The organism is Kitasatospora sp. NPDC001225, from assembly GCF_053597855.1.
In genome coordinates, this window is record NZ_JBSFJC010000048.1 from 1 (window position 1) to 54,420 (window position 54,420).

Below are 54,420 nucleotides of genomic sequence, written 5' to 3' on the forward strand. Positions count from 1 at the left end.
CTACCTCGCAGGCCTCCACCTCCGCGCCTCAATGATCTGGATAGACGACCTCGTGCGACCACCCAACTGATCACAACATCACACAGGCCCTAGATCGAATACTTCGCCAGCAGAGTCGCTTGGCCGACTTCCCATGTCCTGCTCCAGTGATCCTGCTCGCCAGGCGGCGTATTGCCAGGGCTTGCTTCGCTTGTGCCGCGCTATCTGTTGGCCTCGGCGCGAGCGTCCGGAAGCAGCCCACCTCGGCTGCGCGCAGGAAGTCGACCGCGCCGACTTCCTGCACCCCATTCCCAGGTGTTGTCCATGGCGGTGTGGCCTTCACTGCCGCGACGGATCGGTGGGTTGCGCGCGGAAAGTCGATCCAGCCGACTTTCCGTGCTTCCTGCCCGAGCGCAGTTCCTGTCGTTCCGGCCTCCGCCAGGGCCCCGAGCCGGTGTATGCGCGAGAAGTCGGCCCGGTCGACTTCGTGCGCCTCGCCCAGTGACGCTATTCAGTACGGGGCGTTTGGTCGGGGTGCCCGCTTCGCCGGTGTCCGGCTCGCACTTCAGGCGGGCGAGCCCCGGTTGATGTCGGCGGAGCCGGGGAGGGTCCTTCCGCCTGGGTGTGCGTGGGAAGTCGATTGAGCCGACTTCTTGTGCGCTTGGAGGGTGGGATTTCCGTGTGTGGGCTCCCGGTCTGCTCGCGAATTGTCCGTTGGCCTCGGCGCGGTCGTCCGGAGGCCTTCCGCGTATGCCTTGGGGTGGTGGTTCGGGCGGACCGGTTGCGCGGTGCTGGCGCCTGAACTGGCCCCGGCGGCTCCGGGGTTCGCTGCTTCAGGCCACGTGTTGCGGCAAATGGCATCGGCAGCGGCTCAATTTGGGTTCTGGGTCACGGAAAGTCGTCCAGAACCTCAACCGTTGCCGACAAAACCGGTGCCTGTGTTGCCGCAGGTGGGGAGGCGTTTCAGCTGCCGCGGCGGAAGTCGGATGGGTCGACTTCTGGTGTCTCGCGGGGGTGGGAGGGGGTCCCGGTGGCTCACGGGACGGGGGTGGGGTGGGTGGTGCGGGATTCGGTGGTGTGGGCGGCGAGGGCGAGGAGGGCGCCGAGGAGGCAGAGGGCGGCGGCGGTGAGGGTGGCCCGGTCGGTGCCTGCGGCGAGGGTGTGGGCGGTGGGGTGGGGGGAGCCGGCGACGGTGACGGTGAGGGCCACGCCGAGGGCCGAACCCAGGTAGCGGGAGGTGTTGTTGGCACCGGAGCCCATGGCGGCCCGGTGTGCGGGGACGCCGCTGACCGCGAGCCGGGCGAGCGCCGCGTTGAGGATGCCGCTGCCGATGCCCGCGACGGCGAGTCCCGGGGCCAGTCGCAGCCAGGACGAGCCGGGGGTGAGCCCGTACAGCGCGGCCTCGCCGGTGCCGCAGACGAGCAGGCCGAGGGCGACCTGGGCGGTGGCGGGCAGGCGGGTGGCCAGGTGGCGGGCCTGGAGCGCGGAGACCACCGAGAGGCCCGACCACAGGGCCAGCACGCCGGCCGCGGCCGGGCCGGACAGGCCGAGCACGCCCTGGAGCAGGGTGGGCAGGTAGCTCATGAAGCCGACCAGGGCCAGCCCGGTGAACAGCGCCCCGCCGGTGGCCGCGATGAAGCCGGGGCTGCGGAACAGGGCGAGGTCCAGCATCGGCTCCCGGACCTTCGCCTCGACCACGGCGAACGCCGCCAGCAGCAGCACCCCGCCCGCCAGCAGTGCCACCACGGCGGGCTGTCCCCAGCCGCCGCGGCCTTCGGCCAGTCCGGCGATCAGGCAGGAGGTGCCGGCGGCGAGGGTGAGCACCCCGTACGGGTCGAGGGCACGCGGGCGTTCGGCCCGTGACTCGGTGAGGACCCCGGCGGCGCAGCCGGCCACCACGGCCGCGGCCACCGCGATCCCGCCGCTGACCGCGCGCCATCCGGCCCACTGCTGGACCAGGGCGCCGTACACCGGCCCGATCGCGATGCCCAGCCCGACCGCCGCGCCCCAGACGCCGAGCGCCCGGATCCGGCCGGGCCCGGGCGGGTGGGCGTGGCTGATCAGGCCGAGCGCGGGGGCCAGGACGGCGGCCGAGGCGGCGCCGAGGAGCACCCGGGAGGCCAGGTAGACGGCGCCGCCGGGGGCGAGGGCGGCCAGCGCCTCGGCGGCGGCGAACAGCAGCACGCCGAAGGTGAAGACCCGCTTGCGGCCGTGGTCGTCGGCGGCGCTCCCGGCGGTGAGCAGCAGCGCCGAGATGCCGACCAGGGTGCCGGTGAGGATCCAGGTGCGGCCGGAGGCGCCCAGGTGGGCGGCCTGGGCGGTGGCGGCGAGCGAGGCGGTGGGGGCGGTGTACGCGACGGTGGTCAGGGCGGTCGCCGCCGCGGTGGTCGCCAGCGTGGCCCCGGGCCGGACGCGCGGGCCCGGGGCGGGGGAGGAGGCGGGTGAGGAGCCAGGTGGTGCGGGGGGCATGGGTGTTCCCTCCGAGGGCCGGACCTTCACGGTCTGGTGAATGAACCTTCGTCTCGAATGGCACGCTACCACCGCTGGTCTGTTCATTGAACCCACTAGAGGGGTGGACTAGGCTGACGCCCATGGCCCTGGGAACCGACTACGAACTGCAGGAGTGCGCGCTGGCCCGCGCCCTGGAGGTGGTCGGCGAGCGCTGGAGCCTGCTGATCGTGCGCGACGCGTTCTACGGTGTGCAGCGCTTCAACGACTTCCTCACCCACCTCGGCATCCCGCGCGCCGTCCTCACCTCGCGCCTCAACGCCCTGGTCGCGGCCGGGGTGCTGCGAAAGGAGCCGTACCAGCGGGCGCCGCTGCGCCACGGCTACCTGCTGACCAGTACCGGCCTCGAACTCTGGGGCCCGCTCTACCAGTTGAGTCGCTGGGGCGGCCGGCACGCCACCGAGGGGGGCCCGTACCACCTCTTCGCGCACGCCGTCTGCGGCACCGACCTCGACCTCGTCGGCGTCTGCCCGGCCTGCGGCGGCGGGCCCGTCCCGCCGACCGCGGTCGTCATGCGCCCCAACCCCGCCCGGGCCGGCGGCCACCGCGAGGACCCGGTCTCCCGCGCCCTGGTCCGCCCCCACCCGCTGCTCGAACCGATCGCCTCGGCGGCAGTGCTGCCCGGCTGACCGTCGGCAGAGCGCCCGTACGCCGACGGGGCCGCCGGCGCGCTGCCGACGGCCCCGCCCGGGAACCGCTGTCACTCGGAAATCGCTGCCCCGGGGACGGCCGTCAGGAGGTGAACCGCACCTCCGGGTTGGCGGCGCTCGGCCCGTCGAGCAGCGGCTGGGGGACGCCCTTCAGCTGGAGGTCGAAGAACGCCCCGACGTACTGCCGGGTGAGGGCGACGGCCCGCTGGCTGCCGATGGTGGTGTCCGGGCCCTTGGGGAGGCCGAGCCCGTCGAAGAAGAGCGGGAAGTCGGTGAAGCTGCCGTGGTCGGTGCCGTCGACGGTCAGCCAGCGCTTCCAGCCGTCCAGCCGGGGCCAGCTCCTGAGCCAGCTCTCGTCCTCGCCGCCGCCGGGCAGCGGGTGGCCGATCATCAGGTACGGCTTGCCCTTGATGCCGGACTCGGGCACCAGGTAGTCCATGGTGCCGTCCAGGTCGACCCCGGCCCGGATCCGGTCGTCGGTGAGCAGGGCCGGGACGGTGGCGGCGCCACCGGCGGAGTGTCCGGCCATGGCGATCCGGTCGCGGTCGATCAGCCGGGCGTAGCGCCAGGCCGGGTGCGGGCGGTCGGTCAACTGGTCGATGACGAAGGAGACGTCCTTCGCCCGGCTCGCGTCCAGGGCCTCCCAGGCCTCCTGGGTCCTCAGCGTCCCGCACACCTCGCAGGGGAGCGTCCGGCCGTCGGGGAAGGTGGTCCCGGTGTTCTCGTAGGTGTGGTCGACCAGCGCGACGACGTAGCCGCGGCTGGTCAGGTCCTCGGCGAGGCTGCTGAGCGTGGCGCGCGGCATGGTGAAGCCGGGCGAGAGGACCACCAGCGGGTAGTGGCCGCCCTGGGGGCGGGCCCCGGACTCCGCCCACGTCCGGGTGCCGGACACCGCCTCGGTCGGGATGGTGTTGCCCGGCAGCTTCCCGTCCAGCAGCGCGCGGGCCGCGGCGGGCGTCATGTACGGGGCGGGGGTGCCCGTCCCGGCGTGCGCGGGGTAGTACATCGAGACCATCAGCTGGCGCGGACCGGCGGCGGGCACCCACGGGTCCGGACGGTTCTGGTCCACGAGGTGCAGGACCTCCTGCCCGACCGCGTACGGCCCGGTCGGGCGGGGGAGTTCGACCTGGGCGGCGGCCCGGGTGGTCGGGTTCGCGGGAGCGGTGGCGGAGTTGGCGGGCGCGGCCGCCAGGGCCGGCGCGGCGGCGGCGACGGACAGCGGCAGCGCGAGCAGCAGGGCCGCAGCGGCGGCGGTCGTACGGAGTCGGCTCATGTCAGCGACCGTAGGCCGCCCGCCACGGAACTGACGTCCACTCAGCGGCGTACTGATCCCTTCCGGAAGGCACTGTGGCGCCCCCTAGGGGGCGGGCCCGGGCGGGCCTGCGCGAACCTGCGGGAACCTGCACCGGGGCTGCTCGGCTCGGGCGGGCCGTCAGCCGGTGGAGGCCGTCCGGAGGTCCTCCAGGAAGCCTGCGGCCGCACGGGCGTTGGGCACCGGGAAGGTGAGCGGGAGACCGGCCGAGTGCGTCCGGACCTCCAGCTCGCCGAGGGCGGAGGCCCGGGCCGAGTGCACCTCCGGCCACCGGTAGGCCTCCGTCGCGGCGAGCGGGTGCGGCGGCCGGTGCACCAGCCCGCCGGCCGTCACCGTCAGTCGCCCCCGGACGAAGCGGACGCTCCCCTCCGCGCGCAGCGTCTCGTGCAGGGCGGCCCGGAGCCCGGGGGAGAGGCGCTCCTCCAGCTCCCGGAACAGCCTGCCCAGCCCGCCCAGGTGCGCCAGCACCAGCGGCTCGTCCGCGCCCGCCGGCCATATTCGCCCGTGCTCGTACTCCCCGTGCGGACCTCCCGGGGAGTACTCGGTGGCCTCCATCGCGCGCCAGGGCAGCGGCTCCTCGCCGCCGCCGGCCGAGACCAGCACCAGCCCGCCCTCGTGGACCCGTACGGAGCGCAGCCCGGGTGTGGGCCGCAGCCGTTCGTACCCGCTCACCGCCACCACCGCGGCGGCGGCCAGTACGGGCGCGGGCCACCACTCGCCGAGCGCCAGACAGACCACCACGGAGACGGCCACCCCGCAGGAGTGCAACCACACCCGCGCCGGCCAGGACAGCGGCCGGAACCGTCTGTGCACCCGCAGCACCGGGCCCAGTCGACCGGCAGCGCCGGCCGCACCAGCCACGCCGGCTGCACCGGCAGAAGCGGCCAGGTCGGCAGAACCGGTCGCACCCGCCGACCGCACCCGCGTCGGCGACCACGTCACCGCCACGTCGGCCCCCTTTCACTCGGCTCAGTCGGAGGGCTCCCCCAACGGAACCGCGACTTCCAGAACCCCAGCATCGACCGCGCGCCGCCCCCGGCGACAGTGCCAATCAGCACCTTTTGGCCTGGTTAGACCCCGCCATCATCGCGCCCCGGCCGCAGCCGCCCGCCACGGGGGTGGGGACGAACGGCCCAGGTGCCCCTGGGCGGGGCCGCAACGCCCGCCCGGGCGCCCGCACCACCGTCATACCGAGCTCCCTCCGCTCCGCGGCAACCCCTCAGGAGGGCCGCAACCATCGGATGCCCAGGATCGACTCCTCACCGCGCCCGCCGACAGTGCCGATCGGCACATTCCGACGGAAATCCCCGCCGCGGGCGAGCGGCAGCCCCGCCGTCACCCGTCACCGCCGGAACCCCCGCCACCGCCCTCACCCCGTCGTCGCGAACCCGATCTGCAGCCCGCGCAGCAGCGCCGTGCCCGCCGGATCGACCGACCGGCGGGTGTTGGCCAGCACCGCGGCGCCGACCCGCTTCTCCGGGTCGAAGGCCACGAACGAACGGAACCCGCCGGTGCCCCCGTTGTGCCAGATCTGGAGGTGCCCGCCCTGCTGGGTGTGCAGCCGGTGCCCGAGCCAGCCCAGGTGCGTCCAGGCGAAGGGGTTGACCCGGTGGCGGGTCTCCCGGGTGAGGGCGATCGCGGCCGACAGCGGCGCCTCCGGCTCGCGCCCGGCGGCGAGTTGGGCCCGCAGGAACACCACCAGGTCGGCGGCGGTCGACCGGAGCCCGCCCATGCCGGGCACGGCCCCGAAGCTCCAGTGCGGCACCGGCCGGCCGCCCGGCGTGTGCCCGTGCGCCAGCCGCGCGGACTGCTCCTCGTCCGACCGCACGCAGGTGTCCACCAGGCCCAGCGGTGCGCAGACCTCGCGCGCCACCAACTCCTCGTACCCGACGCCGGACCGCTGCGCGAGGGCCAGGCCGAGCAGCCCCGCGCCGAGGTTGGAGTAGCGGAAGCCGCGCCCGGGCGCGGTCCGCAGCCGCGTCCGCGCGAGCCCGTCGAGCACCCGCTCGGTGGTGCAACCGGCGTACGGATCGGGCTTGTTGGGGGACAGCAGTGACTGCGCCAGCATGCCCCGGGGCAGCCGGGGGAGCCCAGAGGTGTGGGTGGCGAGGTGCCGCAGGGTGATCGGCTGCGGGCCCCTGGTCGGGACGACGGCCCGACCGCCCGAGGCCCCCGTGAGCACCTCGGCGAGCGGTTCGTCCAGCCGGACGGCTCCGTCGAGCGCCAGCCGTGCGAGCACGAGCGAGGTGAACACCTTGGTGACGGAGCCTATGTCGAACAGCGTGTGCGGCCCGGGTATCCCACCGCCCGGACCGGTCCGCCCGGCACCCCGGATCTCCACGTCGTCGCCGGCCAGCCCGGCGACCACCGCGCCGACGTGTCGGCCCGCGAGCCGGTCGGCCGTCTGCTGCACGAGACAGGCGAGTTCGTTCATGCTCGCGAGCCTAGGCGCCCGGTTCGGCCGGATCGTCCGCCCGGAAAACGATATCGACCCCGCCGATGCTCCTGCGGAGGTACGACCCAACCGGCCCCCAGCCGACCTCCGCCGACCCCCAACCGACCCCCCGCGCGATCCCCACGGCAGGGCACGGAGCCGGAGCCCCGCCCCCGTCACTCCTCCAGCGCCTCCCGCAGCCGGGCCGCGACCTCCGCCGCCCCCGCCTCGTCCGGATACCGCCGCCGGGGCCAGAAGAACCCGCGCAGCCCGTCCTTCGGATTGCGCGGCACCACGTGGACGTGCAGGTGCGGCACCGACTGGCTGATCCGGTTGTTCGCCGCCACGAAACTGCCCGCCGCGCCCAGCCCGCGCTCGACGGCCCCCGCCACCCGCTGCACCCGCAGGAAGAACGGCCCGACCTCGGCGGCGGGCAGGTCGGCCAGCGTCGGGTGGTGGGCGCGCGGCACGACCAGGACGTGCCCGGGGAACAGCGGCCGGCGGTCCAGGAAGGCCACCGCCACCTCGTCGTCCAGCACCCGGTGCGCCGGCTCCTCGCCCGCCACCACCGCACAGAAGACGCAGTCCATCCGTCCATTCAAACCACCGGCCGGCCGCCCCGGCACCTCCGCAAACCCCGGTGGGCCCGGCATCACCCGTCCGGCCGCCGCCCGGGTGCGGCCTGGGCGGTGCCGGGCGCACGGTGGCGCCGGGGGCCGGACAGCGGGCGCATCGAGCGCTCCACGAGGAGGCCCCGCGAGGAGGTGGCCCCGATGTCGGGCAAGTTCGAGGTCTATCAGGACGCCGGTGGCAAGTACCGGTTCCGGCTCAAGGCGGGCAACGGCGAGATCGTCGCCACCGGCCAGGGCTACGCCAGCAAGGACGCGGCCCACAAGGGCGTCGAGGCGGTCCAGCGGGCCGCCGACGGCGCGCCCGTGGTGGACCTTCCCAAGGCGGCCTGAGCCCACCGCCGCCTGAACCCAAGGCGGCCTGAGCCCACCGCCGCCTGAACCCAAGGCGGCCTGAGCCCACCGCCGCCTGAACCCGAGGCGGCCTGAGCCCGGGGCGGCCGGAGCCCCGAGGCTCAGGCCGGGCGCGCGGCCCGGCGCCCGACCCACCCGGGCCGGCCGCCGGGCACCTTGCCGAGCACCTCGCCGAGCACCCGCCAAACCGACCGCCGGCCACTCACGGCGAGACGGGGACCCCGAGCGGAGAAGTCCCCGCTACCTCACTCGTACCGGTACAGCAGCGCCTCCCGCTCGATTTGCTCGATCATCTCCACGGTCAGCGACTCGTCCCGCAGGTGCGAGAGCGTGACCTCCGCCGAACTCGGCTGCTCGTCCTTGGCGAGCCAGTTCTCCGGCTTCCACGCCGAGGAGCGCAGGAAGGCCTTCGGGCAGTGCCCGTACACCTCCTCGACGGCGACCACGATGGCGCTGCGCGGCGGCTTGCCGACGGCGGTCAGCTGCCGCAGCAGCTCCGGGTCGGTCGAGACGCAGGCCCGCCCGTTGACCCGCAGGGTGGCGTCCCGGCCGGGGACGACGAAGAGCAGCCCGACCCGGCCGGTCTCCAGGATGTTGTGCAGGGTGTCCAAGCGCTTGTTGCCGGTGGCGTCCGGAATGGCCAGGGTGTACTCGTCGAGCACCGAGACCAGCCCGGCCGGCCCGCCGCGCGGGGAGACGTCGCAGCGCCCGGCGGCGTCCGCGCTGGCCACGAAGACCAGCGGGGAGCAGGCGATCAGGCGCTGGGCGACCTCGTGCAGGTGGTCGACCTGCTTGCGGCGCGCCTGGTCGCCGGGCTGCTCGTAGATCTCGCGCAGCTGGGCGGGATCGCTGAGCGCGCCCGCGTGGAGGGCGTCGAACAGGCTGCCCGGCCGGTTCGGCGCGGTGGTTGCGGTGGTTGACGAAACGACAGATTCCGGTGTGGTCGTCATACCGGGAATGTAGCCGAGGCCGCTCGGCGCACCCCGTTCCCCGGGCCCTGGCAACCCTCCGTGAAATTCCGGCTCCACCCCTCCCCACCAGCGGTTTTCCGCTCATAATGGGGGCCAGGGACCACTGGCTCGGGGCTCGCCGGGCGGGGACCGCCGGGTCAGTGGTCAGCGCGCCCGGGCGAGGGATGCCCGGGCGCGGGACGCCAGCCGCAGCCGGAGGTGGTGGTCGTGATCGTCAGGATCTGGGCCGGGCAGGTCTCGGCCGGTCGCATCGAGGAGTTCTGCGCGCACCTGGCCGCCCAGGTGATCCCGCAGCTCGGGCGGACCGACGGCTGCCTCGGCGGCGAGCTGCTGCGCTCGGTGTCCGAGGACGGGCACCGGGTGCTGGTGCTGAGCCGCTGGCGCGACGAGGAGGCGCTGCGCGGGTACGCGGGGCCGATGTGGCGGATCCGGCCGGTCTGGTCGGAGGGCGAGCTGAGCTACCTCGCCCACCCGCCGGAGGTCACCCACTTCACGTCGATCACCGCCCCCGCGGCCCTCTGAGCCGCGGCCCTCCGAGCGCATGGCCCGCCGAACACGCGCACCCCCGCGCACATGGCCCTCCAACGTACGCTCGCCCCCCGGCGGAGCCGCGGTAGCACCCCGCCGCGCATTCCCCGCAAGCCCGTGAAACAGACCACAGCCGGAGGCCCTCCCTGCCCTTGCGCCGACCGTGGCACAATGACGGCATCAAGCAGTGACGTTCAGCGCACTCCGGGGTCGGTGAAAATCCGAACCGGCGGTTACAGTCCGCGACCCGTCCGCAGCCAGCGGCCGGTTGACCAGGTGAAATTCCTGGACCGACGGTTAAAGTCCGGATGGGAGGCGTGCGCGGGCGGACGAAGAGCAGTACCCGTGGGTCCACTGGCAGGAGACTGCCTCCCGGGCCCCGGTCAGGTGAACGACGGGAGCGGTGTCTCCCGTGCCGGGCGAGCGATCTCCCGGTGGCTTTGGCATCCCCGGCGACGGGTGTGTCCCGGGTCCGTGCGCCGGTGCCCGTCCGTGTCATCTCCCATGCCGCCCCGGAGTCCGCGCCCCAAGCGCGAGGAGAACCCGGGTGTTCACCGGCATCATCGAAGAGCTCGGCGAGGTCGTGTCGATCGAGGAGATCGGCGACTCCTCGCGGATCCGCCTGCGCGGCCCGGTGGTCTGTACGGGTGCCCGGCACGGCGACTCCATCGCGGTCAACGGCGTGTGCCTGACCGTCGTCGACAGCCCGGCGGAACTGGCCGCCGGCACCGGTGAGTTCAGCGCCGACGTGATGGCCGAGACGCTGCACCGCTCCAGCCTCGGCGAGCTGGCGCCCGGCTCGCGGGTCAATCTGGAGCGCGCCATGGCGCTCGGCGCCCGGCTGGGCGGCCACCTCGTCCAGGGCCATGTCGACGCCACCGGGCGGCTGTTGAGCCGCGAGCCGGGCGAGCGCGACGCGGCGGGCGAGCTGCGCTGGGAGGTGCTGCGGTTCTCGCTGCCCGGCACGATCTCCCGCTACCTGGTGGAGAAGGGCTCGATCACGGTCGACGGTGTCAGCCTGACCGTGGTGGAGGCGGCCGCGGACAGCTTCACCGTCAGCCTCATCCCGACCACCCTCGCGCTGACCACGCTCGGCGCCAAGACCGTCGGGGAGGGCGTCAACCTGGAGGTGGACGTGCTCGCGAAGTACGTCGAGCGCCTCCTGGAGTCCCGCACCCTGCCCGACTTCCCGAACCTGCCGAACCTTTCCAACCCGCCCCACCCGTCCGACCTTTCCAGCCTGTCCACCCCGTCCGGCCTGCCGGTCGACGGAACCCCGGGGGAGTCCGAGTGAGCTGGCTCAGCGGCGAGGCGTTCACCGTCCTCGGCGAACACGTCAAGTGGGCCGACATGTTCGGCAACATCCTCGGCCTCGGCGGGCTCGCGCTCGGCTGGCGCCGCTCGGTCTGGAGCTGGCCGGTCCAGCTGCTGTCCGGCGCGGTGCTGATCGCGGCCTACCTCGGCGGCCACGTCCCCGGCCTGATCGGCAAGCAGCTGATCGTGATCGTCACCGCCGCCTGGGGCTGGGCGCAGTGGCAGCGGGGCCGCCGCGAGGGCGGCACGATCGCCGTACGGTTCGCGAGTTGGCGCGAGCGGATCGCGCTGGCGGCGGGTACGGCGGCCGGCACGGTCGCGCTCGCCCTGCTCTTCACGTCCTACCCCAGCCTGTCCTGGAGCCCCTGGTCGGACGCCTACGTCTTCGTCGGCACGCTGGCCGCGATGGTCGCCCAGGCCCGCGGCTGGGTGGAGTTCTGGTTCGCCTGGATCGCGGTCGACGCGGTCGGCGTGCCGTTCGCCTTCAACAGCGGCTACACCTTCTCCGGCCTCACCTACTCCGTCTACTTCGTCCTGGTGCTGCTCGGCCTGCGGTCCTGGTGGCTGAGCACCCGTGAGCCGCGCGCCAAGTCCGCCACCGTCCCGCAGGGAGCCACGGTATGACCGAGATGACCGAGAACCAGTCCAGCAACGGGGCCACCGGGCCCGACTCCGACCCCGAGCTCGTCCTCGACCCGGTCGAGCGGGCGATCGCCGACATCGCGCTCGGCCGCGCCGTGGTCGTGGTCGACGACGAGGACCGCGAGAACGAGGGCGACATCGTCTTCGCCGCGTCCGCCGCGACCGCCGAGCTGATGGCCTTCACCGTCCGCTACAGCTCCGGCGTGATCTGCGCCCCGATGACCGGCGAGGAGCTGGACCGCCTCAAGCTCCCGCCGATGACCCAGGTCAACGAGGACCGCAAGGGCACCGCGTACACCGTCTCGGTGGACGCCCGGGAGGGGGTCGACACCGGCATCTCCGCCGCCGACCGCGCCCGCACCGTACGGCTGCTGTCCTCGCCCGGCACCGAGCCCGGCGACCTCACCCGCCCCGGGCACGTCTTCCCGCTGCGCGCCGTCGAGGGCGGCGTGCTGGTCCGCCCCGGCCATACCGAGGCCGCCGTCGACCTGGCCCGGCTCGCCGGGCTGCCGCCGGCCGGCGCGATCGCCGAGGTGGTCAACGACGACGGCACCATGGCCCGGCTGCCCGAGCTGGTCGCCTTCGCCCGCGAGCACGGCCTGGCGATCATCTCCATCGAGGACCTGATCGCCTACCGCCGCCGTACCGAGCTGCACGTCGACCGGGCCGCCGCCACCGGCCTGCCCACCGTGCACGGGGAGTTCACCGCCGTCGGCTACCGGGGGACCATCGACGGCGTCGAGCACCTCGCGCTGGTGGCCGGCGGCCTGGACGCGGAGGGGCGGCTGCCGGACGGCGAGGATGTCCTGGTGCGGGTCCACTCCGAGTGCCTGACCGGTGACGTCTTCGGCTCGCTGCGCTGCGACTGCGGCCCGCAGCTGGAGGCCTCGCTGCGGCGGGTCGCCGAGGCCGGGCGCGGCGTGGTGCTGTACCTGCGCGGCCACGAGGGGCGGGGGATCGGCCTGGCCCACAAGCTGCGCGCGTACGAGCTGCAGGAGCGGGGGCGGGACACCGTCGACGCCAACCTGGACCTCGGCCTGCCCGCCGACGCCCGCGACTACAGCATCGCGGCCCAGATGCTGGTGGACCTCGGCGTCCGCTCGCTCACCCTGCTCACCAACAACCCGCAGAAGCTGACCGCGCTCACCGAGCACGGGCTCAAGGTCAAGGGGCGCGAAGCGGTCGAGATCGCGCCCGGCGAGCACAACCTGCGCTACCTGCGCACCAAGCGCGACCGGATGGGCCACGACCTGCCCGGCCTCGGCTCCTGAAGCCGCACACCTCAGAACCAGCGACGACACCAGAGAACGGAAGAGAACATGAGCGGTCACGGAGCCCCCGAGCTGACCATCGACGGCGCCGCCGGCCTCAAGGTCGCCGTCGTCGCCGCCCAGTGGCACGACACGGTGATGAACGGCCTGCTGGACGGCGCGCACCGCGCGCTCAAGGAGCTGGGCGTCGCCGAGCCGACCGTGCTGCGGGTGCCCGGCACCTTCGAGCTGCCGGTCGCCGCCAAGCGCCTCGCCGAGCGCGGCTACGACGCCGTGGTCGCCCTCGGCGTGGTGATCCGCGGCGGGACCCCGCACTTCGACTACGTCTGCCAGGCGGCCACCAGCGGCCTCACCCAGGTCAGCGTGGACACCGGCGTCCCGGTCGGCTTCGGCGTGCTGACCTGCGACAACGAGGAGCAGGCGATCGACCGCGCCGGCCTGCCCGGCTCCGCCGAGGACAAGGGCCACGAGGCCGTCACCGCCGCCGTCGCCACCGTCGTGGCGCTGCGCGCCGCGCTCTGACACGGGGCCGCACCCGGTCCGTCCGGTCCCGGAGCGCGGACGTCCACCCGACTGTCCACGCTCCGGGACCGTTTACCGTCCGTCCGCCCGCACGCCGTAAGGTGGCCCCATCATGGCTTCGAAGACATTCGAGGAGCTCTACGCCGAGCTCCAGCAGAAGGCCGCCACCGGCGACCCCTCGTCCTCCCGTACCGCGCAGCTCGTCCAGCAGGGCGTCCATGCGATCGGCAAGAAGGTCGTCGAGGAGGCCGCCGAGGTCTGGATGGCCGCCGAGTTCCAGACGGACGAGCAGACGGCGGAGGAGATCTCGCAGCTCCTCTACCACCTCCAGGTGATGATGATCGCCCGCGGACTGACGCTCGACGACGTCTACAAGTACCTCTAGACACCCCCGCTCTCCCGAGCACCCCCATCCTCCGAACAGGTAAGGAAGCAACCTCCCATGCTGCGCATCGCCGTCCCCAACAAGGGTTCGCTCTCGGGTCCCGCGGCGGAGATGCTCCATGAGGCCGGCTACCGCCAGCGGAAGGACCCCAAGGAGCTCGTCCTCGTCGACCCGAACAACGAGGTGGAGTTCTTCTTCCTGCGCCCGCGCGACATCGCGGTGTACGTGGGCTCCGGCCGCCTCGACGTCGGCATCACCGGCCGCGACCTGCTGCTGGACTCGCACTCCAACGCCGAGGAGGTACTCGCCCTCGGCTTCGCCGGGTCGACCTTCCGCTTCGCGCGCCCCGAGGGCGTGGACGTCGAGGACGTCAAGGGCCTGGAGGGCCTGCGGATCGCCACCTCGTACACCGGCCTGGTCGAGCAGCACCTGGCCGACCACGGCGTGAAGGCGACGGTCACCAAGCTGGACGGCGCGGTCGAGACCGCGGTGCAGCTGGGCGTCGCCGACGTGATCGCCGACGTGGTGGAGACCGGCACCAGCCTGCGCAACGCCGGCCTGGAGGTGTTCGGCGAGCCGATCCTGGTCTCCGACTCCGTGGTGATCCGGCCCAAGGGCGCGGGCGAGGACACCCGGGTGGAGCAGTTCCTGCGCCGCCTCCAGGGCGTGCTGGTGGCCCGCCGCTACGTGCTGATGGACTACGACATCCGCGCCGAGAAGGTCGGCGCGGCCGTCGCGCTCACCCCGGGCCTGGAGTCGCCGACCGTCTCGCCGCTGCACACCGAGGGCTGGGTCGCGGTGCGGTCGATGGTGCTCCGCAAGGAGGCCCAGCAGATCATGGACGACCTCTGGGGCATCGGCGCCCGGGCCATCCTGGTCACCAACATCCACGCCTGCCGCCTCTGACCCGCCCGCCCGAGCGCGGGTAAAGAACGGTTCAATGGGGCGGGGACGCCGGTCGGCGTCCCCGCCCCGCCGTGCTGCCGCCCCCAGAACCACCCCCGGAGAACCCACGTGTCCACGCCGTCCGTCCAGTTCCCCGTCACCTGGGCTCCGCGCCGCACCCGCGCCGTACTGCTGCCGGTCTGCGTGCTGATGGTGGTGCTGTTCTCCGCGATGGCCGTGCTGCTCCCGGAGAACTGGCAGCTCAACGACCGGATCATGATGATGGCCAGCGGCCTGCTGTTCGCCGGCGTCGGCCTGATGCTGGCCCGCCCCAAGGTGAGCGCCGACGCGGAGGGCGTGACGGTGGTCAACTTCGTCCGCCGGCGCCGGCTGGCCTGGGCCGAGATCGTCCGGGTCAACTTCCGCCAGGGCGACCCGTGGGCCACCCTCGACCTCGCCGACGGCACCTCGCTCGCCGCGGTCGGCATCCAGTCCGGCGTCGGCAAGGACCAGGCGATCGCGGACGCCCGGGCGCTGCGCGACCTGGTCGAGCACCACGCCCAGGCCTGAGCCCGCTCCCGGGCCCGAAGGCCTGCACCGGGCCTGAGCCCGCTCCCGGGCCCGAAGGCCTGCACCAGGCCTGAGCCCGCGCCCCGGCCCGCACCCGGGCGGACGTCCCCCCACCTGGGGTTCCCCGCCCCCGGCGGGCCGAACGGGCTTCCTACGCCCATCCGGGTATGGTCTACGCTGGTAAAAGCAGGGCAAAGTTCGCCCTGCCCGAAAATCGAGTGCCCGAACCCGACCAGAGGAGTGACACTCCCCCTCGATGGACGATCCGTCCGGTAGTACCTGCGCCGCCTCGCTTCCGCTCCCCGGAAGGCAGGCGGCACTGTGATCACCGCCTGGCTGCTGTTGCTCGCAGCCGTTCTCCTGATCCTCGCCAACGGCCTCTTCGTGGCTGCCGAGTTCGCCTTCGTGACCGTCGAGCGCGGTGAGGTGGAACGCTCCGCGGAGACGGGCGACGCCAAGTCCCGCCGCGTCGCCGGGGCCCTGCGGCACCTCTCCTTCGAGCTCTCCGGCGCCCAGCTCGGCATCACCGTCACCTCGCTGGTGGTCGGCATGCTCGCCGAGCCGGCCCTGTCGACCCTGCTCGCACCCGTGATGTCCGGCATCGGCGTGCCCGACTCGGCCGCCCGCGGCGTCTCCGTGATCGTCGGCATGGTGCTGGCCACCGTCGTCCAGATGGTGATCGGCGAGCTGGTGCCGAAGAACTGGGCGATCTCCCGCCCGCTCCAGGTGGCCCGCGCGGTCGCCGCCCCGCACATGGCCTTCTCCCGGGTCTGCCGCCCGCTGATCAGCTTCCTCAACGGCACCGCCGACCGGACCGTACGGGCCTTCGGCGTCGAGCCGCAGGAGGAGCTGGGGCACGCCCGCACCCCCGACGAGCTGGTCTCGCTGGCCCGTCACTCGGCCAAGGCCGGCGCGATAGACGAGGAGTCGGCGACCCTGTTCGTCCGCACCCTCGCGCTGAGCGAGCTGACCGCCGAGTCCGTGATGACCCCGCGCGTCGACGTGGCCGCGCTCCAGCGCGACGCCACCGCCTCCGACGTCATCAACCTGACCAGGGCCACCGGCCTGTCCCGCTTCCCGGTGCACACCGACAGCCTGGACGAGGTCACCGGCATCGTCACGCTCAAGGACGCCCTGGCCGTCCCGGCCGCCCGGCGCGGCCTGGTGCGGGTCGCCGAGCTGGCCTCGCCGCCGCTGCTGGTGCCCGAGACGCTGCCCGCCGAGCGGCTGCTCGACCAGCTGCGCCGCCTCCAGCCGATGGCCATCGTGGTCGACGAGTACGGCGGCACCGCCGGCGTCGTCACCGTCGAGGACATCGTCGAGGAGATCGTCGGCGAGGTGCAGGACGAGCACGACCCCGACGACCACCCCGAGCTGTTCCCGCTGCCGCCGGTCAACGGCCTGCCGGTCTGGGAGGCCGACGGCCGCGCCCGGATCGACCAGCTGGAGCGGATCGGCCTGAACGCCCCGGACGGTCCGTACGAGACCCTGGCCGGCCTGGTCGCCGACCTGCTCGGCAAGCTCCCCGAGGTGGGCGAGCAGGCCGAGCTGCCCGGCTGGCGGTTCACCGTGACCGGTGTCGACCGCCACCGCACCACCGAGGTCCGGGTGGAGCGCACCACCGCGCCCGCGCGCTTCGACGAGGGCCGGGAGGAGGGCCGATGACCGCCCTGCAACTGGCCGTCGCGCTGCTGCTCCTGCTCGGCAACGCCTTCTTCGTCGGCGCCGAGTTCGCCGTGGTGTCGGTGCGCCGCAGCCAGATCGAGCCGCTCGCCGAGGCCGGGCACAAGCGCGCCCGCACCGTGCTGCACGCGCTGTCCAACGTCTCGGCGATGCTGGCCGCCGCCCAGCTCGGCATCACGGTCTGCTCGCTGGGCCTCGGCGCCCTCGCCGAGCCGACCATCGCCTCGCTGCTGGAGGGCCCGTTCCACGCGATCGGCGTCCCGTCCGGCCTGATGCACCCGCTCTCGTTCGGCATCTCGCTCGCCCTCGTGGTCTTCCTGCACATGGTGTTCGGCGAGATGGTGCCGAAGAACATGGCCATGGCCGGCCCGGAGAAGGCCGCGCTCTGGCTCGGCCCGCCGCTGGACCGGCTGGCCCGCTGGCTCGCCCCGGTGATCCGGGCGCTGAACGCCTCCGCCAACGGCATCCTGAAGCTGTTCCGGGTGGACGCCAAGGACGAGGTCGAGTCGGTCTTCACCACCGAGCAGCTGATGTACCTGCTGGCGGACTCCCGGGACGCCGGGCTGCTCGACGAGAGCCGCCAGGAGCGCCTGGAGGACGCCCTGGAGCTGGGCCGCCGCCCGGTCACCGAGGTGCTGCTCAAGCCCGAGCAGCTGGTCACCGTGGACACCAAGGCGACCGCCGCCGAGGTCGAGGAGCTGGCGCTGCGCACCGGTTTCTCGCGCTTCCCGGTCACCGACGGCGACCCGGCCGGCCACGGCTACCTCGGCTACGTCCACCTCAAGGACATCCTCGACGTGGACGACCCCTCGGCACCCGTCCCGGCCCGCCTGTGGCGGCCGATCACGGTGCTGCGCGGCAGCCTCCCGCTGGACGACGCCCTCGGCGCGATGCGCCGGGCCACCTGCCACCTGGCCGCCGTGCTGGACCAGGACGGGCGCACGCTCGGCGTGGTCATGCTGGAGGACGTGCTGGAGGAGCTGGTCGGCGAGATGCACGACCCGGACCACCGCGCCACGGCCTGACGCCCGTCGGCCGGCGCCTCCCCGGAGAGTTCCGGCTTTCGCCGACGGCGTGTCCGCTCCTGGCGATTCTGCCCTGAGCATGCACCCGTTCCCATGCCGGCCACCCTGGTAGCAGGGTGGTCGGCATGAGACTTCTCCTGCTGGGTGGAACCGGGTTCGTCGGACGGGTCGTCGCCGAGGAGGCGCTGGCCAGGGGCTGGGAGGTGACGGCCCTCAACCGCGGCACGCAGCCCGCGCCCGGGGGCGTCCGGGTGCTGACGGGCGACCGCACCGCGCCGGACGGCCTCGCGGCGCTCGGCACGGGGGAGTGGGACGCGGTGGTGGACACCTGGTCCTGGGCCCCCGCGGCGGTGCGCGACAGCGCCCGCCTCCTGAACGGCCGGGTCGGCCACTACGCCTACGTCTCCAGCCGGTCGGTGTACGACCACCCGCTGGCGGCCGGGGCCGGCGAGGCCGCGTCGGTGGTCGTCTCCTCCCCGGACCTCACCGGCGAGGTGCCCTACGCCGAGGCCAAGCGCGGCGCGGAGCTGGCGCTGGAGGCGGAGTTCGGCGGGCGGGCGCTGCTCGCCCGGGCCGGGCTGATCATCGGCCCGCACGAGGACATCGGCCGGCTGCCCTGGTGGCTCAACCGGATCGCCGAGGGCGGCCCGGTGCTCGCCCCCGGGCCGCGCGACCTGGCCCTCCAGTACATCGACGTGCGCGACCTCGCGGCCTGGCTCCTGGACGCCTCGGCGGCCCGGCTCGGCGGCCCGTACAACCTGGTCGGCCCGTCCGGCCACGCCACCATGGGCGAGCTGCTGGAGGCCTGCGTACGGGCCACCGGCTCGGACGCCGAACTGCGCTGGACGGACCCGGAGCGGATCCTCGCGGCGGGCGTCGAGCCGTGGACCGAGCTGCCGATCTGGCTGGCGCCCGGCGAGCTGTACGACTTCCTGCACACCGGCTCGGTCGAGCGCGCGCTCGGCGCCGGGCTGCGCTGCCGCCCGGTCGCCGAGACCGTCGAGTCCACCTGGGCCTGGCTGCGGTCCATCGGCGGCAGCGCGCCGCAGCGGAGCGACCGGGTCAGGGTCGGGCTGGACCGGGAGCGGGAGGCCGCGCTCCTCAGGGGCTGAGCAGGGGGCCGGTGCGGGGATCAGCTCCGGCCGTCGATCAGCTCCCCGTACGCCTGGACCAGGTCCGGCAGCCGCAGGGTGGCCAGGTCCTCCCGGCCCGGCGGCTCGCGCAGCAGCGTCAGCCGCAGGTCCCGGTAGGCGCAGGACTTCTCGTACAGGGTGCGGATGAACCGGCCGTTGCCCAGCTCGTCGATCCAGCCCTCGCGGACCACGTGGGTGCAGATGCTGGCCAGCTCCTCGGCGGCGTCCTCGTCCCAGCCGTCGCCGTCCCGGCCGGCCAGCGCGGCGCCGATCGCGGTCAGCTCGCCGGGGCGGTAGCTGGGGAAGTCGACCCGGGTGGTGAAGCGGGAGTTGAGGCCGGGGTTGGTGGCGAGCAGCCGGTTCATGCCCTCGGGGTAGCCGGCCAGGATCACCACCAGCCGGTCCCGGTTGTCCTCGGCGCGCTTGAGCAGCACCTGGAGCGCCTCGTCGCCGTACGCGTCGCCCTTGGTGTAGCCGGAGTTGGAGAGGCTGTACGCCTCGTCGATGAACAGCACGCCGTCCAGCGCGGAGTCGATCAGCTCGTTCGCCTTCACGGCCGTCTGGCCGAGGAACTCGCCCACCAGGTCGGCGCGTTGGGCCTCCACGAGGTGGTCGCCGGAGAGCAGGCCGAGGGCGTGGAAGACCCGGCCGAGGATCCGGGCCACGGTGGTCTTGCCGGTGCCCGAGGGGCCGGAGAAGACGAAGTGGCGCTTCGGCGGCTGGACGGGCAGGCCCTGCTCGGCCCGCAGCCGCGACATTCTCAACTGGGCGGACAGCGCCCGCACCTGGCGCTTGACCGGCTCCAGGCCGACCATCAGGGAGAGTTCGGCCAGGGCCGCGTCCAACTCCCGTTCGTCGCCGGCGGACCGGAGCTCCGGCACGGCGGCGGTCCGGGGCTGCACCCGGCCGAGGGCGGGCAGCGGCGGTACGGCGGGGCCGGTCGGGGCGCCCGAGCCGGAGCGCTCCCCGGCGGCCTGCGGAGCGCCGTCGGCCGGGGCGCCGTCCAGCCGGGCGCCGCCGGTCACGGGCCCGTCCAGCAGGGCGCCGCCGGCCAGGGCCCCGTCCGCCGGGGGGCCGTCCACCAGTCCGGCGTCCACCGAGGGACCGCCGCCGTTCGACGCCAGGCCGTTCGACAGCCCGCCGGGCACTCCGTCGCTCGACAGCCCGTCGCCGGGGACGGTCGCGCCGCCAGGCCCGGCCGCGTCCGCGAACTCCTCCCCGTACCCGGGCAGTTCGGGGTATCCGGCGTCGTCCAGGTAGCCGGGGTCGGCACCCGGCCCGCCCGGTGCGGCGGCGTCGGCCGCACCCGGGCTCCCGCCCGCCGTCAGCCCGTCCGCGAGCCCGTTGGCCAGCCCGTCCGCGATGGCGTCCACGAGGCCGTCGGCGAGCGCGTCCTCGGCCGAGATGGCCGTCAGCCGGGTCGCGGTGTCCATGAACGCCGGGTCCGCCCGGTGCACCGCCCGGTAGAGCGGCAGCGCCGCGGCGCTGCGCCCGGCCCCCTCGTACGCCCGGGCCAGCCAGTACCGCAGCTCCTTGCGCTGCGGCTGCTCGGAGCGGCAGCGGGCCAGCGAGGCGGCCAGCGGGGCCTGCGCCTGGGCGCACATGTCGAGGCGCACCCGCGCCATGCCGGCGAACAGCCCGGCCTCGATGCCGAGCAGCGGGTCGTCCAGCAGGCGGTCGGTGTCCCGGATCAGCTGCTCCCAGTCCTTGAGCAGGTAGGACCGGCAGGCGTACAGGAAGCGGGCGGACGGGTCCTCGCTGGGCGCCGGACACTGCTCCAACGCCCGGTCCAGCTCGGCCAGGTGGCGCCCGTCCAGCCAGTGCGAGGCGTGCGCCAGCGCGAGGTCGCGGGCGTCCTCCAGCACCGGCTGCACCCACCAGCCCAGCCAGTACCAGGAACTGAGCGGCCGTCGGTGCAGTCGCCGCTGCTCGCCGAACCGCTTCTGGTTGCGGTACATGGCCAGCAGCGCGGCCGAGGTGTCGCTGCGCAGCGCGTGCAGTCCGAGCCAGGCGTCGGCCATGCCCGGGTCCAGCCGGACGGCGGCCCGGAACTCCTCCTCGGCCCGGGTGTACGCACCGGCCGTGTACGCGTCCATGGCGCGCAGCCAGGCGCGGTCGGCGAGCCGGTCGGGCCCGCCCGCCGTGCTGTCGGAACTGTCCACCGTCGTCACTCACGCCCCCCGCGGTGCGGCCCGGGGCTCGGCCGGCGGGTTGCCTGCGCCTAGCCTGGCCGGTGGTCGTCGACCCCCTGTGGCGCAACTGCGCCTGCCAGGAATCGTACCGGCGCGGCGCTGATCCGGAAGGGTGCCGCACAGGGGCAAATGCGATCGCACGAGCGGCCGTTGAGCGGCCGGGCGACGAAACGGGCGACGAAACGGGCGGCGGGGGAGCGGGTTTCGGAAGGGGACCGGACGGCGCCCCCGGCTCACGGGGGAACAAGCCGGGGGCACCGGGTCCGAGGCAACCGGAATCTGGTGTTCCGGTGGCTGAGGAGAACCTAGATCCTGGCGATGTCGCAGGTCAAGGCGTTGGTTGAAGATTCACCGACGGTGTCCGGGGCGATCCGTCCGGTCACCCCGTCGACCCGCGTCACGGCGTGCGGACGGCTCGGATCGGCGGCGAAATGCGCCGATTCGGCCCGGGCCCAGCCCGCCCAGAACTCGGCCAGTTCCGGCCCGTCCCGCTCCTCCCCGCGCCGCCGGGCCGAGACGGCGTCCAGCTCCATCCAGATCACCCGGGCCAGCCACGGCCGCACCGCCCGCCGCCCGGCGCCGACCCCCTCCACCAGCACCACCGGGGCGGCCGGCACCGCGGCCGTGCCCGCGAAGCGGCGCAGCGTCCAGTCGTACACCCGGTACTCGGCGTCCCGCCCGGCCGCCAGCGGCTCCAGCACCTGCTCGCGCAGCCGTCCGGTCCATCCGAAGGGCTCGCGGTGGGTGGCCAGGTCGTCGAGGTGGACCACCGGGGCCCCGCCGAGCGCCGCCGCCAGCCGTCCGGCGAAGGTGGTCTTGCCGGAGCCCGCGTGGCCGTCCACCGCGACCAGCCGCACCGGCCCGCAGGAGGGCGGCAGCGCTCGCAACTCGGCCGCGAGCGCGGTCAGCCGGTCGTCCGGAGCGGGCCGGAATCGGGTCGGGAGGGGTTCGGATACAGCCACAACGTCAACCCTACGGTGCCGTAGCCCGCCACTGCGTCCAGTTCATATGTGCAGGTCGTGACGGCAGCGCGGGTTTCGGGCATACTCGCCTTCGCCACGACTGTGAACGGCCGTTCACCGCAACCCGGTGCCGGTCGGTCCGACCAGCCACACCCACGCCGGACCGGCCGACACCTCGGTCCCGCGCCCCGATCGAGGAGGCGACCACCGCCATGACCCCCTCCCCTGTGAAAGCCGTGGAGCGCCAGCTGCCCACCGAGGAGGCCCGCGAGCTGCTGGGCCTCACCCGGGACCTGGTCCAGCGCGAGCTCCAGCCGCGCGCGGCGGAGGACGAGGCCGCCGGCCGCTTCCCGCGGGAGGTCTTCCGCACCCTCGGCGAAGCCGGCCTGCTCTCCCTCCCGTACGACGAGAAGTACGGCGGCGGCGACCAGCCCTACGAGGTGTACCTGCAGGTGCTGGAGGAGCTCGCGGCCGGCTGGCTGGCCGTCGGCCTCGGCGTCAGCGTGCACACCCTCTCCTGCCACGCGCTGGCCACCTTCGGCACCGACGAGCAGCGCGAGACGTGGCTGCCCGCCATGCTCTCCGGCGAGCAGCTCGGCGCCTACTGCCTCTCCGAGCCGCAGTCCGGCTCCGACGCGGCCGCGCTGCGCACCCGCGCCGACCTCGACGGCGACACGTACGTGGTGAACGGCACCAAGGCCTGGATCACCCACGGCGGCCAGGCCGACTTCTACAGCGCCCTGGTGCGCACCGGCGTCGACGGCCCCAAGGGCATCAGCTGCCTGCTGGTCCCCGGCACCCAGCAGGGCCTGTCCGCGGCCCCGCCGGAGCGCAAGATGGGCATGTGGTCCTCGCCGACCGCGCAGCTGCACTTCGACGGCGCCCGGGTGCCCCGCGAGCGGCTGGTCGGCGAGGAGGGGCAGGGCTTCCAGATCGCGCTCGCCGCGCTGGACTCCGGCCGCCTCGGCATCGCCGCCTGTGCGATAGGGGTGGCCCAGGCCGCGCTCGACCTCGCCGTCGACTACGCCCGCACCCGGCGCCAGTTCGGCCGCCCGATCGCCGAGTTCCAGGGCCTGTCCTTCATGCTCGCCGACATGGCCACCCAGATCGAGGCCGGCCGTTCGCTCTACCTCTCCGCCGCCCGGCTGCGGGACGCCGGCCGCCCGTTCTCCAAGGAGGCGGCGATGGCCAAGCTGTTCTGCACCGACGCGGTGATGCGGGTGACCACCGACGCCGTCCAGGTGCTCGGCGGCTACGGCTACACCCAGGACTTCCCGGCCGAGCGCTACATGCGCGAGGCCAAGGTGCTGCAGATCGTCGAGGGCACCAACCAGATCCAGCGCCTGGTGATCGGCCGCCACCTCACGAAGGCCTGACGGCCCAGGGCCTGTCCGGCGGGTCCTTGCCGGGTCCGACAAAACCCACCGGACAGGCCCGGCTCCCTCACGGCCTCCGGCCGTCACTCCAGGGTGCGGAGTGACGGCCGGAGGCGTTCCCGGCGGAGCGTCAGCTCGCCTTGGCGGTACGGGCGGTCAGCGCCGGACGACGGCGGCGCTGCTCGGGGATGGCGGCCCGCATCGTCGCGACCGTCGGGGCGGCGGGCGCGGTCGGAGCGGCCTGGCCGACCGCGGCGAGCCGCACCGGGCGGTGCGCGACGGCGTGCGAGAACGGCTGGGTGCGCCAGTCCAGCCCGGTCGGGAGCTTGAACAGCGCGTCGATCCGGGCCGGTTCGGCGTCCTCCGGGGCCTCGACCTCGGCCAGGTCGTCCGTCGGGGTGCCCGAGCCCGGGCAGATCGCGGGGGCGAAGGGGTTCCAGGCGGTCGGCAGCAGCGCGTGCTGCGGCAGCCGGTCCTCGTCCGCCACCAGGGCGATCGGGCGGCGGCACTCGGGGCAGTCGACCCGGAAGATGTCCCAGTTCTCCGCCTCGCCGGGGTCGGTGCCCGGCATGTAATCGACCGCGAGGTCCTCGCGGTCGGTCATATCGTCGGTCTCGTCGGCGCCCAGCACACGCTGGTCAGTAGCAGGCATGAGGATCCCCCTAGGATCGGGCCCGGCGTGGTCGTCCAGGGCCACAACCAGCACTTCCCTGTGATCAGGACTCATAACCCTGCGGTCCCGTGCACCGTGATGCACCGGGTGTGTCCTTGGCCACACCGGACGCCACATTCGCCCGGCATGTGCCCGCCCGGTACCTGCGATCCCTCCCCGTGCCACCGCGTGCGCCCCCCGTGCTCCCGACCGGGTAGGTTTGCGCACTGTGGAGGATCTCGACCAACGCATTGTCCAGCTGCTCCTCGAAGACGGCCGGATGAGCTACACGGACCTGGGCAAGGCCACCGGCCTGTCCACCTCGGCGGTGCACCAGCGGGTGCGCCGCCTCGAGCAGCGCGGGGTGATCCGCGGCTACACCGCGATCATCGACCCCGACGCCGTCGACCTGGCGCTGACCGCGTTCATCTCGGTCAAACCCTTCGACCCGAGCGCCCCGGACGACACCCCCGAACGGCTGGCCGGCCTGCCCGAGATCGAGGCCTGCCACAGCGTCGCCGGGGACGAGAACTACATACTCAAGGTCCGCGTCGGCGCCCCCGGCGACCTGGAGGACCTGCTGGCCCGCATCCGCAGCGCCGCCGGCGTCTCCACCCGCACCACCGTCGTCCTGTCCACCCCGTACGAGGCACGACCCCCGAAGCTCTGACCGCGAACGGGCGGGGTGCAGACTAGGCCGCATGACCGAACGCACTCCCCGGACCGTCCTGCTGCGCGGCGGCGCCGTCTACAGCCCCGCCGACCCCTTCGCCACCGCGATGCTCGTGGAGGGCGGGCACGTCGCCTGGGTCGGCAGCGACGGCGCCGCCGAGGCGTACGCCGCGACCGCCGACGAGATCGTCGAGCTGGACGGCGCCCTGGTCACCCCCGCCTTCGTGGACGCCCACGTGCACGCCACCGCCACCGGCCTGGCGCTCACCGGCCTCGACCTCACCGGCAGCCCCTCGCTGGCCGCCGCCCTGGCCGCCGTCACCGCCTTCGTCGACGCCCGGCCCGAGCCCGGCGGGGTGCTGATCGGCCACGGCTGGGACGAGAGCGGCTGGCCCGAGGGCCGCCCGCCCACGCTCGCCGAGCTCGACGCCGCCGCCCGCGGCGCCGCCCTCTACCTCTCCCGCACCGACGTGCACTCCGCCCTCGCCACCACGGCGCTGCGCGACCTCACCGAGGGCCTGGCCGAGGCGCCCGGCTTCGACCCCGAGGGCCCGCTCACCAGGGGCGCCCACCACGTCGTGCGGCGGACCGCGCTGGCCCGGCTGACCCCCGAGCAGCGCCGCCGCGCCCAGCGGGCCACCCTGGCCCGCGCCGCCGAGCTCGGCATCGGCGCCCTGCACGAGTGCGCCGGCCCGGAGATCTCCTCGGAGGCCGACCTGGCCGCCCTGCTGGCTCTCGCCGCCGCCGGTGAGGGGCCCGAAGTCTTCGGCTACTGGGGCGAGTTGGGCGGTGTCGAGACCGCCCGCCGGCTCGGTGCGGTGGGCGCCGGCGGCGACCTCTTCGTGGACGGCGCGCTCGGCTCGCACACCGCCTGCCTGCACGCCCCGTACGCGGACGCCGGGCACACCGGCACCGCCTACCTGACCGCCGGGCAGGTCGCCGACCACGTCGCCGCCTGCACCGGGGCCGGGCTCCAGGCCGGGTTCCACGCGATCGGCGACGCGGCCGTGGCCGCCGTGATCGAGGGCGTCCGGGAGGCCGGCGCCCGGGTCGGCGCCGACCGGGTCAAGGCCCTGCGCCACCGCGTCGAGCACGCCGAGGCCCTGGACGACGAGGCCGTCGCCGCCTTCGCCGAACTCGGCCTGACCGCCTCCGTCCAGCCCGCCTTCGACGCCGCCTGGGGCGGGCCCGAGGGCATGTACGTCCAGCGCCTGGGCGCCGAGCGCGCGGCCGCCCTCAACCCCTTCGCCGCGCTGCTGCGGGCCGGCGTCCCGCTGGCCTTCGGCTCGGACGCCCCGGTCACCCCGCTCGACCCCTGGGGCACCGTCCGCGCGGCGGCCTTCCACCGGACCCTGGACCACCGGATCTCGGTGCGGGCCGCCTTCACCGCCCACACCCGGGGCGGCTGGCGCGCCGTCGGCCGGGACCAGGACGGCGTGCTGGTCCCCGGCGCGGTCGCCAGCTACGCGATCTGGGCGGCCGGCGAGCTGGTCGTCCAGGCCCCCGACTCCCGGGTGGCCGGCTGGTCCACCGACCCGCGCTCCGGCACCCCCGGCCTGCCCGACCTCACCCCGGGCCACCCGCTGCCGACCTGCCTGCGCACCGTCGTCCGCGGCCGCACGGTGTACCAGCGGTAAACCCCGTGGATCGGCGGGCCGTCGCCTCCTAGGTTGATCACCATGACCGACCTGGTACCCGCCGACTTCACCGTCCCGCGCGAGCTGCTCGCCCCGGAGTTCCGCCTGGAACCCCTGGGCGAGCGGCACAACGCCTCCGACCACGCCGCCTGGACGGGCTCCATCGCCCACATCCGCGCCACCCCCGGCTGGGCCGGCCGCGGCTGGCCGCCCGCCGACGGGATGCCGCCGGAGCGGAACCTCGACGACCTGCGCCGGCACGCCGCCGACTTCGAGGCCCGCACCGGCTTCACCTACACCGTCCTGGAGCCGGACCGCGACGAGGTCATCGGCTGCGTCTACATCTACCCGGACCGCGAGGACCCGTCCGCGGTCTCGGTCAGCTCCTGGGTCCGGGCCGACCGCGCCCACCTGGACGCCCCGCTGTACCGCGCCGTCTCCGACTGGCTCACCGGGCACTGGCCGCTGCGGGAGGTCCGCTACACCCCGCGCTGACCCCGCTACCACCCTGACCTCACGGGCCTCCGACCTTCCGGGGTACCTTCTTCGCACAGCGTCCGAACAGCAAGCCCCAGGAAGATGGTGCGCCGGTGGCCACTCCCGTCACCCAGGAACGGCCCGAGGCCGTCCCCGAGCCGCAGGAGCCGGCGCCCCGGGCGAGCCGCGGAGCCCGTGCGCTCGCCAAGGTCCGCGCCGGCCTCCCGCGCACCGGCCTCGCCGCCCTGGCCGGCCTGCTGCTGGCCCTCGCCTTCCCGCCGTACGACCTGTGGCCGCTGTCGCTGCTCGGCGTCGCCGCGCTGTCGCTGCTCACCCGGGGCCGCACCTTCCGCCAGGGCCTGTGGACGGGCTTCGCGTTCGGCCTGCCGTTCTTCCTGATGCTGCTCAGCTGGCTGCGGGTGGTCGGCTGGGACGCCACGATCGGCCTGTCGGTCGTGGAGGCGCTGTTCCTGGCCGTGCTCGGCGGCGCCCTGGCCGTCACCTCCCGGCTGCCCGGCTGGCCGCTCTGGACGGCCTGCCTGTGGATCACCCAGGAGTGGGCCCGCGACCGGCTGCCGCTCGGCGGCTTCCCCTGGGGCCGGCTCGCCTTCGCCAACACCGCCACCCCGTACACCCCGCTGGCCGCGCTCGGCGGCGCGCCGCTGGTGACCTTCGCGGTCGCCCTGTCGGGCGCCCTGCTGGCCTGGGCCGCCCTGCGGCTGCGCGGGCCCGGCAGGGCCCCGAAGGCGGCCGCGCTGGCGGCGCTCGGGGCGGTGGCCGCGCTGCTGGCCGGCTACCTCGTCCCGGTGCCCACGGCCGCCGACGACACCGTCAAGGTCGCCATCGTCCAGGGCAACGTGCCCAACCCGGGCATGGACTTCCTGGGCCGCCCGATGATGGTCCTCAACAACCACGCCGCGGCCACCGAGCGGCTCGCCGCCGACATCAGGGCCGGCAAGGTCGAGCGCCCCGACATCGTGATCTGGCCGGAGAACTCCTCCGACCTCGACCCGTTCAGCGACCCGCTGGCCCGCCAGCGGATCGACGAGGCCGTGAAGGCGGTCGGCGTGCCCACCCTGGTCGGCACCCTGGTGGACGGCCCGGACGCGCAGCACGTCCAGAACGAGGGCATCGTCTGGGACCCGGTCACCGGCCCCGGCGCCTCCTACACCAAGCAGCACCCCGTCCCGTTCGGCGAGTACGTGCCCTTCCGCGCCCAGCTGATGAAGGTGATCACCCGCCTCCAGCGGGTCGCCCGGGACTTCTACCCCGGCGACCACAACGGCGTGATGCAGCTCGGCCCGGCCCGGATCGGCGACGTGATCTGCTTCGAGGTCGCGTACGACGAGATCGTCCGCGACACCGTGGACAGCGGCGCCCGGGTCCTGGTCGTCCAGACCAACAACGCGACCTACGCCAAGACCGGCCAGCCCGAGCAGCAGCTGGCGATGAGCCGGCTGCGGGCCGTCGAGCACGGCCGGGCGGTGCTGATCGCCGCCACCAGCGGCATCAGCGCGGTGATCGGCCCGGACGGCGGCGTCCGGCAGCGCACCGAGGAGCTGACCGCGGCCGAGCTGTCGGCCACCGTCCCGCTGCGCGACGGCACCACGGTGGCCGACCGGGTCGGCGCCGCCCCCGAGTGGACGCTGGCCGTCGGCGGCCTGCTGGCCTGCGGCGCGGCGGTGCTGGTCGGCCGCCGCCGGAAGGCCCCGTCCGGAACACCGGCCGGGCAGGAATCGTTGGACCAGGTGGTGCCGTAGCCGGCCCGGACCTCCCGTGCGGCGCGCAGAGCACCGCTTGGAGTGGATTCGTACCGTGACCCAGCAAGCTACCCCCACCCGTCCGGCCCCGCGTAGCAGGCTCCGCCGGGTGCTGCCGCTGCTGATCACCGCCTGGCTGGTGCTGGAGATCTGGCTGCTGGTCCAGGTCGGCTCCTGGCTGGGCGGCCTCACCGTCGTGCTGCTGCTCGTCGCGGGCGTCCTGATCGGCGGCTCGCTGATCAAGCGGGCCGGGCTGAAGGCGCTGTCGGCGGCGATCGAGCAGAGCAAGAACCCGCAGTCCCAGCAGCCGCAGACCGGCACCAGCATGACCGTGCTGGCCGGCCTGCTGCTGATCGTCCCCGGCTTCCTGACGGACCTGGTGGCCCTGACCCTGCTCTTCCCGCCCACCCGGGCGCTGTGGCGGGCGGTCGGGCGCCGGGCCGCGGACAAGGCGCTGCGCAGCACCTCCGCCGCCGGGGCCGACCCGTTCGCGGACGCGATGCGGCTCCAGGAGCAGCTGCGCATCCACCGCCCGGACGGCAAGGTGGTCCAGGGCGAGGTCGTGGACCCGGAGGACGGCCCGCGCGGCCCGCAGGGCCCGGACACCACCTACCGCCCGCCGATCGCCGGCTGACCGGACCGTCATGACGTACGAGCCCCCGAGAGGCGGACACCCCGCCCCTCGGGGGCTCGTCGCGCGGACGACACCCGAACGGCCCGTCGCGCGGACCACGCGGACCATGCGGACCACGCCCGGACAACGCGAAAGGGACCCTGGTGACCAGGGTCCCTTTTCGCGTCCTCCCGCACGGGGCGGGAGCGAGGTGTCAGGCGCTCTTACGGGTGTCTCGCGGGTGTACCGCGAGGTTCATCCCGCCGGAGCGGAGCACGGCCAGCCGTTCGGCCAGCACCTCCTCCAGCTCCTCGCGCGTCCGGCGCTCCATCAGCATGTCCCAATGGGTGCGCGTCGGCTTGATCTTCTTCTCTTCCGGCTCGTCGCCGTCGAGAAGCGCCGCCTCCTGTCCACAGAAGCGGCATTCCCAGGTCGCGGGGATCTCGGCCTCGACCGAGAAAGGAACCTCGAAACGGTGTCCGTTCTGACATGCGTACTCGACGGTCTGGCGGGGAGCCAGATCGATACCACGGTCGGTCTCGTAGCTAGTGGCCCCGAGTCGCGTGCCGCGGAGAGCTCGCTCGCTCATGAATCGTGCCTCCCGGGCTTATGGCCCACAGGACTAGTGGTCGCTGTTCTTCGTCGTTCGGTCAACGCTCGGCTTCCGACGAAGATTCCCGTCCCGGGACATGCGTCGTCTGTAGTGCCGCCCCTGTTTGTACCCACCTGCGCCCGATTTGTCACATCTGGCCGGTGATATCACCCCAGGTGTCACGTATTTCACATCTGGTGATCGTGCGGACTTTCCGTGACGAGCGTACCGGGACGGGATTCGGCGGTGGTCGCCGCCCCCGGTCGAGGGCCGGGGAACCGGCCCGGGGGACGGGCCCGGCCCGGCCGTCAGGAGATCGGCCGTGAACGGATCATCGGCTCGCCCTTGGCCAGGTCGACCGGACGGGCCGGCGCGGCCGGTTCGGCGGCGGGGACGACCGGCGGGCGGTCCGGGCGGGGCGGTGCGGCGGCGGCCGCCTCGGTGCGGCTGTCCCGGTGCGGCAGCAGCGCGATCACCGCGTCCCGCAGCGGGGCCGGGGCCTCGTCGTCCAGCGGGTCGACGGTGGCGGGCACCTGGAGGCGGAGCGGGGCGCCGTTGCCGATCCGGGCGTAGCCGCGGCCGACCGGGGCGTGGGAGGCGGGCACGATGTCCAGCGGCGCGCCGAGCGCGTCGCGCCCCTCGTCGGGGCCGGCCGGGCCGAGCACCACCCGGGCCCGGGTGGTGGTGCGGACGGTGGCGGTGAGCCGGTCCCGGGCGGCGAGGTCGTCGGCGACCACCACGGTGACCCGGGCGGCCCGGCCGTGCCGCAGCGGGAGCTCCAGCAGGTCCTGCGGGTCGGGGCGGCCCTCGGCCTGGGCGAGCTCGCTCAGCTCGGTCGGGTGGTCCAGCAGCAGCCACAGCGGCCGGGTGACGTCCTCGGGCGGGGCGGTGCCGGCGTGCCGGGCGGCGTTGAGCGCGGCGAGCCGGCGCTCGGTCTCGCCGACGGCCCAGTCCAGGGCGGCCAGCGCGCCGTGCAGGCTGGTCTCCACGGTGTGCACGCCGGGCCGGTTCACCAGGCAGGCGTGCTCGCCGGTACCCGCGCCGTCGACCACCACCAGGTCCGCGTACGGGAGCGCCTGGAGGGCGACCGAGCGCAGCAGGCTGGAGGTGCCGTAGCCGGTGACGCCGAGCACCAGCAGGTGCGGCTCGGAGGAGCGCGGGCCGGTGCGCCAGACCACCGGCGGCTGCTGGACGGTGGTGCCGCCCCGGGTGACCGGGATGGTGCGGGCGGTGCCGTCCTCGTCGGTGAAGCCCAGCACGATCTCGCCGGGGGCGGCCACGAAGCGCTGGGCGGCGATGTCGGTGGGCAGCGGGGCGAGCGCGGTGATCCGCAGCCGGTTGGACTCCTCGTCCCAGTCGAAGCGGTACTCGCGGGCCCGGCCGGCCTTGCCCTGTACCACCTGCTCGATCCGGGCCCGGGAGGACGGCTCGGTGTCGGTGAAGTACGCGGGGTAGCTCATTTCCAGCCGGGAGAGCCGGCCCTCGCGGTCGAACTCCCACGCGCTGAAGGCGCTCTTGTAGGCGCCCTCGAAGTGGTACAGCGGGTTGGCGTCCTCGGGGCCGCACAGGTACGGGGTGAGCGCCGCGTAGAGGGCGGCGAGCTTGACGTCGGCGGCGTCCGGCGCGGGCGGTGCGGGCGCCGCCTTGGGGGCCCGGCCGGCCCAGGCGGCGCTGGCCATCAGGGCGATCAGGGCGAACAGCAGGCCGTGCGGCAGCAGGTAGACGCCGATCAGCAGGGCGGCGGTCAGGAACAGCGTCGGGCCGCGGCGCTCCTTGGGGGTCTCCTGCCAGCGGGACCTGGCCCAGTCGACGTGGTGGCGCAGGCCGCGGCCGATGACGGAGAGCGGGGCGAACATGTCGGAGGCGTGGTCCCCGGCGGTCCGGGCGATCGTGCGGCCCTTGCTGAGGTGGCGGTGGAGCGGCATTCCTTGACTCCCCGGGCGGTGGGACGGGTGGGGTGGGCGCGGTGGGGAACGACGGGGCCCGGGGGCGGTGTGGGATCCGCGCCCGGGCCGGTACGGCGGGGGAGGAGGTGGCGGCTAGAACCTGATGCCGCTGAGCAGGCTGGCGAGGCTCGCGCCGCCCGCGGTGATGCTCGGCGCGATCGAGGAGCCGGCGATGTAGAAGCCGAAGAGGGCGCAGACGATGGCGTGGGAGACCTTTAGTCCGTCCCGGCGGAAGAAGAGAAAGGCGATGGTGCCGAACAGGACGATGCCGGAAATCGAGAGGATCACGTTCCGCTCCTCAGGAAGTGGGGACAAGCAGGGGTGTTACGGAAAGTGCACTAATCGTGACAAAAAGTAATAGATGATGGAACGGTGCAAATGGGTGGTTCTGCCGTTCAATACCGTTCCGGCGGCCGGGTGGCGGTATGCGCACCGGCCGGGGTGGGGGCCGGGCCGCGCGGGGATTCGGTGCGCCCAGGCATTCCCGGGCGGCGGGTGGGAAGTTTCCGGGGGGTCCCGGAAGTTCGCTCGAATGGCTGCGCAACGCGTGCGGTCGCGTGTCGTGGCGGGTGCGGGCCGTCATCCGGATCCCGGACGTCCGCTGGCCCGTCGCGGCACCGGCCGCTACCGTGCCCTGGGCGCAGCCCCGAGACCGCCCGACGACCCGACCGGAAAGGCCGCCCGCCATGACCGACGCCGCCAGCCAGCAGCCCGCCGACGCCCCCGACGCCGAGGTGATCGCGCTCGCCGGGAAGCTCTTCGACGCCGCCCGGGCCGGGGAGACGGACACCCTGTCCGCCTACCTGGGGGCCGGTGCCCCGGCCGACCTCACCAACGACCGCGGCGACACCCTGGTGATGCTCGCCGCGTACCACGGCCACGCCGCCACCGTCGCGGAGCTGCTCCGGTACGGCGCCGACCCGAACCGCGCCAACGACCGCGGCCAGACCCCGCTGGCCGGTGCCGTCTTCAAGGGCGCCACGGACGTGCTCGACGTGCTGCTGGCCGGCGGCGCCGACCCCCGGGCCGGCGTCCCGAGCGCCGTGGACACCGCCCGGATGTTCGGCAAGGACGAGCTGGTCGCCCGGTTCGAGGTCCGCTGAGCGGGGATCGTAGGCTTTTTCACCATGAGCACCAGCACCGCCCAGGACACCGGCACCGTCGAGTTCCGTGTCACCGGCTACGCCCACCCCGACGCCCAGGCCCTGTCGGCGGAGGTGCAGCAGGAGTACGTGCGCCGCTACGGCGACCCGGACGAGACCGTCCTGCACCCCGAGGACTTCGAGGCGCCGGCCGGCCTGTTCATGATCGCCTACCTGGACGGCCGGCCGGTCGGCTGCGGCGGCTGGCGGGCCAAGCAGGCCGGCCCGGACGGCCTGCGCGACGGTGACGCCGAGCTGAAGCGGATGTTCGTGGTCCCCGACGCCCGTGGCCGCGGCCTGGCCCGCGCGGTGCTGCGCCGCCTGGAGCGGACCGCGGTCGAGGCCGGGCGCACCCGCTTCATCCTGGAGACCGGCACCGAGCAGCCCGAGGCGATCGCGCTGTACCAGTCCGAGGGCTACGCCGCGATCCGGAAGTTCGGCATCTACAAGGACCACCCGCAGAGCGTCTGCCTCGGCAAGGAACTCGCTCCGGCGGTCTGAGCCGCGGCCGCGCGGGGAAGGCTCCCGTCGGCCCGAGGAGGGGGACGGATGAGCCACCGAGCGACTGGACCCGACGCACCCGGAGCCGACCGGCTCCCCGGCCTGGCCGCGCCCGGCGGGGAGCTGGACCGGCTGGTCGAGGACGGCGCGCGCACCGTCGGGGCGGGCGCCGTCTGGGCCGTCGGCGACGCCGGCGGCGCGCTCGGCGGCGGCGGTCACGGCGCGCTCGGGCAGGGGCCGTACGCGCGGCTGAGGCCCGGGCCGGACACCCTGTACGACCTCGCCAGCCTCACCAAGGTGGTCGCGCTCTGGCCCTGCGCCGGGGTGCTGCGGCAGTCCGGACGGCTGCCGCTGGACGAGCCGCTCGGCGCCTGGTGGCCGCCCGCCGCCGGGCACCCCGCCGGAGCGGTGACGGTCCGTCAACTCCTGGCCCACACCGCCGGGATGCTCCCGTACACCCGCTTCGAGCAGCTCTACGGGCGCGACCCGTCGGCGATCCGGGCCGGGGTCCTCGCCGCCCCGTCGCACCGGCCGCCGGGCGCGGCCGTCGAGTACACCGACCGGGCCGCCGTGCTGCTCAGCTACCTGGTCGAGGACCTCGGCGGGGCGCCGCTGGACCGGCTCGCCGAGCAGTGGGCCTGGCGGCCGCTCGGGATGGCCGACACCCGCTACGGTCCGCTCGGCGCCGCGCTCGCCGCCCGCACCGCGCCCACCGAGTACGAGCAGGGCGCTGGCGCCCACCTGTGCGGCGTCGTCCACGACCCCTCGGCCCGGCTGCTCGGCGGGGTCTCCGGCAACGCCGGGGCCTTCTCCACCGCCCGCGACCTCGCCCGCTTCCTCACCGCGCTGCTCGCCCCGCCGCCCGGGCTGCCCTGGGGCGGGGCGTGGATCGAGGAGTCGCTGCGCGAGCAGACCGGCGGCCTCGCCCCCGCCCGCGGCCTGTCCTGGCTGTGCGCCCCCGGTACCGGACCGGCCGAGGGCACCTTCGTCCACTACGGCTTCACCGGCACCGGCTTCTGGGTCTCCCGGCGGCTCGGCCGCTGGGCCCTGCTGCTCACCAACAAGGTGCACTACGACCGGGACATCCAGCGGCTCACCGAGCTGCGCAACGCCTTCCGGCGGGCCGTCTTCGGCTGAGGCCGCCCCCGGCACTCATTCGGGTGGATTCGGCGCGAACAGCCGTTTGGCGGGCGGGGATCGCGGCAGATTGTCCCCGACGGCGGCGGAGGAGGCGCGATGACGGACACCTGGGCACTCTCGGAGGAGGAGTGGCTCGCCGGGATGGTGCGCGCCTACGTCGGGTGCAGCGTGCTGCTCACCGACGAGGCGGGCAAGGTCCTGCTGCTGAAGGCCAGTTACCGCGACCAGTGGCAGTTCCCCGGCGGCGGGATGGACCCGGGGGAGGGGCCCGCCGAGTGCGCCGCCCGCGAACTGTACGAGGAGACGGGGCTGTTGGCCGGGCCGCTGCGGCTGCTCGTCGTGGAGTGGCGCGACGCCATCCCCGACCAGGGCGAACACGCCCACCCCGCCGTGCAGTTCATGTTCGACGGCGGGACGGTCGCGGCCGGGTCGGTGGTCCGGGCGCAGGTCGAGGAGATCGCCGACCACGGGTACTTCACCCCGGCCCAGGCGGCCGTCCTGCTGCAGCCCGGTGCGGCGCGCCGGCTCACCGGGGCCCTGGAGGCCCGGCGGACGGGCGCCGCCACGCTGCTGCACTCGGACGGGTACGTGGGGTGACGGACGGTCAGAGGAGCGTGCTCCAGTAGTACCAGAACCGGTTGAGGACCAGCAGCGCGATCACCGCCGCCCACAGCACCGGCAGCGCCCAGTGGTAGCGCGCCGCCTCCCGGACGACCACGCCCAGCCGCGGGCCCACCGGGATCACGCCCGAGCGCAGGTTGTGCAGCGTGGTGTACCAGAACAGCGCCACCACCGTCGCCCACACCACCATGCAGTACGGGCAGAGCGCGCCGATGTCGTACAGCGCCTGGTAGATCAGCCAGTGCGCGAACCCCACGCCCACCGCGGTGCCCGCGTTCAGCCCCAGCCAGAACCAGCGCCGGTACGCCGCACCGGCGAGCAGCCCCGCACCGATCGCCGCCAGCGCGCCGAAGGCGGCCAGCCCGAGCAGCGGGTTCGGGAAGCCGAAGACCTCCGCCTGCTCGGTGCGCATCACCGAACCGCAGCTGATCACCGGGTTGATGTTGCAGTTGGGGACGTAGGAGGGGTTCTCCAGGATGCGGAGCTTGTCGAAGGTCAGGACCGCCGAGGCGGCCAGCCCGACCAGACCGCCGAGGAACAGCAGGAAGGCGTAGGCCCGGCTCGCGCCGATCGGGGCCCCGGCCCGGGCGGCGTCGTCGGGAGCGGAGCGGGACGGGGGCACGGTGGTAGCAGCGGACATGGCAGCACACTCCGGTGGCTGGCTGGGAGGAGCCGGCCCGGCCGGGAGTTCGGCCGGGCCGGGTGGTGCCGTACGGTGCGGTGGTGCGCGGGGGCGGGGGCGCGGCCTACTGGAGGCCGGCGGCCTGCTTCACCTGCGCGGTGAACTGCTCCGGCGGGACCACGGCGTTCCCGGCGAACAGGGTGATCTGCTTGCCGTCCACCTTGACGGTCGGAGTGCCGGTCACGCCGCTGTCGTTGAACGCGTCGGCGACCTTGGCCGCCCACGGGGCGTAGGTCTTGTCGGTCACCGCCTTCACGAAGGCGTCCGTCTTCAGCCCGGGCACCTGGCCGGCCAGGTCCAGGATGTGGTTGACGTCGCCGAAGCCGTCCTCGCGCTCGTCCGGCTGGTTGGCGTACAGCACGTCGTGGAACGCCTTGAACTGGTCCACGCCCTCGTTCAGCGCGGCGCCGACGGCGGCCAGCGCGGTGCGCGAGCCCTTGCCGCCGAGGCTCTTGTCCAGGAAGGCCGCCAGGTGGAACTCCACCTTGATCTGGCCGTCCTCGGTGAGCTTCTTGACGGTCTCGCCGTTCGCCGCCTCGAAGTGCTTGCAGACCGGGCAGCGGAAGTCCTCGTAGACCGCCATGGTGTGCGGGGCGTCGGCCTTGCCGTAGGTGATCACCGTGCCGTTCGGGCCGGAGGCGTTGGCCGGGGTGACCAGCGGCGCCGACGCGGCGGCGGAGGACTTGTCGTTCTTGTCCGAGGCCGAGTTGACCGCCACGGCGACACCGCCCGCGAGGGCCAGCACGACGACGGCGGAGACCGTCACGACGATCCGCTGACGGCGCTTGGCGGCCTGCTGCTCGCGGCGCTGCGCCTCCTGGATCCGCTCGCGGGCACTGATGCGCTTCTTGTTCTTGTCCTGGGACACGGGGGAGTCAACTCCTGTACGCGGCGCGCGGGTGCGCGCGGGAAGCCGCAGCTGCTGCGGCGGGGTCGGTGAACGCGGGAGTCGTGCGCACTGCCTGCGGGCGTACCGGGCCCGTTTCGGGCGGGTACGGGGATGATCAGATGAGGCCGGAGATCAGCAGGCAGGCGCGAAGGCGGGCGGGCCGCGCCGGGGCGCCGGGCTCAGCACCACGTCCTCGCGGCGCGGCCGCGGACGGTCCGACACCGGCAGCGGCACCCGCAGCACCGGACGGACCGGGGCCGGGAGCAGCAGGACGACCAGGGCGCGCAGCGGGCCGGCCAGCGACTCGCTCAGCGCGCGCAGCGCCCGGGCCAGGCCGGACAGGGCGGCGTCGCCCATCCGCAGCCAGGCGGAGGCCGCCAGCGCGATCACCAGGTGCACCAGCAGGAGCAGCAGCTGGGTCGCGGCGGGCGCCAACTGGGCGGTGTGCCCCAGCGGGCCGCTCAGCAGCGAGCCGTCCACCGAACCGCCGCCACAGACCAGCAGGTTCACCCCGCGTGCGGGCACCTGACCGGCCAGCACCGGCGAACAGCCGGCCTGGCCCAGGTTGAACGTGGTGTTGAGCAGCAGCTCGACCGGCACCATCACGCCGGAGATGTGCAGCAACCGCCGCTCCCCGCCGGCCAGCACGGTCGCGACCAGGAAGACGACGGCACCGGCCGTGGCCACCAGCGACAGCGGCAGCGGACGGCCCGTGATGACCACCTGGCCCAACGCGGCCATCGGCACGGCGAGCGCGGTGAACACCGCGGCCCGTAGGGCCCTGGTCGCATGGGAGGAGGTCGTCACGCTCCGGAGTATGCCATGGCCTCCGCGTCCGGCACGAGGGCCCGTAGGTCCCTGGTCCGGCTGACGCGCGCTCAGTAGCCTGCGAGGTCGCCCGTCGGGTCGACAGCAGCCGCGGCCGCATTAGCCTGGAAGGCGTTCCCGCTGACCCGACGAGGGGGCGAGCGCGCATGGCGAAACCCGAGACCACGGTGGGACAGGTGCTGCTGGCCCGCATCGAGGCGCAGGCCGTGGTGCTGGCCGGCCTGGACGAGGCCGTCCGGGCCGACGAACCGGACGCCGTGCACCGGATGCGGGTCGCCTGCCGGCGGCTGCGCAGCGCCCTGCGGACCTTCCGGCGGCTGTTCGCCCCCGGCGCCACCGACGAGCTGGTCGCCGAGCTGCGCTGGCTCGCCGCCGCGCTCGGCGGGGCGCGGGACCGCGAGGTGCTGGCCGAACGGCTCGGCGCCGAGGCCCGCGAGCTGCCCGCCGAATGCGGGCCGCAGCGGGTCGCCGCCGCGCTGGAGCGGTGGGGCGAGGCCGAGTACCGGCAGATCTGGCCGGAGGTCGTCGCCGCCCTCGACAGCCCCCGCCGCCGGGCCCTCGGCGAGGCCCTCGCCACCCTCCTCGCCGACCCGCCGCTGCTCCCGCGCGCCGCCCGCGGCGCCGTCCCGGAGCTCTCCCGGATCGCCGCCCGCGAACAGGACCGCACCGCCGAACGCGTCCGCGCCGCCCTCGCCGCCGCCCCCGGGGAACGGGACCTCGCCCTCCACGCGGCCCGCAAGGCGGCCAAGCGCGCCCGGTACGCAGGCGAGACCGCCGCCCCGGCCGTCGGCGCCCGGGCCGAGCGCTACGCCCAGCGGATGAAGGCCGTCCAGGAGGTGCTGGGTGAGCACCAGGACGCGGTGGTCGCCGCGAGCACCCTCGCCGCCCACGCGGCGAGCGGCGGCGAGCCCTTCGGCTACGGCGTCCTCTACGGCCGCCAGCTGGCCGCGGAGGAGGCCGCCCGGCACCGGCTGCCGGAGGTCTGGCGGCCGGCGGGCAGGCGGAAGCTGGCCCGCTTCGGGTAGCGGCGGCCTGGCCGCTGGGCGACCGGGCCTTGTACGTCGCGGGCGTCACGCTGCCGGTGGCCGGCGGGATCACGGCCACCCGCCGGTTCGACCGACCGGCCCGTTCCGCCGCGCCCTACCGGGGGTCGAGCCCCGCCGAGCGGGCGGCTTCGCGCAGCAGCTCCCGGAGCATCGCGGTGGTCAGCCGGCCGGTGTTCGTGTTGCGCGGGCTCACGTGGTAGCAGCCGTACATCCGCAGGTCCGGGCCGCCGTCGCGGGCCGGGAAGGCGGCCACGGCGGCGTGGCCGAAGGCGGGGCGGGGGCGGGGGAGCCGCCAGCCGGCGTCCGCGATCACCGGCAGCATCGCCTGCCAGGCGAAGCCGCCGAGGGCGACGACGGTGCGTACGGTGGGGCGCATCAGCTCCAGCTCCCGGGTGATCCAGGGGCGGCAGGTGTCGCGTTCCGCGGTGCTGGGCTTGTTGTCCGGTGGGGCGCAGCGGACCGGGTCGGTGATCCGGACGCCGGACAGTTCCAGGCCGTCGCCGTAGCGGACGGACTCGGGGCGGTTGGCGAGCCCGAGCTGGTACAGGGCGGCGTAGAGCAGGTCGCCGGAGGGGTCGCCGGTGAAGATCCGGCCGGTGCGGTTGGCGCCGTGGGCGGCGGGGGCGAGGCCGACCAGGACGAGCGGGGCGTCCGGCGGGCCGAAGCCGGGGATGGGACGGGCCCAGTAGTCCTGGTCCTGGTAGGCGCGGCGCTTGGTGCGGGCGGTCTCCTCGCGCCACGCGACCAGGCGCGGGCAGGCCCGGCAGCCGGTGACGACGCGGTCCAGCGCGGCGAGTCCGGCGGCCCGGGCGGCCGCCTCGGCGGGGTGCCGGGGGTGCTCGGGGTCGTCGGCGGCCTGGTCGGAGGCCGGATCGGACGCCAGGTGGGAGGGCTCGTCGGCGGGGGAGGAGGGCGCGGCCTCGGTCGGCATGGTCGAGATCCTAGGGGCAATCGGACGTTCGTACCGGCGTCGTCCGGGCAGGCGTAGCGTGGAATCAGTTGCTCCGGCGGTCCCCGGCCGGTCCGGGTCGGCGGCGGCCGGAGACGCCGGTGTGCGCGCAGTGCGCCGGTCGCGAGGAGGCCGCGATGATCGTCGATGCGGTGCTGGGTGCGCTCGGGGGGCTGGCCGGGCTCGGGGTGATCTGTGCGGGCCTGAGCATCAGGGTCGTCCAGCAGTTCCAGAAGGGCGTGGTGTTCCGTTTCGGGAAGGTGCGCGACGAGGTGCGCGAGCCGGGGCTGGTGGCGCTGATGCCGGTCGCGGACCGGCTGCGCAGGGTGAACGTGCAGATCGTGACGATGCCGATCCCGGCGCAGGAGGGCATCACCCGGGACAACGTGACCGTGCGGGTGGACGCGGTGGTCTACTACCGGGTGGTGGACCCGGTGAAGGCCACCGTCAACGTGCAGGACTACAACTTCGCGATCTCCCAGGTCGCGCAGACCTCGCTGCGCTCGATCATCGGCAAGAGCGAGCTGGACGACCTGCTGGCCAACCGGGAACCGATCAACCAGGGGCTGGAGTTGATGATCGACAGCCCGGCGCTGGGCTGGGGCATCGAGATCGACCGGGTGGAGATCAAGGACGTCGCGCTGCCGGAGTCGATGAAGCGCTCGATCGCCCGGCAGGCGGAGGCCGAGCGGGAGCGGCGGGCCCGGATCATCACGGCGGACGGCGAGTACCAGGCCTCCCAGCGGCTGTCGGACGCCGCGGCCGTGATGAGCGCGACCCCGGCCGCGCTGCAACTGCGGCTGTTGCAGACCGTGGTGGAGGTGGCGGCGGAGAAGAACTCGACGCTGGTGCTGCCCTTCCCGGTGGAGCTGCTGCGCTTCCTGGACAGCGCCACGGAGGTCCAGCAGCGGAACCTGCTGACGGCGGCGGCGGTCGCGGCCGGGGCGAAGGCCGTGGAGGAGGCGGTGGAGAGCGGCGAGATCCCGGAGGAGGGGCTGGAGCCGGAGCCACCCAGGCATGAACTCCCGCCCCTGGAAGAGGTGTTGGAGCAGTCGCCGCTGGATCGACCGGAGTCGCCGGACGGCCGGGCCGGGCGCGGCGGCCCCGCCGGGTCGGACGGAGCGGAGTGAGCGGGTCGGCCCCGGTGGCGTCGGCCATCCGCCCGGACCACGATGGACGAGGGGAGCGGGAAGCCAGGTCAGGAGGCGGACCATGACCAGAGCCAGCGACATCATGCACCCGGGCGCGGAGTGCATCCGTGAGCACGAGACGCTCGCGGCCGCCGCCCGGATCATGCGGGAGCGCCATGTGGGCGCCCTGCCGATCTGCGGGCCGGGCGACAAGCTGCTGGGGATCGTGACCGACCGCGACATCGTGCTGCGCTGCGTCGCCGAGGACCGCGACCCGGCGTCGGTGACGGCGGGCGAGCTGGCGCAGGGGCGGCCGATGACGGTGGAGGCGGACGAGGACTGCGAGCAGGTGCTGCGGGTGATGGAGCAGTACCAGGTGCGCCGGCTGCCGGTGATCAACCACCCGGAGCACAAGCTGGTCGGCATGATCAGCGAGGCGGACATCGCGCGCGGCCTGCCGCAGGCGCGGGTCGCCGAGTTCGTCTCGGCGGTCTGCGCGGAGGAGGCGCCCGCGGGGGCGGCCCAGGGCTGACGCCTGCCGCGCGTACGCGGGCTGCGGCCCCCGCCGACGGACGGGCGGGGGCCGCCGTCGTGCCGGTCCGGTCCTCCCAGGGCGTAGACGGCGATGGCGGGGGCCCCGGTGCCGTCGATGCTCTCCGTGCCCTCGGCGACCTCGGCGACCTCGGCGTTCTCGGGGGTGTTGGCGCGGTGTCAGGAGGCGGGGGCGGCCAGGGTGTCGAGGTGGCGGCGCAGCACCGCGCGCAGCTCGTCCGGGCCGACCAGGTCGGGGTGCTGGACGGCCTGGAGGGTGAGGCCGTCCAGCAGGGCGGAGAGCCGGCGGGTCTCGAGGTCGAGGTCGAGGCCGGGGGCCAGGCCGCCAGTGCGTCGGGACTCGGCGAGGACGCGTCGGACCAGGTCGTCGAGTCCGGTCTGCATCTCGACGGCGCGGGGCCGCAGGTCGGGCCGGGTGCGGGCGGCGGTGACGAAGGAGAGCCAGAGCGCGGACTCCTCCCGGCGCCCGGCGTCCAGCGGGAGGGTCTCGGCGAGCAGTCGGACGGTCCGTTCGCGCCGGTCGGTGCCGTCGGCGGCCGGGTCGAGCAGGGCGGCGGCGTGGGCGCGGATGCGGGCCTCGATCCGCCGGGCCAGCTCGCGCATCGCGAAGATCATCAGCTCGGAGCTGCCGGCGAAGTAGTGCCGCACCGAGCCGACGGCCAGTCCGGCCTCCTCGGCGACGTTGCGCAGGGAGGCGTGCTCCAGTCCCTCCCGGGCCGCGACGCGCAGGACGGCGTCGGCGACGGCCTGGCGGCGTTCGGCGGGGTCGACGATCTTCGGCATGTTGCCGTTATAGCACGAGCGAGCTAAATTGCTGATTTAGCACGGTCGAGCTACAAAAATTCGGGGAGGCAGGAATGAACGGCTGGGTGCATGCGGGGCTGATCGCCGTCGTGGTCGTGGTGGTGGTGATCCGGCGGCTGCGCGGCGAACCGCTCAACGCCCGGGACCTCTTCGCGCCGCCGGTGGTGCTCACCGCCCTCGGCGTGTGGGCGCTCGCCCAGAAGCACGGGCTCGGCGCGGCCGACTACGGCTGGATCGCGGCGGGCGCCGGGCTCGGCGTCGCGCTGGGGGCGGTGCGCGGCGCCACCATCCGGGTCTACGAGCGGGAGGGCGTGCTGTGGCAGCGCTACACCGGGCGGACCTTCCTGGTCGCGGCGGTGTCGCTGGCCCTGATGGCCGGCTTCGCCGCGCTCGCCGCGCACTTCGGCCTGGCCGCGGATGCCCGTCCGATCCAGCTGTCGATCGGGGTGGGCTTCCTGGGGGAGGCGCTGGTGGTGGGCTTCCGGGCGCTCTCCTCGGGTACGCCGTTCGCGCCGGAGAAGCGGGGCGCGAGCCCGCTGGACCGGTTCGGCCGGTAACTTTGGTTGTCGGTAGCGGATTCGTTAACTATGGTTGTCACCATGACGACCGTGGAGATCACTCCGGAGGAGCGGGCCGCGCTGGCCAAGGCCCTCCTCGACGCGCTCGACCCCCTCGCCGCCGCCGTGCGCGCCCGCGCGACGGGCCTGCCCGCGGAACGGATGTGGAACGCCGAGCCGGTCGAGGTCGCGCTCTCCGTCCTGTCCGCCTGGAAGCTGGTGGACGCCGAGGTCAAGCTGCTCACCGCGGGCGCGGCCGCCACCGCGGGTTCCTACGGCGCCAGTTACGAGCAGCTCGGCGCCGCCTGGGGCATCACCCGGCAGGGCGCCCGGAAGAAGTGGCCGGAGGCCGTCAGCCGTCCGGCGGCGCGGCCCGGGCTGCTCGAACTGTTCGGCGGAACAGCCGAGTTGGCGGAGGACGAGACCTCCGGCGGCTGGCGCTGGACGGCCACCGGCGCGGACGGCGCCACCGGTGGGGCGGCGGCCGGCCACCGGACCAGGGAGGAGGCCGCGGCCCACGCCGGGGCCTTCCTCGCGGCGCACCGTCAGGACTGATCCCGCAGCTCCCGGGCGATCAGCTCCGCGAGGTGCAGGGCCCGCCGCCCGTCCGCGAGTTGGGCGATCTGGGTGCGGCAGCTGAAGCCGTCCGCCAGGACCACCGCCTGCGGCCCGGCGGCCCGGAGCCCGGGCAGCAGCACCCGCTCCGCGATGGCCTCGGACACCTCGAAGTGGCCCCGTTCGAAGCCGAAGTTGCCCGCCAGGCCGCAGCAACCGGCGTCCAGCACCCGGTTGTTCAGGCCGAGCCGGGCCTCCAGCCGGCGGTCGGCGGCGCTGCCGAGCACCGCGTGCTGGTGGCAGTGGGTCTGGGTGACGGCGTCCAGTGGGATCCGGGGGAGCGGGGCGTCCGGGGCGAACTCGTCGAGGAACTCGGCGAAGGTGCGGGTGCGGTCGGCGAGCGGGCGGCCCTCCGCGCCGAGCAGCCGGGGCAGCTCCTCGCGCAGGGTCGCGGTGCAGCTGGGGTCCAGGCCGATCACGGGGGTGTCGGCCTGGACCCCAGCTCCGTCCAGTGCCCGCAGGCTGCGCCGCAGCACCCGTCGTGCGGTGCCGAGTTGGCCGGTGGAGTACCAGGTGAGGCCGCAGCAGACCGGGCCCGGGGGCAGCCGGACGTCGAAGCCCAGGTGCTCCAGCACCTCGACGGCCGAGCGCGGCACGTTCGGCTGGAGGCGGTCGGAGAAGGTGTCCGGCCACAGCAGCACCGGCCGGGCGCCCGCCGGGGCCGGGTGGGTGGCGCGGTGCCGCCGGTACCACGCGGTGAAGGTCTCCGGCGGGAGGACCGGCAGCACCCGGCGCCGGTCGATCCCGCCGAGCCGCTTGAGCAGCCCCCCGGCCCGGGAACGGGCGAGGGTGTTGGCGGCCCCGGGCGCGAGCGAGGCGGCCCGCAGCCAGAGCGGCAGCCAGCCCATCGAGTAGTGCGCGAGCGGGCGCGGCCGGTGCCGGTAGTGCTGGTACAGGAACTCGGACTTGTAGGTCGCCATGTCGACGTGGACGGGGCAGTCGCTCGCGCAGCCCTTGCAGCTCAGGCAGAGGTCCAGCGCCTCCCGCACCTCCTCCGAGCGCCAGCCGTCCGGGATCGCGTCCCCCCGCAGCATCTCGGCGAGCAGCCGGGCCCGCCCCCGGGTGGAGTGCCGTTCCTCGCCGGTGGCCAGGTAGCTCGGGCACATCACCCCGCTGCCCGGGGCCACGCACTTGGCGACGCCCACGCAGCGGTGCACCGCCTTCACCAGGCTGCCGCCGTCCTGCTCGTACGGCAGGGCCAGCGGCAGCGTGCGGCGCGGGGCCGTGACGAAGCGCAGGTCGGCGTCGAGCGGGCGCGGGTCGACCAGCGCGCCCGGGTTGAGCAGGTTCTCCGGGTCCCAGATCCGCTTGAACTCCCCGAACAGGCCGATGATTTCGGGCGGGTACATGCGCGGCAGCAGCTCCGAGCGGGCCTGGCCGTCGCCGTGCTCGCCGGAGAGCGAACCGCCGTACGAGACCGCCAGATCGGCCGCCTGCTCCAGGAACTCCCGGAAGACCAGCACCCCTTGGGGCTCGTCCAGCGGGAAGTCGATCCGCAGGTGCACGCAGCCGTCGCCGAAGTGCCCGTACGGGACGCCGTGCAGGCTGTGCCGGCGCAGCAGGGCGCGCAGGGCCCGCAGGTAGTCGCCGAGCCGCTCGGGCGGAACGGCGGAGTCCTCCCAGCCGGGCCAGGCCTCGCCGCCGCCGGGCAGCCGGGTGACGATCCCCGCGCCGGCCTCCCGGACGGCCCACAGCTGGCGCTGCTCGACCGGGTCGGTGACCAGGGCGACAGCGGCCGTGCGCTCGCGCTTCACCGCGTCGGCGAGCCGGCGGGCGGCCTGGTAGGCGGCCCGCGGGGTGTCGCCGCCGGTCTCCAGGAACAGCCAGCACTCGCCGGCGGGCAGCCGGTCCAGCGCGGGCGGGCGGGGCCCGGCGGCGAGCAGCGCGGCGATCAGGTCGGCCGCCATGCCCTCGGCGGTCAGCGGGCCGTACGGCAGCAGCGCCGGGACGGCGTCGGCGGCGGCGCCCTCGTCGGGGTAGCCGGCCACCACCAGGGCCCGGGCCGGCGGGTCCTCGACCAGGCGGACGGTGGCGCCGAGCAGCAGCGCGCAGGTGCCCTCGGTGCCGGTGAGCGCCCGGGCCAGGTCGTGGCCCTGCTCGGGCAGCAGCGCGTCCAGCGGGTAGCCGGAGGTGCGGCGGGGCAGCCGCGGCATGCCCTGCCGGATGGCGGCGAGGTTGCGGTCGGTGAACTCCTGCAGCCCGGTGTGGAGTTGGCCGACCCGCCCGGGCAGCGCGGCGAGCGCGGCGCGCTCCGCGGGGGTGAGCCGCCCGCCGACGGTCAGCTCGGTGCCGTCCGTGAGCAGCAGCTCCAGCCGCTCGACGTTGTCGGCGGTGCGCCCCCAGGCGAGCGAGTGGGAGCCGCAGGAGTCGTTGCCGATCATGCCGCCGAGGGTGCACCGGCTGTGCGTGGACGGGTCGGGCCCGAAGCGCAGCCCGTACGGCCCGGCGGCGCGCTGGAGGTCGTCCAGCACGGTGCCGGGCTGGACGCGCGCGGTGCGGGCCCCCGGATCGACCTCCAGCACCGCGCCGAGGTGGCGGCGGAAGTCCAGCACCACCGCGCCCGGGCCGATCGCCTGCCCGCCGATGCTCGTCCCGGCCCCGCGCGCCACCACCGGCACCCGGTGGGCGCGGCAGAGCGCCAGCGCGGTGCGCACGTCGTCGAGGTCGGCCGGCTTGACCACGCCGAGCGGCAACTGCCGGTAGTTGGAGGCGTCCTGGCTGTAGACGGTGCGCTCGGCGGCGCCGAAGCGGACCTCGCCGCGCAGCACGGCGGCCAGCTCACGGGCCAACTCGGCCCCGGGGACGGCGGACGGACGGCTCACCAGGACCTCCCAGGAGTACGGCTCCGCCGATGATCGCAGCCGTACCGCCGCACCGGTACCGGGCGCGGCGCCCGGCTCACCCGGGTGGGGGTGCCCCGGCTACTTCCGCCCGGTGAGCGTGCCGCGCGCGATGTGGGAGAGCTTGGCCACCTCGAAGGCCGGGTACGCGCCGCCCGCCAGCAGCGAGAACTTGATCCCCTCGCGGCCGCCCGGCCGGCGGTGGCCGGGCGGCTGGAAGCGGCGGTGGTGCTCGGCGGCGCGGTGGAAGAACTGCGGCCGCTCGGCGCGGGTGACGCAGCCGGCCAGGTCGAAGACGAACAGGTAGTGCCGGATCATCCGGACGAACAGCGCCTCGCGCACCGCGTACAGGTGCGGCTGGTCCTCCAGCAGGGCGAAGCTGCGCTCGTACTGCTCGAACAGGTCGAAGACGCTGCTGCCCGGGCCGCCCGCCGGGTGGACGGTCTCCCGGCGGCGGAGCTGGACGCACTCGCGGGCCAGCACGGCGGCCGTCCGGGCGCCGAGCAGCGCCGCGTGCGCCACCGGGACCTCCTCGTAGCGGCCGGGCGGGAAGGCCAGGCCCAGCTCGGCCCAGTGGCCGCGGCGGACCAGCCGGTCCCAGGCCAGCGGCGGCGCGCCGAACAGCGCGGGCCGGTCGATGGGCGCGAACGGCTCGGGGCCGGCCTCGGCGAGCAGCGCCTCGGCGCCGCCCGGCCAGTCCCGGTCCTGGTGCCGGCGGGAGTGGCCGAACAGCAGCACGTCCACCGGGCCGGTCTGCCGGAGCCGGTCGGCGAGCGTGCGCAGCGCGTCCCGGGGCAGCAGGTGGTCGGCGTCCAGGAACAGCAGGTACTCGCCGGTGGCCCGCGCCGCGCCCGCGTTCCGGCTCGCCCCGACCCCGACCGCGGCGTTCAGGTGCAGCACCGACACCTGCGGGTGCCGGGCGGCGTACGCGTCGGCGAGCCCGCCCGCGGTCTCGGGGGAGCGGTCGGCGACCACGATCACCTCGACGTCGGCCAGGGACTGGGCGAGCAGCGAGTCCAGGCAGTCGGCGAGCTGTTCGTGCCGGTCGTAGGCGGGGAGCACGACGCTGATCAGGGGTGAGGGCATGACGCCGGAGCGTAAGAGGGCTCGCGAACCGTGGCAAAGCCCTGACGGTCCGTAATTCCGATCAATCAGTGGCAAACCGTACGAGTGCGCGCCAGATCTTCACGCCGCCTTCCGGACGTGTCCACGCCCGGCCCAGGTCCCGGCCCGGCTTCCGACCTGGGGTGATGCGCGCTGGGGCCCGCGACGCGCGGTGCGTCGCGGGCCCTCGGCGGCCGATCGGGGGTCGGCCTAGTACCAGTGGTGGGACTGCCAGAACGACCAGGCGGCGCAGGGGCTGCCGTAGCGGGTGTTCATGTAGTTCAGGCCCCACTTGATCTGGGTGGCCGGGTTGGTGCGCCAGTCGGCGCCCGCGGAGGCCATCTTGGAGCCGGGCAGGGCCTGGACCAGGCCGTAGGCGCCGGAGGAGGCGTTCACCGCGAGGGGGTTCCAGCTGCTCTCGCGGAACACGATGTTGCTGAAGCACTGGAGCTGGCCGGCCGGGACGATCTGCGCGGCGATCTGCTGCGGGGTGCCGGAGTAGGCGGCCGGGGCGCTGTTCAGGTCCTGGCGCTCCTGGGAGCGGGAGGCGGCGGCCTCGGCGTCGGCCTTGGCCTTGGCGTCCGCCTGGGCCTGCGCCTCGGCCTGGGCCTGGGCGGCGGCGTCCGCCTCGGCCTTGGCCTGGGCCTCCTGGGCGGCCTGCTCGGCGGCGGCAGCGGTGTCGGCCTGGCCCTGCTCGGCGACCAGCGTGCCGTCCACCGACACGGCGGCCACGGGGGCGGCCTCGGTGCCGTTCCCGGCCTGCGGGATGGCGAGGGCCGCGGTGGCGGCGCTCGCGACCACGAGGGTGGCGACGCCGGTGATCAGGGAGTTGCGGCGGGCATGGCTGAGCTGCATGGGGCGGACGATCCTTCTCCGTCGGGGGCCGTGCCGGTGGCACCGGGGGCGGGGCATCGCGTGGGCTCCGGGTGAGCGGGGCCCGTGCGGCCGCCCTGGACGGCCGTGGCGCCCCGGCGGAAACGGCGGGGCGGGCGGGCTGCGCGGCGGCGGGGGGTGGTCGGCTGCGCTGTCTGGCGACGGGCCATTCTTGGCAGGGCCGGGGACGGGTGGCAAAGGCGGTCGCTACTACGCAGGGTCGTGGCTGAGGGGTGGCCGGAGCGGGGCCCGGCGGCTTATTTGGGCATATTTGTCCGAATCCTCCATCTGGAGGTGGCAGCCCGGGGGTGGTGAAGGATCGCACCACCAGCAGGTGTGGTGGCCTGTGTTCTTCAGGCGGATCGCGGTCGCGGGCGGCCCGGTCGGGGCGGCTCGACGGCGCCGGGGGCGGTGCTGCGGGGAGCGTGTCCACTATCGGGGATCGTGGATGGCGATCCCGCTGTGGGCGGGCTCACACACCGGCGGGCGCGGCGTCGACGCGGAGTGAGCGGCCGGTGACGGCTCCAGGGGTCGCGCACGGGATTCCCCGGAGCGGGCCGCGTGGTTCGGTGTGCGATCGTCCCGGGCCCTCCGCACCCGGAACCCCTCATTGCCGTGTTCCTGCCAGATCCGACCGGCAAGGGCGGACCCCTCCTATCGCGCCGCCCGTCGGGCCACTCTCGGTCTTCCCCCACCTGCAAGGAGGATCTGATGAAGCGTCAACTCGGCAGGTTCGTCTGCCTGCTGGCCGGCCTGGTGCTCGGCGCCGGAGCGCTCGTGCTGCCCGCCGCCGCCTCACCCGAGCCGTCGCCGAGCGTGGTCGGCGGCACGCGGGCGGCGCAGGGCGAGTTCCCGTTCGTGGTACGGCTCTCGATGGGCTGCGGCGGCGCGCTCTACACCTCGCAGATCGTGCTCACCGCCGCCCACTGCGTCGACGGCACCGGCGCCGACAGCAGCATCACCGCCACCGCGGGGGCGGTCGACCTGAACAGCGGCAGCGCGGTCAAGGTCCGCTCCTCGTACGTGTACCAGTCGCCCGCCTTCACCGGCGCCGAGAACGGCGACGACTGGGCGCTGATCAAGCTGGCCTCGCCGGTGACCGGCGGCCAGGTCAGCACCCTGCCGATCGCCACCTCCACCGCCTACGACAGCGGCACCTTCACCATCATGGGGTGGGGCGCCGCGCGCGAGGGCGGCGGCCAGCAGCGGTACCTGCTCAAGGCGACCGTGCCGTTCGTCGACGACGCCACCTGCGCCCGCGCCTACCCGGGGCTGAACGCGGCCGGCTCGCTCTGCGCGGGCTACGTCTCCCAGGGCGGCGTCGACACCTGCCAGGGTGACTCCGGCGGCCCGATGGTCCGGCAGGACGCGGCGGGCCGTTGGGTCCAGGTCGGCATCGTCAGCTGGGGCAACGGCTGCGCCCGCGCGGGCTACCCGGGCGTCTACACCCAGGTGAGCACCTACGCGGCCGACATCGCCGCGGCGGCGGCCGGCCTCTGACCCGACCCGGCGGGTCCCCGGGCTGACCCGGAAGGTCACTGATCCGACCCGGTAGGGCCGGTCGAAGCGGTACGGCAGGGCCGGTCACCACACCCGCAGGTGGTGGCCGGTCCTGCCGTTCCGTGACGGACCGGGGACGGCAGTGCCCGGGGAGCCTCACCCGCGCAGCCACTCCTCGGCCCGCCGTCGCTCCCGGGCGATGCGGCCGGTGGCGTGCGGGGGCAGCCGGGTGAGCAGGGCGACGGCGGCGTCGGTGCGGCCGGCGAGGGCGTGGGCGCCGGCGAGGCGGGCGGTGACCAGGGCGTGGTCGCGCGGGCGGGCGGCCGGGTCGAGGAGCCGCAGGGCGGCCTCCAGCCAGGCCGCCGCGGTGCGGGCGTGGCCGGCGCGGCCGGTGCGGACGGCGAGGTCCCGGTGGCAGGTGCCGTGCGCGACGGCCAGGACCAGGTCGGCGCGGTCCGCCCAGGGCGTCGGTTCGCCGGTGCGCAGCGCGGTGTCGGTCAGTCGCCGGGCCTCCGCCAGCGTCCGGCGCACCAGCGGGGCCCGGCCGGCCAGCGCGTGGGCGTGGGCCTGGGCGACGGCGGTCCAGGCCCGCAGCCCCGGCAGGGGAGGCGCGGTGCTCCGGGCGGCCTCGGCCAGGGCGAGCGCGGTGGCCGGGTCGCCGTGCCACCAGTACAGGGTGCTCTGCCGGGCGAGCAGCGCGGCCGCGGTGATCCGGTCGCCGGTCGCGCGCGCCCACTCCAGCCCGGTGGCGTACCAGCTGAGCGCGCGGGCGTGGCGGTCGCCCTCGAAGTGGGCCCAGCCGGCGAGTTCGGCGTACTGGGCGGCGAGCGAGCGGTCGGCGGCGGGGTGGTCGCGGGGGTCGGGGTACTGGTGCGGGTCGGGGTGCGGCCGGCCGAGCAGGGTGTGGGCGTGGTGCTCCAGGACGGTGGCCAGCTCCTCGCCGCCGATCCGGCCCGCGGCGGCGCGGTAGACGGCGAGCAGCTGGGCGAGCACTTCGACGGTGGCGGCGTCCGGCGGGCCGGTGGCGGTGGTGTCGAGCGGTGGCCGGGTGGCGGCGGCGCGTTCGCCGAGGTGTTCGCGCTCCTGCTGGACGGCCTGCCAGAGGTCCGCCAACTCGCCGTCGGCGTGCAGGAGTTCGTCGGCCCGGGCGGGCATTCCGGGTGGTGGCCAGCGGTGGGCGTTCTCCACCCGGCTGATCAGCGAGTCGTGGTAGCCGAGCAGCCGGCCGAACTCGGCCTGGCTGAGGCCCCGGGCCTCGCGCCAGTGGCGCAGTCGGCGGCCGAAGCGCAGGCGCGCGGACCCGGGCCCCGTACGGGGCGGCGGCTGAGGCGGCTGAGGTGGTGGCGGCGGGGGTGGCGTGGGGGTGGGTAGGGACGGCACGGGGTCTCCCGGAGGGGGCGGGGGGAGCGCTCGTGGGGGAGCGCCCGGCCCTGGTATCCCCGTTGACGTGCCTTGGTCAAACTGGGCGGGCGGTGCGGTGCCGGGCGGCGTGGCATCGGGCGGTGCGCTGCGCCGAGCAGAACGGCGCCGGGCCCGGGAGCCTCCGCATCGGCTCCCGGGCCCGGCGTTCCCGCGCGGGGCGGACGGGTCAGGAGCCCGCCGCCGCCACCGCGGCCCGCCGCCGTCGGCCCACCACGGCCGAGGCCGCCAGCACGATGGCTGCGGCGACCAGCGACAGGTACATCTGCTTGCGTCCGTCGGCGTCGGTGAACATGTACGCCATGACGAACCCGATCATGCCCATGGCCGTCCAGGTCAGGTACGGGTACAGCCACATCCGGACGGTGTGCCGCTCGGGCATCTCGCGCTCGATGATCCTGCGCATCCGCAGCTGGGTCGCGCAGATCACCAGCCAGACGAAGAGCGCGACGGCGCCGGAGGAGTTGAGCAGGAAGGCGAACACGGTGTCCGGCGAGGTGTAGTTGAAGAACACCGCGACGAAGCCGAAGACCACCGAGGAGAGGATCGCCACCCGCGGCACGCCGCGCGAGGTCACCGTGGCGAAGGCCTTGGGCGCGTCCCCGCGCTGGCCCAGCGAGAACGCCATCCGGGAGGCCGTGTACATCCCGGAGTTGAGGCAGGACAGCACCGCCGTCAGCACGATCACGTCCATCACCTGGCCGGCGCCCGGGATGCCGATGTGGTCCAGCACCGCCACGTACGGGCTCGCCTTGACGTCGGCGGAGTCCCAGGGCAGCAGGGTGACCACCAGCAGGATCGAGCCCAGGTAGAAGATCCCGATCCGCCAGATCACGCTGTTGGTGGCCTTGGAGACCGCCTTCTCCGGGTTCTCCGACTCGCCGGCGGCCAGGGTCACGATCTCGCTGCCCATGAAGGCGAAGACCACCGTGAGCATGCCGGTGAACACCGCCCCCACCCCGTGCGGCAGGAACCCGCCGTGGCCGGTGAGGTTGCTGGCGCCGACCGCGTGGGTGCCCGGCAGCAGGCCGAAGGCGGCGAGGGTGCCGATCACCAGGAACGCGGCGATCGCGACCACCTTGATCCCGGCGAACCAGAACTCGAACTCGCCGTAGGAGGCCACCGAGAAGAGGTTGGTGGCGGTCAGCACCGCCATGACTATCAGGGCCCAGCCCCACTGGGGGACGCCCGGCACCCAGTTGTTGAGGATCTTCGCGCCGGCCGTCGCCTCGACCGCGAGCACCACCACCCAGAAGAACCAGTACAGCCAGCCGATGCTGAACCCGGCCCAGCGGCCGAGCGCCCGGTCCGCGTACGCCGAGAACGAGCCGCTCTGCGGGTCGGCCGCGGCCATCTCGCCGAGCATCCGCATCACCAGGACGACCAGCACGCCGGCCATGGCGTAGGAGAGCAGGATGCCCGGGCCGGTGGTCGCGATGCCCGCGCCGGAGCCGACGAACAGGCCGGCGCCGATCACGCCGCCGATGGCGATCATCGACAGGTGGCGGTTCTTGAGTCCGGCCTTCAGGTGGCCGTCGCCGCCGTGGCCGATCGGCCCGGTCTGGTGGGGGAGCTTGGTGGCCGTGGCCGGGGGCTTGGTGGTGTCCGCACTCATCTGGGTGCCCTGTGCCTTTCCCGCGCGGCGTGTCCCTCGGCTCGTCGCGCCGAGGGTGGGGGACTGACCCGCGCATTGCGTCGCAACCTAACTTCTACGCCCGAGTATCGGAACAATCCTTTGGTAACTGTTCGCTCAACGGACGGAAAAGGCCTGGTCGGGGTGGGTGGAAAGGTGGCATGGAAACCTCAAATCTGACGCATCGTCAGCATTCGGAAAGGTCGCCAAGCTCTGTTGGGGCTCAAATCGCCCGCGGGTGGCCGGTCAGATCGGCCGCACGTCGAGGACGGTGATCGACGCCTCGTCCGCCGGCCGCCCGGTGAGCCGGGCGGCGAGGATCCGGGGGATGTCGTCCTCCTGCGAGTATCCGGGCAGCACCGTGACTTCCGCGCGCCGTGCGCCGGGCTCGCCCCGCACCGCGTACGTCACCAGGTAGCCGTACCGCTCCGGCGGCGGCGCCTGGTCGCGTTCCCGCTGGTCCCGCCGGCCCCGCTGGTGTCCTCGGCTCCGGATGCCCATCCGCGTCGACCTCCTCGGCCCATTGTCGACGCGCTGTGGACGATCGGGGCAAACCAGAGCACAGTGGGACTCTCGGGACATGCCGTAGGAGCATCCCGAGCGTTCTCGGTGCCGGCCGGCTCCCGGCGCCGGTCAGGAGCGACCCCATGCAGACCACCTGGAAGGGGACGATCAGCTTCGGGCTGGTCAGCATCCCCGTCCACCTGTACTCCGCGACCCAGGAGCACGACGTCCCGCTGCACCAGGTGCACGCCAAGGACGGCGGCCGGGTGCGGATGAAGCGGTACTGCGAGCGGGAGGAGAAGGAGGTCCCGTACGCGGAGATCGCCAAGGGGTACGAGTCCCCCGACGGGCGGACCGTCACGCTCTCCGACGAGGACCTCGCCGACCTGCCGCTGCCCAGCAAGAAGATCATCGACGTGCTGGCCTTCGTGGACGAGGGCGAGATCGACCCGCTGATGTTCTCCAAGGCCTACTACGTGGGCGTCGCCGACAAGGCCGCCGCCAAGCCGTACGCGCTGCTGCGCGACGCGCTCACCGACTCCGGGCAGATCGCCGTCACCAAGATCGCGCTGCGCACCCGGGAGTCGCCCGCGGTGCTGCGGGTGCACGACAACACCCTGGTGCTGCAGACCTGCATCTGGCCCGACGAGGTCCGCCCGGCCGCCGGCATCGCGCCCGAGGGCGACGTCGCCGTCCGGCCGCAGGAGCTCAAGATGGCGCGGTCGCTGATGGACACCCTCTCCGAGGACTTCGACCTGTCCCAGCTGCACGACGACTACCAGCAGGCGCTGCAGCAGGTGATCACCGCGCGGCTGGAGGGCGTCGAGGTCCCGCACGAGGAGGAGCCGGGCGAGGCTCCGGACAACGTGATCGACCTGATGGAGGCGCTGCGCAGCAGCCTCAAGCAGGCCAGGGGCGGGCGGGGCGGCGGGGCCGGGGAGGCCGCCCCGGAGGAGGCGGAGCCCGCGCCGCGCAAGCGCGCCCCGGTGAAGCGGAGCGCCTCGAAGGCAGCAGCCTCCGGGAAGGCCCCCTCCGAGACGGCCGCCTCCGAGAAGTCCGCCGGGAAGACCTCCGCGAGGAGCCCGGCGGCGAAGAAGACCACCACCCGGAAGCCCTCGGCTCCCCGCAAGGCCTCCTGACCCCACCGGGGCCAGGCACCCCTCCCGTCCAGCCGTCCAGCACTGGAGGCGATCCCGATGGACCTGCTGACCTACAAGGAACTCGACGCCGAACTCGACGCCCGGGCCGAGGCCGACCCCGCGACCCGCAGGGCCCGGGGCTTCGGGCACCGCGTCTGGCACTGGCTGCTCAGCCTCAGCCCCACCGTGGTGACGTTCATGATCGCGCTCTCGATCGGCCTCTGCATGGTCGCGGTCCAGGTGAGCCTGCTGCCCGTGCTGGTGCCGATGGCGGTCTT

Annotated in this window: 54 protein-coding genes and 1 riboswitch (1 of these 55 only partly in view); of the genes, 31 read left to right on the forward strand and 23 right to left on the reverse strand. The window is 74.5% G+C overall.

The window, feature by feature from the left end; genetic code table 11:
- Positions 1-1,014: 1,014 nt before the first annotated feature.
- Positions 1,015-2,448 carry an MFS transporter gene (locus tag ACWDCZ_RS18555; RefSeq protein ID WP_449816425.1) on the reverse strand — a complete coding sequence of 478 codons (1,434 nt, stop codon included), beginning with the start codon at positions 2,446-2,448 and terminating at the stop codon, positions 1,015-1,017.
- Positions 2,449-2,570: 122 nt separating this feature from the next.
- Here ACWDCZ_RS18555 and ACWDCZ_RS18560 point away from each other — a divergent pair, with 122 nt between their 5' ends.
- Positions 2,571-3,116, forward strand: coding sequence for a winged helix-turn-helix transcriptional regulator (locus ACWDCZ_RS18560; RefSeq protein ID WP_380777929.1), 546 nt, complete (start codon positions 2,571-2,573; stop codon positions 3,114-3,116).
- 103 nt (positions 3,117-3,219) lie between these two features.
- Here the strand turns inward: ACWDCZ_RS18560 and ACWDCZ_RS18565 are convergent, their stop codons facing one another.
- From ACWDCZ_RS18565 to ACWDCZ_RS18580, 4 genes are all read right to left on the reverse strand, one after another.
- A complete protein-coding gene (locus ACWDCZ_RS18565) occupies positions 3,220-4,410 on the reverse strand; it encodes an alpha/beta hydrolase family protein (RefSeq protein WP_449816426.1) in 1,191 nt (396 codons plus the stop codon).
- Positions 4,411-4,569: 159 nt separating this feature from the next.
- A complete protein-coding gene (locus ACWDCZ_RS18570; protein WP_449816427.1) occupies positions 4,570-5,202 on the reverse strand; it encodes a hypothetical protein in 633 nt (210 codons plus the stop codon).
- A 616-nt stretch (positions 5,203-5,818) separates the two neighbouring features.
- A complete protein-coding gene (locus ACWDCZ_RS18575; RefSeq protein ID WP_449816428.1) occupies positions 5,819-6,883 on the reverse strand; it encodes a serine hydrolase domain-containing protein in 1,065 nt (354 codons plus the stop codon).
- A 176-nt stretch (positions 6,884-7,059) separates the two neighbouring features.
- Entirely contained in the window at positions 7,060-7,473 is a 414-nt protein-coding gene (locus ACWDCZ_RS18580) for an HIT family protein (RefSeq protein ID WP_074005165.1), read from the reverse strand.
- A gap of 183 nt (positions 7,474-7,656) precedes the next feature.
- Here ACWDCZ_RS18580 and ACWDCZ_RS18585 point away from each other — a divergent pair, with 183 nt between their 5' ends.
- Entirely contained in the window at positions 7,657-7,845 is a 189-nt protein-coding gene (locus ACWDCZ_RS18585) for a YegP family protein (protein WP_049651337.1), read from the forward strand.
- Positions 7,846-8,111: 266 nt separating this feature from the next.
- Here ACWDCZ_RS18585 and ACWDCZ_RS18590 read toward each other — a convergent pair whose 3' ends face one another.
- Complete coding sequence (locus ACWDCZ_RS18590; RefSeq protein WP_079272680.1) at positions 8,112-8,816, reverse strand: MSMEG_1061 family FMN-dependent PPOX-type flavoprotein; 705 nt, start codon at positions 8,814-8,816, stop codon at positions 8,112-8,114.
- 228 nt (positions 8,817-9,044) lie between these two features.
- Here ACWDCZ_RS18590 and ACWDCZ_RS18595 point away from each other — a divergent pair, with 228 nt between their 5' ends.
- From ACWDCZ_RS18595 to ACWDCZ_RS18645, 11 genes are all read left to right on the forward strand, one after another.
- Entirely contained in the window at positions 9,045-9,359 is a 315-nt protein-coding gene (locus ACWDCZ_RS18595) for an antibiotic biosynthesis monooxygenase family protein (protein ID WP_380743535.1), read from the forward strand.
- 202 nt (positions 9,360-9,561) lie between these two features.
- Positions 9,562-9,689, forward strand: a riboswitch (FMN riboswitch).
- Positions 9,690-9,912: 223 nt separating this feature from the next.
- Positions 9,913-10,659, forward strand: a complete 747-nt coding sequence (locus ACWDCZ_RS18600) for a riboflavin synthase (RefSeq protein WP_449816429.1) — start codon at positions 9,913-9,915, stop codon at positions 10,657-10,659.
- Positions 10,656-11,303: a nicotinamide mononucleotide transporter family protein gene (locus tag ACWDCZ_RS18605; protein WP_049651339.1), complete on the forward strand. Its 648-nt coding sequence runs from the start codon at positions 10,656-10,658 to the stop codon at positions 11,301-11,303. Before ACWDCZ_RS18600 ends, ACWDCZ_RS18605 begins: the two co-directional genes overlap by 4 nt.
- Positions 11,304-11,308: 5 nt before the next feature.
- Positions 11,309-12,592: a bifunctional 3,4-dihydroxy-2-butanone-4-phosphate synthase/GTP cyclohydrolase II gene (locus ACWDCZ_RS18610; RefSeq protein ID WP_049651350.1), complete on the forward strand. Its 1,284-nt coding sequence runs from the start codon at positions 11,309-11,311 to the stop codon at positions 12,590-12,592.
- 48 nt (positions 12,593-12,640) lie between these two features.
- On the forward strand, positions 12,641-13,114 hold the full coding sequence (gene ribH / locus ACWDCZ_RS18615) for a 6,7-dimethyl-8-ribityllumazine synthase (protein ID WP_049651340.1): 474 nt from the start codon (positions 12,641-12,643) through the stop codon (positions 13,112-13,114).
- A gap of 112 nt (positions 13,115-13,226) precedes the next feature.
- Complete coding sequence (locus ACWDCZ_RS18620; RefSeq protein WP_049651341.1) at positions 13,227-13,499, forward strand: phosphoribosyl-ATP diphosphatase; 273 nt, start codon at positions 13,227-13,229, stop codon at positions 13,497-13,499.
- 57 nt (positions 13,500-13,556) lie between these two features.
- On the forward strand, positions 13,557-14,405 hold the full coding sequence (gene hisG, locus ACWDCZ_RS18625) for an ATP phosphoribosyltransferase (RefSeq protein ID WP_049651342.1): 849 nt from the start codon (positions 13,557-13,559) through the stop codon (positions 14,403-14,405).
- A 108-nt stretch (positions 14,406-14,513) separates the two neighbouring features.
- Positions 14,514-14,954: a PH domain-containing protein gene (locus ACWDCZ_RS18630; protein WP_449816430.1), complete on the forward strand. Its 441-nt coding sequence runs from the start codon at positions 14,514-14,516 to the stop codon at positions 14,952-14,954.
- A gap of 321 nt (positions 14,955-15,275) precedes the next feature.
- Complete coding sequence (locus ACWDCZ_RS18635; protein WP_449816431.1) at positions 15,276-16,619, forward strand: hemolysin family protein; 1,344 nt, start codon at positions 15,276-15,278, stop codon at positions 16,617-16,619.
- The gene (locus tag ACWDCZ_RS18640; RefSeq protein ID WP_049651345.1) at positions 16,616-17,662 is read left to right on the forward strand and encodes a hemolysin family protein; all 1,047 of its coding nucleotides are present in this window, start codon (positions 16,616-16,618) and stop codon (positions 17,660-17,662) included. Before ACWDCZ_RS18635 ends, ACWDCZ_RS18640 begins: the two co-directional genes overlap by 4 nt.
- Positions 17,663-17,787: 125 nt before the next feature.
- Positions 17,788-18,774: an NAD-dependent epimerase/dehydratase family protein gene (locus tag ACWDCZ_RS18645; RefSeq protein WP_449816432.1), complete on the forward strand. Its 987-nt coding sequence runs from the start codon at positions 17,788-17,790 to the stop codon at positions 18,772-18,774.
- A gap of 20 nt (positions 18,775-18,794) precedes the next feature.
- Here the strand turns inward: ACWDCZ_RS18645 and ACWDCZ_RS18650 are convergent, their stop codons facing one another.
- On the reverse strand, positions 18,795-20,957 hold the full coding sequence (locus ACWDCZ_RS18650; RefSeq protein ID WP_449816433.1) for an AAA family ATPase: 2,163 nt from the start codon (positions 20,955-20,957) through the stop codon (positions 18,795-18,797).
- Positions 20,958-21,292: 335 nt separating this feature from the next.
- A complete protein-coding gene (locus ACWDCZ_RS18655; protein ID WP_074005168.1) occupies positions 21,293-21,949 on the reverse strand; it encodes a uridine kinase family protein in 657 nt (218 codons plus the stop codon).
- A gap of 212 nt (positions 21,950-22,161) precedes the next feature.
- On the opposite strand from ACWDCZ_RS18655, the gene ACWDCZ_RS18660 reads away from it, so the two are divergent.
- Positions 22,162-23,325, forward strand: a complete 1,164-nt coding sequence (locus ACWDCZ_RS18660) for an acyl-CoA dehydrogenase family protein (RefSeq protein WP_074005169.1) — start codon at positions 22,162-22,164, stop codon at positions 23,323-23,325.
- A gap of 130 nt (positions 23,326-23,455) precedes the next feature.
- Here ACWDCZ_RS18660 and ACWDCZ_RS18665 read toward each other — a convergent pair whose 3' ends face one another.
- Positions 23,456-23,977, reverse strand: a complete 522-nt coding sequence (locus ACWDCZ_RS18665; protein WP_181970507.1) for a hypothetical protein — start codon at positions 23,975-23,977, stop codon at positions 23,456-23,458.
- Between the two features lie 229 nt (positions 23,978-24,206).
- Here ACWDCZ_RS18665 and ACWDCZ_RS18670 point away from each other — a divergent pair, with 229 nt between their 5' ends.
- From ACWDCZ_RS18670 to fxsA, 5 genes are all read left to right on the forward strand, one after another.
- The gene (locus ACWDCZ_RS18670; protein ID WP_045694655.1) at positions 24,207-24,647 is read left to right on the forward strand and encodes an Lrp/AsnC family transcriptional regulator; all 441 of its coding nucleotides are present in this window, start codon (positions 24,207-24,209) and stop codon (positions 24,645-24,647) included.
- A gap of 31 nt (positions 24,648-24,678) precedes the next feature.
- Positions 24,679-26,286 (forward strand): amidohydrolase, encoded by a 1,608-nt coding sequence (locus ACWDCZ_RS18675; protein WP_449816434.1) that lies wholly within the window; start codon positions 24,679-24,681, stop codon positions 26,284-26,286.
- 42 nt (positions 26,287-26,328) lie between these two features.
- Positions 26,329-26,781, forward strand: coding sequence for a twin-arginine translocation pathway signal protein (locus ACWDCZ_RS18680; RefSeq protein ID WP_074005172.1), 453 nt, complete (start codon positions 26,329-26,331; stop codon positions 26,779-26,781).
- Positions 26,782-26,876: 95 nt separating this feature from the next.
- Positions 26,877-28,523, forward strand: a complete 1,647-nt coding sequence (lnt, locus tag ACWDCZ_RS18685; RefSeq protein ID WP_449816435.1) for an apolipoprotein N-acyltransferase — start codon at positions 26,877-26,879, stop codon at positions 28,521-28,523.
- A 55-nt stretch (positions 28,524-28,578) separates the two neighbouring features.
- Complete coding sequence (fxsA, locus tag ACWDCZ_RS18690) at positions 28,579-29,157, forward strand: FxsA family membrane protein (protein ID WP_074005174.1); 579 nt, start codon at positions 28,579-28,581, stop codon at positions 29,155-29,157.
- 193 nt (positions 29,158-29,350) lie between these two features.
- Here the strand turns inward: fxsA and ACWDCZ_RS18695 are convergent, their stop codons facing one another.
- From ACWDCZ_RS18695 to ACWDCZ_RS18705, 3 genes are all read right to left on the reverse strand, one after another.
- Positions 29,351-29,725, reverse strand: coding sequence for an RNA polymerase-binding protein RbpA (locus tag ACWDCZ_RS18695; protein WP_049655293.1), 375 nt, complete (start codon positions 29,723-29,725; stop codon positions 29,351-29,353).
- A 311-nt stretch (positions 29,726-30,036) separates the two neighbouring features.
- Positions 30,037-31,653 (reverse strand): hypothetical protein, encoded by a 1,617-nt coding sequence (locus ACWDCZ_RS18700; protein ID WP_449816436.1) that lies wholly within the window; start codon positions 31,651-31,653, stop codon positions 30,037-30,039.
- 114 nt (positions 31,654-31,767) lie between these two features.
- A complete protein-coding gene (locus ACWDCZ_RS18705; RefSeq protein WP_049660046.1) occupies positions 31,768-31,962 on the reverse strand; it encodes a hypothetical protein in 195 nt (64 codons plus the stop codon).
- A gap of 398 nt (positions 31,963-32,360) precedes the next feature.
- Between ACWDCZ_RS18705 and ACWDCZ_RS18710 the strand changes: the two genes are divergently transcribed.
- From ACWDCZ_RS18710 to ACWDCZ_RS18725, 4 genes are all read left to right on the forward strand, one after another.
- Positions 32,361-32,777: an ankyrin repeat domain-containing protein gene (locus tag ACWDCZ_RS18710; RefSeq protein WP_049660049.1), complete on the forward strand. Its 417-nt coding sequence runs from the start codon at positions 32,361-32,363 to the stop codon at positions 32,775-32,777.
- 24 nt (positions 32,778-32,801) lie between these two features.
- Positions 32,802-33,317: a GNAT family N-acetyltransferase gene (locus tag ACWDCZ_RS18715; RefSeq protein ID WP_049660050.1), complete on the forward strand. Its 516-nt coding sequence runs from the start codon at positions 32,802-32,804 to the stop codon at positions 33,315-33,317.
- Positions 33,318-33,365: 48 nt separating this feature from the next.
- A complete protein-coding gene (locus ACWDCZ_RS18720) occupies positions 33,366-34,454 on the forward strand; it encodes a serine hydrolase domain-containing protein (protein WP_449816437.1) in 1,089 nt (362 codons plus the stop codon).
- Between the two features lie 99 nt (positions 34,455-34,553).
- Positions 34,554-35,054, forward strand: coding sequence for an NUDIX domain-containing protein (locus ACWDCZ_RS18725; protein WP_375874888.1), 501 nt, complete (start codon positions 34,554-34,556; stop codon positions 35,052-35,054).
- A gap of 7 nt (positions 35,055-35,061) precedes the next feature.
- Here the strand turns inward: ACWDCZ_RS18725 and ACWDCZ_RS18730 are convergent, their stop codons facing one another.
- From ACWDCZ_RS18730 to ACWDCZ_RS18740, 3 genes are all read right to left on the reverse strand, one after another.
- On the reverse strand, positions 35,062-35,718 hold the full coding sequence (locus ACWDCZ_RS18730; protein ID WP_387976345.1) for a vitamin K epoxide reductase family protein: 657 nt from the start codon (positions 35,716-35,718) through the stop codon (positions 35,062-35,064).
- Between the two features lie 106 nt (positions 35,719-35,824).
- Complete coding sequence (locus ACWDCZ_RS18735) at positions 35,825-36,628, reverse strand: DsbA family protein (RefSeq protein WP_049659252.1); 804 nt, start codon at positions 36,626-36,628, stop codon at positions 35,825-35,827.
- Between the two features lie 153 nt (positions 36,629-36,781).
- Complete coding sequence (locus ACWDCZ_RS18740) at positions 36,782-37,456, reverse strand: hypothetical protein (protein ID WP_074005178.1); 675 nt, start codon at positions 37,454-37,456, stop codon at positions 36,782-36,784.
- Between the two features lie 167 nt (positions 37,457-37,623).
- On the opposite strand from ACWDCZ_RS18740, the gene ACWDCZ_RS18745 reads away from it, so the two are divergent.
- Positions 37,624-38,502 carry a CHAD domain-containing protein gene (locus ACWDCZ_RS18745; protein WP_449816438.1) on the forward strand — a complete coding sequence of 293 codons (879 nt, stop codon included), beginning with the start codon at positions 37,624-37,626 and terminating at the stop codon, positions 38,500-38,502.
- A gap of 115 nt (positions 38,503-38,617) precedes the next feature.
- On the opposite strand, the gene ACWDCZ_RS18750 is transcribed toward ACWDCZ_RS18745, so the two are convergent.
- A complete protein-coding gene (locus ACWDCZ_RS18750; RefSeq protein WP_449816439.1) occupies positions 38,618-39,454 on the reverse strand; it encodes a uracil-DNA glycosylase in 837 nt (278 codons plus the stop codon).
- Between the two features lie 155 nt (positions 39,455-39,609).
- Here ACWDCZ_RS18750 and ACWDCZ_RS18755 point away from each other — a divergent pair, with 155 nt between their 5' ends.
- Together ACWDCZ_RS18755 and ACWDCZ_RS18760 are read left to right on the forward strand one after the other, a co-directional pair.
- Positions 39,610-40,602, forward strand: a complete 993-nt coding sequence (locus ACWDCZ_RS18755; protein ID WP_380741256.1) for a slipin family protein — start codon at positions 39,610-39,612, stop codon at positions 40,600-40,602.
- Between the two features lie 82 nt (positions 40,603-40,684).
- Positions 40,685-41,134 (forward strand): CBS domain-containing protein, encoded by a 450-nt coding sequence (locus tag ACWDCZ_RS18760; RefSeq protein WP_049657806.1) that lies wholly within the window; start codon positions 40,685-40,687, stop codon positions 41,132-41,134.
- 179 nt (positions 41,135-41,313) lie between these two features.
- Here ACWDCZ_RS18760 and ACWDCZ_RS18765 read toward each other — a convergent pair whose 3' ends face one another.
- Positions 41,314-41,937: a TetR/AcrR family transcriptional regulator gene (locus ACWDCZ_RS18765; RefSeq protein ID WP_449816440.1), complete on the reverse strand. Its 624-nt coding sequence runs from the start codon at positions 41,935-41,937 to the stop codon at positions 41,314-41,316.
- Positions 41,938-42,011: 74 nt separating this feature from the next.
- Between ACWDCZ_RS18765 and ACWDCZ_RS18770 the strand changes: the two genes are divergently transcribed.
- Positions 42,012-42,515, forward strand: a complete 504-nt coding sequence (locus tag ACWDCZ_RS18770) for a DUF1453 domain-containing protein (RefSeq protein WP_074005182.1) — start codon at positions 42,012-42,014, stop codon at positions 42,513-42,515.
- Between the two features lie 42 nt (positions 42,516-42,557).
- Positions 42,558-43,070: a hypothetical protein gene (locus ACWDCZ_RS18775; RefSeq protein WP_380741253.1), complete on the forward strand. Its 513-nt coding sequence runs from the start codon at positions 42,558-42,560 to the stop codon at positions 43,068-43,070.
- On the opposite strand, the gene ACWDCZ_RS18780 is transcribed toward ACWDCZ_RS18775, so the two are convergent.
- The 3 genes from ACWDCZ_RS18780 to ACWDCZ_RS18790 form a co-directional block, all read right to left on the reverse strand.
- A complete protein-coding gene (locus ACWDCZ_RS18780; RefSeq protein WP_449816441.1) occupies positions 43,061-45,952 on the reverse strand; it encodes an FAD-binding and (Fe-S)-binding domain-containing protein in 2,892 nt (963 codons plus the stop codon). The genes ACWDCZ_RS18775 and ACWDCZ_RS18780 overlap by 10 nt on opposite strands.
- A gap of 99 nt (positions 45,953-46,051) precedes the next feature.
- Positions 46,052-47,056 carry a glycosyltransferase family 2 protein gene (locus ACWDCZ_RS18785; RefSeq protein WP_449816442.1) on the reverse strand — a complete coding sequence of 335 codons (1,005 nt, stop codon included), beginning with the start codon at positions 47,054-47,056 and terminating at the stop codon, positions 46,052-46,054.
- Positions 47,057-47,284: 228 nt separating this feature from the next.
- Complete coding sequence (locus tag ACWDCZ_RS18790; protein ID WP_449816443.1) at positions 47,285-47,929, reverse strand: aggregation-promoting factor C-terminal-like domain-containing protein; 645 nt, start codon at positions 47,927-47,929, stop codon at positions 47,285-47,287.
- 729 nt (positions 47,930-48,658) lie between these two features.
- Between ACWDCZ_RS18790 and ACWDCZ_RS18795 the strand changes: the two genes are divergently transcribed.
- The gene (locus ACWDCZ_RS18795) at positions 48,659-49,447 is read left to right on the forward strand and encodes a S1 family peptidase (RefSeq protein WP_380741250.1); all 789 of its coding nucleotides are present in this window, start codon (positions 48,659-48,661) and stop codon (positions 49,445-49,447) included.
- Between the two features lie 156 nt (positions 49,448-49,603).
- Here the strand turns inward: ACWDCZ_RS18795 and ACWDCZ_RS18800 are convergent, their stop codons facing one another.
- The 3 genes from ACWDCZ_RS18800 to ACWDCZ_RS18810 form a co-directional block, all read right to left on the reverse strand.
- On the reverse strand, positions 49,604-50,827 hold the full coding sequence (locus tag ACWDCZ_RS18800; RefSeq protein WP_449816444.1) for a helix-turn-helix domain-containing protein: 1,224 nt from the start codon (positions 50,825-50,827) through the stop codon (positions 49,604-49,606).
- Between the two features lie 208 nt (positions 50,828-51,035).
- Complete coding sequence (locus ACWDCZ_RS18805; RefSeq protein ID WP_049658990.1) at positions 51,036-52,481, reverse strand: amino acid permease; 1,446 nt, start codon at positions 52,479-52,481, stop codon at positions 51,036-51,038.
- A gap of 264 nt (positions 52,482-52,745) precedes the next feature.
- On the reverse strand, positions 52,746-53,000 hold the full coding sequence (locus tag ACWDCZ_RS18810; RefSeq protein WP_049658988.1) for a hypothetical protein: 255 nt from the start codon (positions 52,998-53,000) through the stop codon (positions 52,746-52,748).
- A gap of 146 nt (positions 53,001-53,146) precedes the next feature.
- Here ACWDCZ_RS18810 and ku point away from each other — a divergent pair, with 146 nt between their 5' ends.
- Together ku and ACWDCZ_RS18820 are read left to right on the forward strand one after the other, a co-directional pair.
- Complete coding sequence (gene ku, locus ACWDCZ_RS18815) at positions 53,147-54,142, forward strand: non-homologous end joining protein Ku (RefSeq protein WP_074005189.1); 996 nt, start codon at positions 53,147-53,149, stop codon at positions 54,140-54,142.
- 57 nt (positions 54,143-54,199) lie between these two features.
- On the forward strand, positions 54,200-54,420 hold the 5' portion of the coding sequence (locus tag ACWDCZ_RS18820) for a hypothetical protein (RefSeq protein WP_049658984.1). 85 nt of this gene lie beyond the right edge of the window; only the first 221 of its 306 coding nucleotides appear in the window; the start codon lies at positions 54,200-54,202; the stop codon falls past the right edge of the window.

What these genes read in the sequence shown, in the direction of transcription:
- ACWDCZ_RS18555 (WP_449816425.1), bottom strand. Translation starts at nt 2,448, where the DNA reads ATGCCCCCCGCACCACCTGGCTCCTCACCCGCCTCCTCCCCCGCCCCG.
- ACWDCZ_RS18560 (WP_380777929.1), top strand. Translation starts at nt 2,571, where the DNA reads ATGGCCCTGGGAACCGACTACGAACTGCAGGAGTGCGCGCTGGCCCGC.
- ACWDCZ_RS18565 (WP_449816426.1), bottom strand. Translation starts at nt 4,410, where the DNA reads ATGAGCCGACTCCGTACGACCGCCGCCGCTGCGGCCCTGCTGCTCGCG.
- ACWDCZ_RS18575 (WP_449816428.1), bottom strand. Translation starts at nt 6,883, where the DNA reads ATGAACGAACTCGCCTGTCTCGTGCAGCAGACGGCCGACCGGCTCGCG.
- ACWDCZ_RS18580 (WP_074005165.1), bottom strand. Translation starts at nt 7,473, where the DNA reads ATGGACTGCGTCTTCTGTGCGGTGGTGGCGGGCGAGGAGCCGGCGCAC.
- ACWDCZ_RS18585 (WP_049651337.1), top strand. Translation starts at nt 7,657, where the DNA reads ATGTCGGGCAAGTTCGAGGTCTATCAGGACGCCGGTGGCAAGTACCGG.
- ACWDCZ_RS18590 (WP_079272680.1), bottom strand. Translation starts at nt 8,816, where the DNA reads ATGACGACCACACCGGAATCTGTCGTTTCGTCAACCACCGCAACCACC.
- ACWDCZ_RS18610 (WP_049651350.1), top strand. Translation starts at nt 11,309, where the DNA reads ATGACCGAGAACCAGTCCAGCAACGGGGCCACCGGGCCCGACTCCGAC.
- ribH (WP_049651340.1), top strand. Translation starts at nt 12,641, where the DNA reads ATGAGCGGTCACGGAGCCCCCGAGCTGACCATCGACGGCGCCGCCGGC.
- ACWDCZ_RS18620 (WP_049651341.1), top strand. Translation starts at nt 13,227, where the DNA reads ATGGCTTCGAAGACATTCGAGGAGCTCTACGCCGAGCTCCAGCAGAAG.
- hisG (WP_049651342.1), top strand. Translation starts at nt 13,557, where the DNA reads ATGCTGCGCATCGCCGTCCCCAACAAGGGTTCGCTCTCGGGTCCCGCG.
- ACWDCZ_RS18640 (WP_049651345.1), top strand. Translation starts at nt 16,616, where the DNA reads ATGACCGCCCTGCAACTGGCCGTCGCGCTGCTGCTCCTGCTCGGCAAC.
- ACWDCZ_RS18645 (WP_449816432.1), top strand. Translation starts at nt 17,788, where the DNA reads ATGAGACTTCTCCTGCTGGGTGGAACCGGGTTCGTCGGACGGGTCGTC.
- ACWDCZ_RS18660 (WP_074005169.1), top strand. Translation starts at nt 22,162, where the DNA reads ATGACCCCCTCCCCTGTGAAAGCCGTGGAGCGCCAGCTGCCCACCGAG.
- ACWDCZ_RS18665 (WP_181970507.1), bottom strand. Translation starts at nt 23,977, where the DNA reads ATGCCTGCTACTGACCAGCGTGTGCTGGGCGCCGACGAGACCGACGAT.
- ACWDCZ_RS18675 (WP_449816434.1), top strand. Translation starts at nt 24,679, where the DNA reads ATGACCGAACGCACTCCCCGGACCGTCCTGCTGCGCGGCGGCGCCGTC.
- ACWDCZ_RS18680 (WP_074005172.1), top strand. Translation starts at nt 26,329, where the DNA reads ATGACCGACCTGGTACCCGCCGACTTCACCGTCCCGCGCGAGCTGCTC.
- ACWDCZ_RS18695 (WP_049655293.1), bottom strand. Translation starts at nt 29,725, where the DNA reads ATGAGCGAGCGAGCTCTCCGCGGCACGCGACTCGGGGCCACTAGCTAC.
- ACWDCZ_RS18700 (WP_449816436.1), bottom strand. Translation starts at nt 31,653, where the DNA reads ATGCCGCTCCACCGCCACCTCAGCAAGGGCCGCACGATCGCCCGGACC.
- ACWDCZ_RS18710 (WP_049660049.1), top strand. Translation starts at nt 32,361, where the DNA reads ATGACCGACGCCGCCAGCCAGCAGCCCGCCGACGCCCCCGACGCCGAG.
- ACWDCZ_RS18715 (WP_049660050.1), top strand. Translation starts at nt 32,802, where the DNA reads ATGAGCACCAGCACCGCCCAGGACACCGGCACCGTCGAGTTCCGTGTC.
- ACWDCZ_RS18720 (WP_449816437.1), top strand. Translation starts at nt 33,366, where the DNA reads ATGAGCCACCGAGCGACTGGACCCGACGCACCCGGAGCCGACCGGCTC.
- ACWDCZ_RS18725 (WP_375874888.1), top strand. Translation starts at nt 34,554, where the DNA reads ATGACGGACACCTGGGCACTCTCGGAGGAGGAGTGGCTCGCCGGGATG.
- ACWDCZ_RS18730 (WP_387976345.1), bottom strand. Translation starts at nt 35,718, where the DNA reads ATGTCCGCTGCTACCACCGTGCCCCCGTCCCGCTCCGCTCCCGACGAC.
- ACWDCZ_RS18745 (WP_449816438.1), top strand. Translation starts at nt 37,624, where the DNA reads ATGGCGAAACCCGAGACCACGGTGGGACAGGTGCTGCTGGCCCGCATC.
- ACWDCZ_RS18750 (WP_449816439.1), bottom strand. Translation starts at nt 39,454, where the DNA reads ATGCCGACCGAGGCCGCGCCCTCCTCCCCCGCCGACGAGCCCTCCCAC.
- ACWDCZ_RS18755 (WP_380741256.1), top strand. Translation starts at nt 39,610, where the DNA reads ATGATCGTCGATGCGGTGCTGGGTGCGCTCGGGGGGCTGGCCGGGCTC.
- ACWDCZ_RS18760 (WP_049657806.1), top strand. Translation starts at nt 40,685, where the DNA reads ATGACCAGAGCCAGCGACATCATGCACCCGGGCGCGGAGTGCATCCGT.
- ACWDCZ_RS18765 (WP_449816440.1), bottom strand. Translation starts at nt 41,937, where the DNA reads ATGCCGAAGATCGTCGACCCCGCCGAACGCCGCCAGGCCGTCGCCGAC.
- ACWDCZ_RS18770 (WP_074005182.1), top strand. Translation starts at nt 42,012, where the DNA reads ATGAACGGCTGGGTGCATGCGGGGCTGATCGCCGTCGTGGTCGTGGTG.
- ACWDCZ_RS18775 (WP_380741253.1), top strand. Translation starts at nt 42,558, where the DNA reads ATGACGACCGTGGAGATCACTCCGGAGGAGCGGGCCGCGCTGGCCAAG.
- ACWDCZ_RS18785 (WP_449816442.1), bottom strand. Translation starts at nt 47,056, where the DNA reads ATGCCCTCACCCCTGATCAGCGTCGTGCTCCCCGCCTACGACCGGCAC.
- ACWDCZ_RS18790 (WP_449816443.1), bottom strand. Translation starts at nt 47,929, where the DNA reads ATGCAGCTCAGCCATGCCCGCCGCAACTCCCTGATCACCGGCGTCGCC.
- ACWDCZ_RS18795 (WP_380741250.1), top strand. Translation starts at nt 48,659, where the DNA reads ATGAAGCGTCAACTCGGCAGGTTCGTCTGCCTGCTGGCCGGCCTGGTG.
- ACWDCZ_RS18805 (WP_049658990.1), bottom strand. Translation starts at nt 52,481, where the DNA reads ATGAGTGCGGACACCACCAAGCCCCCGGCCACGGCCACCAAGCTCCCC.
- ACWDCZ_RS18810 (WP_049658988.1), bottom strand. Translation starts at nt 53,000, where the DNA reads ATGGGCATCCGGAGCCGAGGACACCAGCGGGGCCGGCGGGACCAGCGG.
- ku (WP_074005189.1), top strand. Translation starts at nt 53,147, where the DNA reads ATGCAGACCACCTGGAAGGGGACGATCAGCTTCGGGCTGGTCAGCATC.